46 protein-coding genes, 1 tRNA gene, 1 pseudogene and 1 riboswitch are annotated in these 46,296 nt (G+C 72.4%); of the genes and pseudogenes, 30 read left to right on the forward strand and 18 right to left on the reverse strand.

Features of this window, described 5'->3' with window-relative positions; genetic code table 11:
- Nucleotides 1–77 precede the first annotated feature (77 nt).
- Nucleotides 78–725, reverse strand: a complete 648-nt coding sequence (locus IF43_RS0126925; protein WP_030205890.1) for an ABC transporter permease — start codon at nt 723–725, stop codon at nt 78–80.
- 107 nt (nt 726–832) lie between these two features.
- Nucleotides 833–1,312 (reverse strand): Lrp/AsnC family transcriptional regulator, encoded by a 480-nt coding sequence (locus tag IF43_RS0126930; protein ID WP_030205893.1) that lies wholly within the window; start codon nt 1,310–1,312, stop codon nt 833–835.
- 123 nt (nt 1,313–1,435) lie between these two features.
- Here IF43_RS0126930 and hppD point away from each other — a divergent pair, with 123 nt between their 5' ends.
- Nucleotides 1,436–2,581 carry a 4-hydroxyphenylpyruvate dioxygenase gene (gene hppD / locus IF43_RS0126935; protein WP_030205897.1) on the forward strand — a complete coding sequence of 382 codons (1,146 nt, stop codon included), beginning with the start codon at nt 1,436–1,438 and terminating at the stop codon, nt 2,579–2,581.
- 642 nt (nt 2,582–3,223) lie between these two features.
- Here the strand turns inward: hppD and IF43_RS43580 are convergent.
- Entirely contained in the window at nt 3,224–4,954 is a 1,731-nt protein-coding gene (locus IF43_RS43580) for a lipopolysaccharide assembly protein LapB (protein ID WP_078910482.1), read from the reverse strand.
- Nucleotides 4,955–5,051: 97 nt separating this feature from the next.
- On the opposite strand from IF43_RS43580, the gene IF43_RS0126945 reads away from it, so the two are divergent.
- Entirely contained in the window at nt 5,052–6,497 is a 1,446-nt protein-coding gene (locus IF43_RS0126945) for an FAD-binding oxidoreductase (protein WP_078910483.1), read from the forward strand.
- A 23-nt stretch (nt 6,498–6,520) separates the two neighbouring features.
- Here the strand turns inward: IF43_RS0126945 and IF43_RS0126950 are convergent, their stop codons facing one another.
- Complete coding sequence (locus IF43_RS0126950) at nt 6,521–7,000, reverse strand: SsgA family sporulation/cell division regulator (protein ID WP_030205920.1); 480 nt, start codon at nt 6,998–7,000, stop codon at nt 6,521–6,523.
- 325 nt (nt 7,001–7,325) lie between these two features.
- Between IF43_RS0126950 and IF43_RS0126955 the strand changes: the two genes are divergently transcribed.
- The gene (locus IF43_RS0126955; RefSeq protein WP_030205923.1) at nt 7,326–8,957 is read left to right on the forward strand and encodes an RDD family protein; all 1,632 of its coding nucleotides are present in this window, start codon (nt 7,326–7,328) and stop codon (nt 8,955–8,957) included.
- 110 nt (nt 8,958–9,067) lie between these two features.
- Nucleotides 9,068–9,889 carry an RDD family protein gene (locus IF43_RS0126960; RefSeq protein ID WP_030205927.1) on the forward strand — a complete coding sequence of 274 codons (822 nt, stop codon included), beginning with the start codon at nt 9,068–9,070 and terminating at the stop codon, nt 9,887–9,889.
- 140 nt (nt 9,890–10,029) lie between these two features.
- Here the strand turns inward: IF43_RS0126960 and IF43_RS43090 are convergent, their stop codons facing one another.
- Nucleotides 10,030–10,419, reverse strand: coding sequence for a hypothetical protein (locus IF43_RS43090; RefSeq protein WP_078910484.1), 390 nt, complete (start codon nt 10,417–10,419; stop codon nt 10,030–10,032).
- A gap of 456 nt (nt 10,420–10,875) precedes the next feature.
- Between IF43_RS43090 and IF43_RS0126970 the strand changes: the two genes are divergently transcribed.
- Together IF43_RS0126970 and IF43_RS0126975 are read left to right on the forward strand one after the other, a co-directional pair.
- Entirely contained in the window at nt 10,876–13,293 is a 2,418-nt protein-coding gene (locus tag IF43_RS0126970) for an immune inhibitor A domain-containing protein (protein ID WP_030205933.1), read from the forward strand.
- 186 nt (nt 13,294–13,479) lie between these two features.
- A complete protein-coding gene (locus tag IF43_RS0126975; protein ID WP_030205937.1) occupies nt 13,480–13,830 on the forward strand; it encodes a hypothetical protein in 351 nt (116 codons plus the stop codon).
- A 48-nt stretch (nt 13,831–13,878) separates the two neighbouring features.
- Here the strand turns inward: IF43_RS0126975 and IF43_RS0126980 are convergent, their stop codons facing one another.
- Nucleotides 13,879–14,487 (reverse strand): nicotinamidase, encoded by a 609-nt coding sequence (locus tag IF43_RS0126980; protein WP_030205940.1) that lies wholly within the window; start codon nt 14,485–14,487, stop codon nt 13,879–13,881.
- A gap of 165 nt (nt 14,488–14,652) precedes the next feature.
- On the reverse strand, nt 14,653–15,981 hold the full coding sequence (locus IF43_RS0126985; RefSeq protein WP_030205943.1) for a nicotinate phosphoribosyltransferase: 1,329 nt from the start codon (nt 15,979–15,981) through the stop codon (nt 14,653–14,655).
- A gap of 89 nt (nt 15,982–16,070) precedes the next feature.
- Here IF43_RS0126985 and clpS point away from each other — a divergent pair, with 89 nt between their 5' ends.
- From clpS to IF43_RS0127020, 7 genes are all read left to right on the forward strand, one after another.
- On the forward strand, nt 16,071–16,376 hold the full coding sequence (gene clpS / locus IF43_RS0126990) for an ATP-dependent Clp protease adapter ClpS (protein ID WP_030205946.1): 306 nt from the start codon (nt 16,071–16,073) through the stop codon (nt 16,374–16,376).
- Entirely contained in the window at nt 16,376–16,984 is a 609-nt protein-coding gene (locus IF43_RS0126995) for a DUF2017 domain-containing protein (protein ID WP_030205950.1), read from the forward strand. The genes clpS and IF43_RS0126995 overlap by 1 nt, the downstream gene beginning before the upstream one ends.
- A 404-nt stretch (nt 16,985–17,388) precedes the next feature.
- Nucleotides 17,389–18,822: an amino acid permease gene (locus IF43_RS0127000; protein ID WP_030205954.1), complete on the forward strand. Its 1,434-nt coding sequence runs from the start codon at nt 17,389–17,391 to the stop codon at nt 18,820–18,822.
- Between the two features lie 124 nt (nt 18,823–18,946).
- Nucleotides 18,947–19,369, forward strand: coding sequence for a Mov34/MPN/PAD-1 family protein (locus IF43_RS0127005; RefSeq protein WP_030205957.1), 423 nt, complete (start codon nt 18,947–18,949; stop codon nt 19,367–19,369).
- A 77-nt stretch (nt 19,370–19,446) separates the two neighbouring features.
- Nucleotides 19,447–19,554: a putative leader peptide gene (locus IF43_RS43755; RefSeq protein WP_324605132.1), complete on the forward strand. Its 108-nt coding sequence runs from the start codon at nt 19,447–19,449 to the stop codon at nt 19,552–19,554.
- A gap of 203 nt (nt 19,555–19,757) precedes the next feature.
- Nucleotides 19,758–20,036, forward strand: coding sequence for a MoaD/ThiS family protein (locus tag IF43_RS0127015; protein WP_030205961.1), 279 nt, complete (start codon nt 19,758–19,760; stop codon nt 20,034–20,036).
- Nucleotides 20,037–20,049: 13 nt separating this feature from the next.
- Entirely contained in the window at nt 20,050–21,000 is a 951-nt protein-coding gene (locus IF43_RS0127020; protein WP_030205965.1) for a PLP-dependent cysteine synthase family protein, read from the forward strand.
- 154 nt (nt 21,001–21,154) lie between these two features.
- Here IF43_RS0127020 and IF43_RS0127025 read toward each other — a convergent pair whose 3' ends face one another.
- Nucleotides 21,155–21,601: a type II toxin-antitoxin system PemK/MazF family toxin gene (locus IF43_RS0127025; RefSeq protein WP_030205968.1), complete on the reverse strand. Its 447-nt coding sequence runs from the start codon at nt 21,599–21,601 to the stop codon at nt 21,155–21,157.
- Nucleotides 21,602–21,821: 220 nt separating this feature from the next.
- Here IF43_RS0127025 and IF43_RS0127030 point away from each other — a divergent pair, with 220 nt between their 5' ends.
- Complete coding sequence (locus IF43_RS0127030) at nt 21,822–22,574, forward strand: MBL fold metallo-hydrolase (protein ID WP_030205972.1); 753 nt, start codon at nt 21,822–21,824, stop codon at nt 22,572–22,574.
- A 106-nt stretch (nt 22,575–22,680) separates the two neighbouring features.
- Here IF43_RS0127030 and IF43_RS0127035 read toward each other — a convergent pair whose 3' ends face one another.
- Complete coding sequence (locus IF43_RS0127035; protein ID WP_030205975.1) at nt 22,681–23,952, reverse strand: PTS transporter subunit EIIC; 1,272 nt, start codon at nt 23,950–23,952, stop codon at nt 22,681–22,683.
- A 324-nt stretch (nt 23,953–24,276) separates the two neighbouring features.
- On the reverse strand, nt 24,277–25,578 hold the full coding sequence (locus IF43_RS0127040; protein WP_030205978.1) for a PTS transporter subunit EIIC: 1,302 nt from the start codon (nt 25,576–25,578) through the stop codon (nt 24,277–24,279).
- A gap of 298 nt (nt 25,579–25,876) precedes the next feature.
- Here IF43_RS0127040 and IF43_RS0127045 point away from each other — a divergent pair.
- The 4 genes and pseudogenes from IF43_RS0127045 to rdgB form a co-directional block, all read left to right on the forward strand.
- Nucleotides 25,877–26,113, forward strand: a pseudogene (locus IF43_RS0127045) (glucose PTS transporter subunit EIIB); the annotation flags it as partial.
- A 360-nt stretch (nt 26,114–26,473) separates the two neighbouring features.
- Entirely contained in the window at nt 26,474–27,199 is a 726-nt protein-coding gene (gene rph, locus IF43_RS0127050; RefSeq protein ID WP_030205984.1) for a ribonuclease PH, read from the forward strand.
- Between the two features lie 279 nt (nt 27,200–27,478).
- On the forward strand, nt 27,479–27,880 hold the full coding sequence (locus tag IF43_RS0127055; protein ID WP_030205987.1) for a hypothetical protein: 402 nt from the start codon (nt 27,479–27,481) through the stop codon (nt 27,878–27,880).
- Nucleotides 27,881–28,013: 133 nt separating this feature from the next.
- The gene (gene rdgB / locus IF43_RS0127060; protein WP_030205993.1) at nt 28,014–28,616 is read left to right on the forward strand and encodes an RdgB/HAM1 family non-canonical purine NTP pyrophosphatase; all 603 of its coding nucleotides are present in this window, start codon (nt 28,014–28,016) and stop codon (nt 28,614–28,616) included.
- A gap of 55 nt (nt 28,617–28,671) precedes the next feature.
- Here rdgB and IF43_RS0127065 read toward each other — a convergent pair.
- From IF43_RS0127065 to bcp, 4 genes are all read right to left on the reverse strand, one after another.
- Nucleotides 28,672–28,755: transfer RNA gene (locus tag IF43_RS0127065), tRNA-Leu, on the reverse strand.
- A gap of 42 nt (nt 28,756–28,797) precedes the next feature.
- A complete protein-coding gene (locus IF43_RS0127070) occupies nt 28,798–29,325 on the reverse strand; it encodes an HNH endonuclease (protein WP_051796243.1) in 528 nt (175 codons plus the stop codon).
- Nucleotides 29,322–29,960 (reverse strand): HNH endonuclease signature motif containing protein, encoded by a 639-nt coding sequence (locus tag IF43_RS0127075; RefSeq protein WP_030206001.1) that lies wholly within the window; start codon nt 29,958–29,960, stop codon nt 29,322–29,324. Before IF43_RS0127075 ends, IF43_RS0127070 begins: the two co-directional genes overlap by 4 nt.
- A gap of 139 nt (nt 29,961–30,099) precedes the next feature.
- Complete coding sequence (gene bcp / locus IF43_RS0127080; protein ID WP_030206004.1) at nt 30,100–30,567, reverse strand: thioredoxin-dependent thiol peroxidase; 468 nt, start codon at nt 30,565–30,567, stop codon at nt 30,100–30,102.
- A 106-nt stretch (nt 30,568–30,673) separates the two neighbouring features.
- On the opposite strand from bcp, the gene IF43_RS0127085 reads away from it, so the two are divergent.
- From IF43_RS0127085 to IF43_RS0127095, 3 genes are all read left to right on the forward strand, one after another.
- On the forward strand, nt 30,674–30,994 hold the full coding sequence (locus tag IF43_RS0127085; protein WP_030206007.1) for a DUF3618 domain-containing protein: 321 nt from the start codon (nt 30,674–30,676) through the stop codon (nt 30,992–30,994).
- 79 nt (nt 30,995–31,073) lie between these two features.
- Complete coding sequence (locus IF43_RS0127090; protein WP_030206010.1) at nt 31,074–31,415, forward strand: co-chaperone GroES; 342 nt, start codon at nt 31,074–31,076, stop codon at nt 31,413–31,415.
- A 99-nt stretch (nt 31,416–31,514) separates the two neighbouring features.
- Nucleotides 31,515–31,583: riboswitch (guanidine-III (ykkC-III) riboswitch) on the forward strand.
- Nucleotides 31,584–31,614: 31 nt separating this feature from the next.
- Entirely contained in the window at nt 31,615–31,935 is a 321-nt protein-coding gene (locus IF43_RS0127095; protein WP_030206014.1) for a multidrug efflux SMR transporter, read from the forward strand.
- Here IF43_RS0127095 and IF43_RS0127100 read toward each other — a convergent pair.
- A complete protein-coding gene (locus IF43_RS0127100) occupies nt 31,880–34,345 on the reverse strand; it encodes a transglycosylase domain-containing protein (RefSeq protein WP_030206018.1) in 2,466 nt (821 codons plus the stop codon). The two genes, IF43_RS0127095 and IF43_RS0127100, sit on opposite strands and share 56 nt — an antisense overlap.
- Nucleotides 34,346–34,698: 353 nt before the next feature.
- On the opposite strand from IF43_RS0127100, the gene IF43_RS0127105 reads away from it, so the two are divergent.
- From IF43_RS0127105 to IF43_RS0127120, 4 genes are read left to right on the forward strand one after another with little or no spacing between them, the layout of a single operon-like run.
- Nucleotides 34,699–35,502 carry an ABC-2 family transporter protein gene (locus IF43_RS0127105; protein WP_030206021.1) on the forward strand — a complete coding sequence of 268 codons (804 nt, stop codon included), beginning with the start codon at nt 34,699–34,701 and terminating at the stop codon, nt 35,500–35,502.
- A gap of 7 nt (nt 35,503–35,509) precedes the next feature.
- Nucleotides 35,510–36,322: an ABC transporter permease gene (locus tag IF43_RS0127110; RefSeq protein ID WP_030206026.1), complete on the forward strand. Its 813-nt coding sequence runs from the start codon at nt 35,510–35,512 to the stop codon at nt 36,320–36,322.
- Between the two features lie 15 nt (nt 36,323–36,337).
- A complete protein-coding gene (locus IF43_RS0127115; protein WP_030206030.1) occupies nt 36,338–37,294 on the forward strand; it encodes an ATP-binding cassette domain-containing protein in 957 nt (318 codons plus the stop codon).
- Nucleotides 37,295–37,310: 16 nt separating this feature from the next.
- Nucleotides 37,311–38,048, forward strand: coding sequence for a DUF1707 domain-containing protein (locus IF43_RS0127120; protein WP_078910486.1), 738 nt, complete (start codon nt 37,311–37,313; stop codon nt 38,046–38,048).
- Nucleotides 38,049–38,088: 40 nt separating this feature from the next.
- On the opposite strand, the gene IF43_RS0127125 is transcribed toward IF43_RS0127120, so the two are convergent.
- Together IF43_RS0127125 and IF43_RS0127130 are read right to left on the reverse strand one after the other, a co-directional pair.
- Entirely contained in the window at nt 38,089–38,697 is a 609-nt protein-coding gene (locus IF43_RS0127125; protein WP_030206037.1) for a dihydrofolate reductase family protein, read from the reverse strand.
- A gap of 84 nt (nt 38,698–38,781) precedes the next feature.
- Complete coding sequence (locus IF43_RS0127130) at nt 38,782–40,056, reverse strand: serpin family protein (protein WP_078910488.1); 1,275 nt, start codon at nt 40,054–40,056, stop codon at nt 38,782–38,784.
- 150 nt (nt 40,057–40,206) lie between these two features.
- Here IF43_RS0127130 and IF43_RS0127135 point away from each other — a divergent pair, with 150 nt between their 5' ends.
- The 5 genes from IF43_RS0127135 to IF43_RS0127155 all read left to right on the forward strand — a co-directional run bounded on the left by IF43_RS0127135 (nt 40,207) and on the right by IF43_RS0127155 (nt 45,362).
- Nucleotides 40,207–40,959 (forward strand): GntR family transcriptional regulator, encoded by a 753-nt coding sequence (locus tag IF43_RS0127135; RefSeq protein ID WP_030206046.1) that lies wholly within the window; start codon nt 40,207–40,209, stop codon nt 40,957–40,959.
- 214 nt (nt 40,960–41,173) lie between these two features.
- Nucleotides 41,174–41,359, forward strand: coding sequence for an SPOR domain-containing protein (locus tag IF43_RS0127140; RefSeq protein WP_030206049.1), 186 nt, complete (start codon nt 41,174–41,176; stop codon nt 41,357–41,359).
- Nucleotides 41,360–41,410: 51 nt separating this feature from the next.
- Complete coding sequence (locus IF43_RS0127145) at nt 41,411–41,839, forward strand: (deoxy)nucleoside triphosphate pyrophosphohydrolase (protein WP_030206051.1); 429 nt, start codon at nt 41,411–41,413, stop codon at nt 41,837–41,839.
- 279 nt (nt 41,840–42,118) lie between these two features.
- Nucleotides 42,119–42,547: an ATP-binding protein gene (locus tag IF43_RS0127150; RefSeq protein WP_030206055.1), complete on the forward strand. Its 429-nt coding sequence runs from the start codon at nt 42,119–42,121 to the stop codon at nt 42,545–42,547.
- A 232-nt stretch (nt 42,548–42,779) separates the two neighbouring features.
- Nucleotides 42,780–45,362: a SpoIIE family protein phosphatase gene (locus IF43_RS0127155; RefSeq protein WP_030206058.1), complete on the forward strand. Its 2,583-nt coding sequence runs from the start codon at nt 42,780–42,782 to the stop codon at nt 45,360–45,362.
- Nucleotides 45,363–45,370: 8 nt separating this feature from the next.
- Here IF43_RS0127155 and IF43_RS0127160 read toward each other — a convergent pair whose 3' ends face one another.
- On the reverse strand, nt 45,371–46,087 hold the full coding sequence (locus IF43_RS0127160) for a PspA/IM30 family protein (protein WP_030206061.1): 717 nt from the start codon (nt 46,085–46,087) through the stop codon (nt 45,371–45,373).
- Nucleotides 46,088–46,296 lie beyond the last annotated feature (209 nt).

Consider the following 46,296-nt stretch of genomic DNA (forward strand, 5'->3'; position numbering starts at 1 on the left):
GGAGGGGGGTGGGGAGGGGGGTGGTTCCGGGGGTGGCGGCCGGGTGGCCGGTGGGGCGGCCGCCCGGATGGTCGGAGTCAGACACGTGTTCCTCTTGCGATGGTGAACCGGCCGAGCAGGACGTACCCGGCCTCGAACAGCAGGGAGAGCAGGGCGATGCCGAGGGTCCCGGCGAGCACCCGGTCGAGGGCGCCGGGGTCCTCGGGCGCGGCGAGTCCGTGGAAGATCTCGCCGCCGAGTCCCGGCCCGGAGGCGTACGCGGCGATCGCCGCGATGCCCATCAGCAGCCGGGTGGCCACCCGGATCCCGCCCAGGATCCGGGGCCAGGCCAGGGGGAGTTCGACCCGCAGCAACCGGGACGTGCGGGACATCCCGATGCCCCGGGCCGCCTCGACCAGCGTCGGGTCCACCCCGCGCAGGCCCGCGATGGCGCTGCGGGCCACCGGCAGCAGCCCGTACAAGGTCAGCGCGATCAGGGCCGGGACGGGCCCCGCCCCGGTGAGCGCGACCAGCAGGCCGATCAGGGCCAGGGCGGGGACGGTGAGCACGGTCGCGGCGGAGGCGCTCGCGAGGTCGCCCGCCCACCGGCTGCGGTGGGTGGCGAGGGCGATCGCGACGCCCAGGGCGGTCGCGGCGGCCAGGCACTCCAGCACGGTGGTCGCGTGCTCCAGTGCGCCGATGAGGAGTCGGGGATGCTGCTCGTTCAGGTAGGTCCACAGGCTCACGCGGGCTCACCCGTCCCGCACCGTGCCGACCGTTCTCCGCACCGCGTTCTGCCGTACTGCACCGGCAACGCTCCGCGCCGCACCAACAACACCGAAATCACCGCACGTCACTGCTCGTCGTGGTCCTCCGCGGCCTGCTCGACGAGCGGGATGATCCGCAGGGGTACGGGATTTTCCATGACGATCGCCGTGGAGGCCCGCACAATGCCATCAAAGCCCACAACTCGGTCGATCACGCGCTGGAGATCGGCGTTCGAGCGGGCCACCAGGCGGCACAGCATGTCCCCGTGGCCGGTGGTCGTGTGCAGCTCCAGCACCTCCGGCACGGTCGCCAAGTGGGCCCGTACGTCGGCCCCTTGGCCCTGTTTGATCTCCAGCGTGGCGAACGCCGTCACCGGGTACCCGAGGGCCGTCGGATCCACCTGCGGGCCGAATCCGCGAATGACTCCGTTCGACTGAAGCCGGTCGAGCCGGGCCTGCACCGTGCCGCGCGCGACCCCCAGCCGGCGCGAGGCCTCCAGGACGCCGATGCGCGGCTCCCGGGCGAGCAGGACGATGAGCCTGCCGTCCAGTCTGTCGATCCCCACGGTGGCCTCCAAGGCTAGTCATCCTGTACAGGGCGCCCTTAGATGCTGGCATTCTGCTGTACAGATTGACCAGCGAAACAACAAACTATTGCGCAGCTTGTGGAACAGCGGGAATCTGCGCACATGACTGAGACCCTGGATCAGACCCCGCACACCGCGCGTGAGGCCGACCCCTTCCCGGTGAAGGGGATGGACGCGGTCGTCTTCGCCGTCGGCAACGCCAAGCAGGCCGCGCACTACTACTCGACCGCCTTCGGCATGAAGCTGGTCGCGTACTCCGGACCGGAGAACGGCAGCCGCGAGACGGCGAGTTACGTGCTCACCAACGGCTCCGCCCGCTTCGTCCTGACCTCGGTCATCAAGGCGACGACCGACCACGGCCGCTTCATCGCCGAGCACGTCGCCGAGCACGGCGACGGCGTCATCGACCTCGCCATCGAGGTCCCGGACGCGCGTGCCGCGTACGCCTACGCCGTCGAGCAGGGGGCCCGTGGCCTCGAGGAGCCGTACGAGCTCAAGGACGAGCACGGCACCGTCGTCCTCGCCGCCATCGCCACGTACGGCCAGACCCGCCACACCCTGGTCGAGCGCGTCGACTACACCGGGCCGTACCTGCCCGGCTACACCGCCGCCCAGCCGCTGGTCGAGCCCGCGGCCAAGCGCACCTTCCAGGCGATCGACCACTGCGTCGGCAACGTCGAGCTCGGCCGCATGGACGAGTGGGTGTCCTTCTACAACAAGGTCATGGGCTTCACGAACATGAAGGAGTTCGTGGGCGACGACATCGCGACCGAGTACTCGGCGCTGATGTCGAAGGTGGTCGCGGACGGCACCAAGAAGGTCAAGTTCCCGATCAACGAGCCGGCGATCGCGAAGAAGAAGTCGCAGATCGACGAGTACCTCGAGTTCTACAACGGCCCGGGCGTGCAGCACATCGCCCTCGCCACGAACGACATCGTCGCCACCGTGCGCGCCATGCGCGCGGCGGGCGTGCAGTTCCTGTCCGTGCCGGACACGTACTACGACACGCTCGGCGAGTGGGTCGGCGACACCCGCGTGCCGATCGACGAGCTGCGCGAGCTGAAGATCCTGGCCGACCGCGACGAGGACGGCTACCTGCTGCAGATCTTCACCAAGCCGGTGCAGGACCGCCCGACGGTCTTCTTCGAGCTCATCGAGCGCCACGGCTCCATGGGCTTCGGCAAGGGCAACTTCAAGGCCCTCTTCGAGGCCATCGAGCGCGAGCAGGAGAAGCGGGGCAACCTGTAGCGGCGACGGGGCGCGTGGTTGGGGCTCGTGGTTGTGAGTCCTGGTTGCGGCTCGTAGCGGCGAGCTTCAACGCTCGTAGTCTTCCGACCCGGGTCGGGCCACTTCCCTGGGCCCGCCCCGGGTCGGATCCGTGTGCGCCCTTCGAGGGGGCTGGCTCCGTGGGGCCGTCCCGTGGTGTGCGGGTCCCCTCGCCTCTTGACCCGTCATGGCCTGCAGGCCCTACGGCAGGCCCACCCCTGGGGCTTTGGGGGCTCCGCCCCTGGCCTTCGGCCACCCCAGGCCCGGGCCTGCCTCCGGACCAGCCTGCCATGACGCCTCAAGAGGCTCCCCCACACACCACGGGCCGGCCCGGCGGGGTCGGAGTCCGGGCCGGGGCGGGCGGCAATTCCAGCCTGCCCGGCGTTGAGGGCGACGGGTCCGGCGTGGGGCGGCGCTATCCAGCCTGCCCGGCGTTTGAGGGCAACGGGGTCCGGGGCGGAGCCTCGGGAAACGGTGAAAGGGCGGGGTGGGGGAGAGCCCCGCAGGGCAACGGCCCGCAGCCGAGCGGCGGCGGACCGGCAGACCCGGGGCCGGGCACGTGAGGGGGGTGCCCGGCCCCGACCCCCTGGCGCGGCCGCCCCACCCCGCGCCGTCGCCGAGCGGCTAGTCCGCCGACCCGGTGCGCGTACCGGTCGACGTACGCCCCGAGGTCGGCGAGGACGACGCGCCCCCGCGCCGGGACGAGGCGGCCGCACCGTCCGACGAGGACTCCGACCCCGTCCCGCGCGTCCCCGACGTGCCCGCCCGGCGGGAGCCGGACCCGGACCCCGACGAGCCCGACCCGTCGGAGGAGTCGGACGCGTCCCCTGCCCCCGAGCCCGACGCCCGGTCCCCCGGCGCCGCCGACGGCGTCGGCATCACCGGCGGCTCCCAGGGCGTGGGGGGCTGCATGTGCTCCGGCCCCCCACCCACCGGCTGCCCGATCACGTCCAGCGCCGACCGCGCCCGCGGCGCCCGCACCGGCGAGAACGACGGGTTCGTCCGCAGCGCCTCCTGCAGGTACCGGCGGGCCGACGCCTCGTCCCCCACCGCCCGCTCGATCTCCGCCCGGTGGTACGAGAACTCCGCGCTCCGCAGCCCCAGGTCCGTCGCCTTCTTCGCGTACTCCAGTGCCGAGGCCTCGTCCCCCGACCGGTGCAGCGCCCACCCCAGCGCGTCCGCCACCTGCACGTTCTTGACCTTCGCCCACTGCGCCCGCAGCACCCGCACGGCCACCGCCGGATCGCCGTGGTCCGCCTCGAACAGGCCCAGCGTCACGGACTCGTCCACCCCGTGCTCCGACTCGCGGGCCACCAGCGCCCGCAGCAGCGCGTACGGCTCCTTCGCCTCCTCCGCCCGGTCCAGCGACTCCAGCAGCTCGCCCAGCTCCAGCGCGTACCGCGGATCCGGCACCTTCTCCAGCGCCGCCCGGTACCCCGCCACCGCCTCGTCCGAGCGCCCCAGTGCGGCCAGCGCCCGGGCCCTGCCGGCCAGCGCCCGGCCCTGCGCGGGATCGGTGTGCAGCGCCGCCTCGTACGACTTCAGCGCCTCGTCCACCTCGCCCCGCTCCCACTGCAGGTCGCCCGCCCGCGCCAGGCAGAACGCCTTCTCCGCCGGGGACTTCGCCGCCCCCGTGGCCCGCGCCATCGCCGCCGCCGCGTCCTCCCGGTAGCCCCGGTCCCAGTAGACCTGCGCGGCCCGCAGGTACGCCGGCAGCCCCGGCCGCAGCTCGACCAGCTTCTCCATCGCCTGCTCGGCCAGCTTGTACTCGCCCGTCCCCGAGTACGCGTCCACCAGCACCGGGTACGCAGTCCAGCGCCCGGCCCCCTTCGCCCGCGCCTGCTCGCCCCACTTCTTCGCGGCCACGTAGTCGTGCCGGGCGTTCGCCAGCATCCCCATCGCCACCACGGCCTCCAGGTTCCCCTTCGCGGCCGGCCGGACCTCCAGCGAGCGCCGCAGCGCCTGCTCGGCCTTCGGGTACTCGCCGGTGTCGCCGGTCCGCCGCGCGTTCTCCACGTACGCCGACGCCAGCACCGTCCAGGCCGCGTCGTCCCGCGGGTGGGTGCGCAGCCACGCCTCGCGGTCCGCGATCAGCGTCCCCAGGTCCGCGGCCGCCGCCGGGGAGCCCATCGCCACCGAGGCCATGGCCCGCTGCTCGGGGGCCGCCGCCGGCCGCGGCGGCTCGGCGGGCGGCCGGGCCGGCCGCAGGACGAGCGCACCCGCGATCAGGAAGAGCGCCACGGCCGTGGTCAGTGCGGTCCGCCGGCCGCTGAACGTCACGGGCGGATGCGGGGACTCCTCGTCCGTGCGGAGGGCTGCGCGGTCCGGCCGGGCCTGCTGGGGTTCCTGTTGCATGGCCTCACTGTGCGTCAATATGAAGAGCTTTCCGGGACTGTCCGAACCAGTTCGCCGCCGGGTTCACACGCATGGCGGCGAGTGCCAGGCTGAGCCCATGGACGATCACACGGGTGACCCCCACGCGGACCTCCCCGGCCGGACGGCCCACCCCGACGCCGCTCCCCGCCCCGCCCAAGCGGACCTGCTGCGCCTCCTCCTCGACGGCCTCCCCGACGGGGCCGTTCTCACCGACCCCGACGTCACCGCCGCCTACGCCGGCGACATGGCGAGCTTCTGCCCCGCCGGACGGCCCGCCGCCGTCGTCCTGCCGCGCACGGTCGAACAGGTCCAGCACGTCATGCGCACCGCCACCGCCCTGCGCGTGCCCGTGGTCCCCCAGGGCGCCCGCACCGGGCTGTCCGGGGCCGCCAACGCCACCGACGGCTGCATCGTGCTCTCCCTCGTCAAGATGGACCGCATCCTGGAGATCAGCGCCGTCGACCGCATCGCCGTCGTCGAACCCGGCGTCGTCAACGCCGCGCTCTCCCGCGCCGTCGCCGCCCAGGGCCTGTACTACCCGCCCGACCCCTCCAGCTGGGAGCAGTGCACCATCGGCGGCAACATCGGCACCGCCTCCGGCGGACTGTGCTGCGTCAAGTACGGGGTCACCGCCGAGTACGTCCTCGGGCTCGACGTCGTCCTCGCCGACGGACGGCTGCTGCGCACCGGCCGCCGCACCGCCAAGGGCGTCGCCGGGTACGACCTCACCCGGCTCTTCGTCGGCTCCGAGGGCACCCTGGGCATCGTCGTCGGAGCCGTCCTCGCGCTGCGGCCCGCGCCGCCCCGGCAGCTCGTGCTGGCCGCCGAGTTCCCCTCCGCGGCCGCCGCCTGCGCCGCCGTGTGCGAGGTCGTGGAACGCGGTCACACCCCCTCACTGCTGGAGCTGATGGACCGTACGACCGTCCGGGCCGTCAACCGGGTCGGCCCGATGGGCCTGCCCGAGTCCACCGAGGCCCTGCTGCTCGCCGCCTTCGACACCCCCGACCCGGCCGCCGACCTCGCCGCCGTGGGGGAGCTGTGCGTCAAGGCGGGCGCCACCCAGGTGGTGCCGGCGGCCGACGAGGCCGAGTCCGAACTGCTCCTCCAGGCCCGCCGGCTCGCCCTGACCGCGCTGGAGACCCTGCGGCCGGCCACGATGATCGACGACGTGCGCGTCCCGCGGTCGAGGCTGGCCGAGATGCTCGACGGCACGGCCGCGATCGGCCGGACCTACGACCTGACGATCGGCGTGTGCGCGCACGCGGGCGACGGCAACACCCACCCCGTGGTCTGCTTCGACCCGGCCGACGCCGACGAGGCCCGGCGGGCCCGGGAGTCCTTCGACGAGATCATGGCGCTCGGACTGCGGCTGGGGGGGACGATCACGGGCGAGCACGGGGTCGGCGTACTGAAGAAGGAGTGGCTGGCGCGCGAGCTGGGGCCGGTGGGGATCGAGGTGCAGCGGTCCGTAAAACAGGCCTTCGACCCGCTGGGTCTGCTCAACCCGGGCAAGGTCTTCTGACACCCCCGGCCGCGCCTCCCCGCTCACGCGTCGTCCTCCGCCGTCTCGTCCGAGGGCCAGGGGTCCCGCAGCCAGAGGTCGTCGGCCGGGGTCGGCGCCAGCAGCTCCGCCAGCGCCGAGTCCAGCCCCAGCCGGTCGGTCTCGGTGCCGGGCGGGACCGCGTGCAGCGTGCGCTCCAGCCACGCCGACACCGAGGACGCGGGGGCCTCCAGCAGGGCGTCGCCGTCGGGAGAGCTCAGCGCCATGCAGATCACGGCGCGCGCGTCCACCTTGGTGGGCCACACCCGGACGTCCCCGTGCCCGCACGGCCGGAACACCCCCTCCACCATCAGCTCGCGCGCGAACGTCCAGTTGACCGGTGAGTTCGAGCCGATGTGGAACGTGACGTGGACGGCGTACGGGTCGTCCGCGCGGTACTCCAGGCGGGCCGGGACGGGGATGCTGCGCTCCGGGGACAGGACCAGCTTCAGCTCGAGTTCGCGCTCGACGACGGTGTGCTGCATGGGACGTTCCTCTCGTGTGTGCCGCGGTCCGCGGAGGCGGCCCCGCGCCCGGTAGAGAGCGCGCGTGTGCCCGGGTATGACGCGACTACGGCGAGGAGATTCGAGGATGGCTGAAATCTGTCCCGTGACCTGAAGTCGACGCAAGGGGTCGGCATCGCTCGAACGCGGTCTTTCTGCGACGACGGCTCCTGGAGCGGCCGCCTTCTTGGCTAAGGTCCTCTTCCACGGGTTCACGGGTTCCACGAGTTCCACAGGAGCCACGGGTTCCACGGGCGGCGCGGGCACGGCGCGCCGCCCCCATGCGCGGACGATCGGAGTTGGGGACATGGCGGCCTCCCCTGGTGACGGCGAGCACGCGGCCCTCGAGGGCTACTACCCGGACCCCTCGATCCCGGGGTACGTGCGGTACTGGAACGGCGCCGCATGGGTGCCCGGCACGAGCCGGCCGGCCGCGCCGGGGGTGGAGAGCGAGGCGGTGGCCCGCGCCCGGTCCGGCGCCGCCGCCCCGGCGGGCCGGGGTGCACCGGCGGCCGGCCGTACGGGCGTCCCGGCGGGCGTGCCGGACCCGCGCCGGGAGCCGCCCGCGGCCCGCGCCGACGAGACGGGCCCGGTCTTCTTCGACGAACTGGACGAGCTCGACGACTCGTACGTGCTGCACGCCCCGGTCACCCGGGCACCGGAACCGGAAGCAGAAGCGGAACCCGTTGCGGAGTCGGCGCCGGCGGCGCCGGCCGGGTCCGCACCGGCCCCCTCGCCGGCATCCGCGCCCGCCTCGGCACCCGCCGAAGCGGCCGCGTCCGACGCCGAACCGGAGCCGCGACCGGATGCCCGGCCGGAGGCGGTGGCCGGCACGGCCGAGCCGGCGGACGCCCGCCCGGAGTGGAAGGCCGACGCCGCCCAGCAGTCGGGCTTCGGCGGCGACCGGGACCGCAAGGTCTCCTGGGGTCAGGCCGGCACCGCCGCGGAGGGCCGAACCGGAACCGGTACAGGAACCGGTACCGGTACCGGAACCGGAACCGGAACCGAGGGGACGTCCGCCGCCACCGCCCTGGCCAAGGACCCGCGGGTGCCGGGGCAGGGGTCGGGCCCGGTCGAGGGGATCCTGTCCGTCAAGTCGCCCACCGCGGCCGCGGCCGCGCGTACGCCCACCCGCACCGACGCCCACGCGTCGGCCGCCGCCCCGGCCGGGCCGACCGCCCCCGCGACCGACGGGCCGGCGGAAGGCGACGCCTCCGGCCGGGACGCCGACGCGGCCCGGACCGGGACGCCCGCCCCGCTGCCCGGCCAGAGCCGGAACGGGTCCGACGCCCTCGGCACGTCCGACCGGACCGACCGGCCCGCCCAGGACCGGGCCGACGGTCGCGGACGCCACCAGGCCGGCCGGGTCCCGGCCGCCGGCGACGCGCTCCCGCAGCAGCCCACCGCCCCCCGGCAGCCGCCCTCCGACGACCTGTTCCACCGCATGGCCGCGGACGCGCACCGGCCCGCCGGGTTCGTCCGGCGCCTCCTCGCGCGCCTGCTCGACTCCCTCGTCATGGCCACCGTCACGGCGGCCGTCGCCGTCCCCTTCACCGGCCGGGCGGCCGACCACATCCAGGACAAGATCGACGAGGCGAAGCTCAGCGGCGAGACCGTGACCGTCTGGCTGCTCGACGGCACCACGGGCGGCTACCTCGCCGTCGTCCTCGGCGCCTTCCTCGTCTTCGGCGTCCTGTACGAGGCCCTGCCCGTCGCCCTCTGGGGCCGGACCCTCGGCAAGACGCTGTTCGGCGTGCGCGTGCTCGGCGTGGAGTCCCGCCGCAAGCCGTCCTTCGGGGCTGCGCTGGGCCGTTGGCTGGTGTACGGGGGACTGGGCCTGCTCGGCATCGGGGCCCTGGGCACCCTGTGGGCCCTCCTGGACCGGCCGTGGCGGCAGGGCTGGCACGACAAGGCGGCGGGCACCTTCGTCGCCCGCTGACGGGGCGGCCCGACGCCCCTCACCCACGCCGGGCGCGTTTGACGGCGGCCGTTCCCCCGGACGGCCGCCGTCCCGTTGCGGGGGCCCCGGGCCCGGGTTGTGCTCGGGCCATGAGCACCGATCAGCCGCCGTCCGGCCAGCCGCCCGAGGACGACCCGTTCAAGAAGCAGCCCCCCTCGGAGGGCTCCCCGTACGGAACGCCCCCGCCCCCCGGCGGTGACGGCGGCACCCAGCCGCCCCCCGGCGGCGGTGGCGGCTACCCCCCGCCGCCGCCCGGTGGAGGCGGCTACCCGCCGCCGCCCGGCGGGGGCGGTTACCCCCCGCCCCCCGGCGGCCCCGGCGGGCCGTACGGGGGAGGCGGGCCGGGCGGTCCGTACGGTGGCGGCCCCGGCGGTCCGTACGGTGGCGGGCCCGGCGGTCCGTACGGGGGCGGCATGCCCGATCCGCTCGCCGGCATGCCGCCGCTCGCCGACACCGGCAAGCGCATCGTGGCGCGGATCGTCGACTTCCTGATCATCGCCATCCCGCTGGCGCTCATCCAGTGGCCCTTCTTCGGCGACCGCTGGGTCGTGAAGACGGACAAGGGCGAGGACGCCACCGAGATCTTCACGAAGTCGTACAGCGGCGGCGGCCTGCTGTGGCTGCTGGTCGAGCTGGCGGCGTACATCCTCTACGACTGGCTCATGACGAAGCGGAACGGACAGACGCTCGGCAAGAGGCTGCTGGGGCTGCGCGTCGCGATGCTGAACGACGGCAGCGTTCCCCACAGCAACGCGGCCCTCTCCCGCGCCGCCGTGCTGTGGATCCCCACCCTCGTCTGCTGCTTCTGCATCTGGCCGCTGGTGCTGCTGATCACGATCCTCACCGACAAGCCCTACAAGCAGGGCCTGCACGACAAGGTCGGCAAGACCGTGGTGGTCACCGTGACGTAGCGGGGTGCGGGCGGCACCCGAAGGCCGGGCCGGAGCGCGTCGTCGCGTTCCGGGCCGGCCCTCGTTTTTGCGCGTGCACAGGGCGACGGAGCGTCAGGCACGCCGCCCACGCCGCCTTCGGCCGCCCCGCCCCGCGTCGGTCAGCCGCGCGCGGCCGGGGCCTGGGCGGGCTGCTGCTGCGGCGCGCGGGCGGCGGGCGGGCCGTCCGCGTCCACCGCCGACCGCGGCTCGGGCACCCGCCCGCCCGCCAGGTCACCCGCGGAGTCCGACCTGACCTGCGTGCCGGCCGCCGTACGGGCGGCCGCCGGGCCCGCGGCCGAGGTCGCCGCGGACTCCCGGGCCGACCGGTGCGCCGCACGCCTGGGCAGCGGTACGGTGAGCGCCACCAGCAGCCCCAGGAGGAGCGCGGCGGCGGAGATGACGGCGACCCCGAGACCCGTGCTCGTCTGCGACAGCAGCAGCATGGCGAGGGTGGACGCGATGACGGTGGCGGACCCGTAGGCGAGCTGTGCGGCAGTCGGACGCGGCATGGCGGTATCCGTCCTCAAGGCATCGGAGGGGGAGCTGCTCAACTGGGGCGCACTGTCGAGCGACTCTACGACGGGGCATGCCCGGAGGGAACCGCAGGTAAGCGTGACCTTACCCACGGTGCCGGAGCACAGGGGGCGCACGGGGTCATTGCGCACGCCGTCGCCGGGAGCGCACGCGCCCTCCGGGGCCCGGAGGTCCGCTCGCGGGGCATCCGGCGCCCCCCGCCCGCCGCCCAGGAGCGGAATCCGAGCTGCCGGTTCATCCGGAAGCGAGGCGTACGTCCGAAATGCGGAACTCGCTGACCGCATAGTGCACTTGACCGGAGCAAGTCAAGGTCTGTCTTTTCTGGCTCGACTCCGGTCGAATGTCGTCACTTGAGACGCGTGCTGCGCCGGAACGACCCCTCACTTTCGCTCCGTGCCTGCGGCCGCGGGAGGGGAACACATCAAGTGAGCATGAACACCTCGTCCAAGGGACGAGTCATTCGCGCTGCCGCGGTCGCCGTGACCGTTGCCGCGTGTGCCGCCACCGCCTCTGCCTACACGTTCGCTTCGGCGGACAACGGCCGGGCCGAGGGCGCCAAGGAGGCTCGCGCCGCCGTCGCCCAGCAGGACGCCAAGTCCTCGGCCGCCGCCCGCGTGGACCACGACCTCCAGGGCCCGTTCAGCAAGCAGCAGGCGCAGGCCCGTCAGGCTGCCCTGGAGAGCGTGCTGTCCGGCGAGAAGCCGGTGGAGACCCGCAACGGCTCCAAGGTCGTCAAGCTCGACGACAAGAAGTACGTCGAGCTCGACCGCAAGCGCACCGACAAGATCTTCACGATCCTCGTCGAGTTCGGCAACAAGGTCGACAACACGACCATGGTCGACCCCGACGGCAACGGCCCGCTGCCGCCCGTCAAGAAGTACGGCGGCGAGCCCGGCCCGCTGCACAACCAGATCGCCAAGCCGGACCGTGCGCAGGACAACAGCACGGAGTGGCGCGCGGACTACGACCGCAAGCACTTCCAGGACATGTACTTCGCCCCGGCCTCGTCGGGCAAGCACTCCCTGAAGACCTACTACGAGAAGACCTCCTCCGGCCGCTACTCGGTCGAGGGCCAGGTCGCCGACTGGGTCAAGGTCCCGTACAACGAGGCCCGCTACGGCTCGAACTACTGCGGCCAGACCAACTGCGCCAACGTGTGGGACACCGTCCGCGACGGCGTCACCGCGTACTACAAGCAGCAGAAGGCCGCCGGCAAGACCGACGCCCAGATCAAGTCGACTCTGGCCCAGTACGACAAGTGGGACCGGTACGACTTCGACGGCGACGGCAACTTCAACGAGCCCGACGGCTACATCGACCACTTCCAGATCGTCCACGCGGGCGAGGACGAGTCGGCCGGCGGCGGCGTGCAGGGCGAGAACGCGCTGTGGGCCCACCGCTGGTACGCCTACGGCACGGACGCCGGCTCCACCGGCCCGGCCAAGAACAAGGCCGGCGGTACCCAGATCGGCAAGACCGGCATCTGGGTCGGCGACTACACGATGCAGCCCGAGAACGGCGGCCTCGGTGTCTACGCCCACGAGTACGGCCACGACCTCGGTCTGCCGGACCTGTACGACACCACCGGTGGCGGCGACAACTCGGTCGGCTTCTGGTCCCTGATGTCCGCCGGCTCCTGGCTCGGCACGGGCAAGGACTCCATAGGCAACATGCCCGGCGACATGACCGCCTGGGACAAGCTGCAGCTCGGCTGGCTGAACTACGACGTGGCCAAGGCCGCGACGAAGTCCACCCACAAGCTGGGCGTCTCGGAGTACAACACCAAGAACAAGCAGGCGCTCGTCGTCAACCTGCCGAAGAAGAAGGTCACCACCACGGTCGTCGCGCCCGCCGCGGGCTCGAAGCAGTGGTGGAGCGGCATGGGCGACAACCTGCAGAACACCCTGACCCGCTCGGTCGACCTGACCGGCAAGGCGAAGGCGGACCTGTCCCTCAAGGGCTGGTACGACATCGAGAAGGACTACGACTACCTCTACACCGAGGTGTCGACGGACGGCTCGAACTGGACCGCCATCGACGGCACCGTCGGCGGCAAGGCCCTCCCGCGCGACGCCGCGAACAAGCCGGCCCTCACCGACGTCTCCGGCGGCTGGAAGGACCTCAAGTTCTCCCTGAACGCCTACGCCGGCAAGAAGATCCAGATCCGCTTCCGCTACGCCACCGACGGCGGCGCGGGCGGCAAGGGCTTCACCGCTGACTCGATCAAGGTCGTCGCCGACGGCGCGACCCTGTTCTCGGACGGTGCCGAGAACGGCCTGAACGGCTGGACCGCCAAGGGCTACACCGCCATCGGCGGCAGCTTCACGAAGTCGTACAAGCAGTACTACCTCGCCGAGAACCGCGAGTACGTCTCGTACGACAAGACCCTCAAGGTCGGCCCGTACAACTTCGGCTTCGGCACCACCCGCCCGAGCTGGGTCGAGCACTACAAGTACCAGAACGGTCTGGTCCTGTGGCTCTGGGACACCTCCCAGAAGGACAACAACACCAGCGTTCACCCGGGCCAGGGTCTGATCCTCCCGATCGACGCGCACGCCAAGCCGATGAAGTGGTCGGACGGCACCCTCATGCGCAACAAGATCCAGCCCTTCGACGCCGCGTTCAGCAAGTACGCGACCGCGCCGTTCACGCTGCACAAGAACGACGTCGCCACCCGCATCGGCGCCCACGCCGGTGTCCCGGTCTTCAACGACCACACGGGCACCTACTGGTACGCCGAGAACCCCACGGGCAGCGTCAAGACCGCTGACACCAACACCAAGATCTCGATCGTCAGCCAGCCGGTTGACGGCTCGTACATCACGGTGAACGTGGCTCCCGCGAAGTAATCTCGGGTAAAACCGCAGGTCACATAACGTTCGGCCGTCGCCCTCTAGCGGGCGGCGGCCGTTCGCGTTTAGATGCCTCTCGCGAGGTGCTTATTGACACCTCGGTTGACCGCGATGGTTGACCGCGATGTCGACCCCGGTATGACCGCCGGGGTTGACCACAGCTCGACGGGGGAGATGAAAGGCATGCCCGGCGGAGGTTTCGTCAAGCTTCCCGGAGGCAGCGTCGTGGTGGCGCTGACCCTCCCCAGGCCCCCAGGCGGCGGCCACGGAAACGCGGCCGGCGGCCCGGGGGAGGGCGGCAGCGTGCGCGTGCTCGTGCACGCCGCCAACCGGGCCCGCGCCCTGACCAGGCTCCGCAACCTCGGCATGCGCGCCGTCTACCTGCGGGGCAACGCCGAACCGCCCACCCCCGACGAGATCACCGCCGTCCTGCACCACCCCGACGGACTGCTGTGGCGCACCGCCCCGGCCACGGCCCCGCACGGCGGCGCCCAGGAGCTCTGGCATCCGATACGGGCCCTGCTGGGCAGCTGAGGCCCGGCCCCAGTCCCACATGGCGGCGCACGAGCCCTGGAGGGCCCCTCAGGCCCCGTGGACCACCGGGTGGCCCGAGAGGGCCACCCCGGCCTCCCGGAGCTCCTCCAGGGCCCTGGCGGTCGTCCGCGGGGCCACCCCGGCGGTCAGGTCCAGCAGCACGTGCGTGGCGAACCCGGCCCGGGCCGCGTCCAGCGCGGTGGCCCGTACGCAGTGGTCGGTGGCGATCCCCACCACGTCCACCTCCGTGACGTCCCGGGCGCGCAGCCACTCCGCCAGCCCCGAGCCGTTCTCGTCCCGCCCCTCGAAGCCGCTGTACGCCGCCTCGTACGCGCCCTTGTCGAAGACCGCGTCGACGGCGCCGGAGGCCACCGCAGGGGCGAAGTTCGGGTGGAAGCCGACGCCCTCCGTACCGGCCACGCAGTGCACCGGCCAGGACGTCTCGAAGTCGGGCTCGGCCGGCGGGTGCGCGAAGTGCGCCCCCGGGTCCACGTGGTGGTCCCGCGTCGCCACGACGTGCCGGTAGCCGGAGCCGCCCCCGGCCTGACCGATCAGCTCCGTGATGGCCGCGGCGACGTCCGCGCCCCCCGGGACCGCGAGGCTGCCGCCCTCGCAGAAGTCGTTCTGGACGTCCACGACGATCAGTGCGCGGTGCATGTCGGTTCCTTAATCCACAGGGGGGATGGGTCGTCCGGCCGGACGACCCATTGTCGGCGCCGGAGGCGGCCCCGCGCCGGTGTTCGGGCAGACCCGCCCCGGGCACCCGGCGTACCCGGGGACGCGGCCGGGCCCGGTGCGCCGGGACGCGGCCGGGCCCGCCCCTCAGGCGTACTCGGTGGGGATCACCGGCTCGCCGCGCGACAGCTGGAGCGCCGACATCGGCAGCCCCGACCGGGCCGCCACGTGCCGGGTGCGGGCGGCCTCCAGCGGCTCGCGCGCCACCACCTCGCCGCCCTTGACCAGCTCCACCAACAGCTGCCGGTCCGCCAGCGCCGACGGCACCGGGCCGGTGCCCACCACCTCGGCCTCCGCGACCCCGTCGGCGTCCCGGCGGCGCGCCGCCCACTTGCGACCGCCGACCGAGGACTTGCCGCCCACCGACTTCTTCGCCACCGGCACCAGCGGCGCCTTCGGGTCGTCCGACGCGGCCCGGGCCACCAGCTTGTACACCATCGAGCAGGTCGGGTGCCCGCTGCCGGTGACCAGCTGCGTGCCCACCCCGTACGCGTCCACCGGCGCGGCCGCCAGCGACGCGATGGCGTACTCGTCCAGGTCCGAGGTCACCACGATGCGGGTGTCGCGGGCGCCCAGCTCGTCCAGCTGCTGCCGCACCCGGTGCGCCACCAGCAGCAGGTCGCCGGAGTCGATGCGCACCGCGCCCAGGTCCGTGCCGGCCACCTCCACGGCCGTGCGGACCGCCTCCGCGACGTCGTACGTGTCCACCAGCAGGGTGGTCCCGGTGCCCAGCGAGGCGACCTGGGCGGTGAACGCGTCCCGCTCGGTGTCGTGCAGCAGGGTGAAGGCGTGCGCGCTGGTGCCGACCGTCGGGATGCCGTACCGGAAGCCGGCCGCCAGGTCCGAGGTGGAGGCGAAGCCGCCCACGTACGCGGCCCGGGCCGAGGCCACCGCCGCCAGCTCGTGGGTGCGCCGTGCACCCATCTCGATCAGCGGGCGGTCCCCGGCGGCCGCGGCCATCCGGGAGGCGGCCGCCGCGATCGCGGAGTCGTGGTTGAGGATCGACAGGATCACGGTCTCCAGCAGCACGCACTCGGCGAACGTGCCCTCGACCCGCATGATCGGCGAGCCCGGGAAGTAGACCTCGCCCTCCGGGTAGCCCCAGATGTCGCCGGAGAAGCGGTACTGCGACAGCCAGTCCAGGGTGCGCATGTTGACCACGGCCCGCTCGCGGAGGAACTCCAGCACCGCGCTGTCGAAGCGGAAGTTCTCCACCGCGTCCAGCACCCGCCCGGTCCCGCCGACCACCCCGTACCGGCGCCCCTCGGGCAGCCGGCGGGTGAACACCTCGAAGACCGAGCGGCGGTCGGCCGCGCCGTTGGCCAGGGCGGCCTGCAGCATCGTGAGCTCGTAATGGTCCGTGAAGAGCGCTGTCGACGGCACATCCACCGGCAGGCCCAGGTCCGCAGGGTTCATGCCAGGGATGCTACTCCACATCTCGTCAAACTGACGAGATGTGGAGCTCGTTTGTGCGACGGACCCGTCACAGTGGCAGAGTGGGACGGGTGAGTGTTGCTCCCATTGAGATCGAACGCACCGAATCGGCAGAAGAAGCCTCGGCGGTCCCCGAACCGGACGTCCCCTGGGTGACCCTGGTGCACAACGACCCGGTCAACCTCATGAGCTACGTGACGTACGTCTTCCAGGCCTACTTCGGCTACACCAAGGACAAGGCGCACCGCCTGATGCTCGACGTCCACAACAAGGGGCGGGCCGTGGTCTCCAGCGGGACCCGCGAGGAAATGGAGCGCGACGTGCAGGCCATGCACGGCTACGGCCTGTGGGCCACCCTGTCGCAGGACCGCGGCTGATGGGCGGCCACCCCGGCACCTTCGTGCCGCTCGACGGCGGCGGCGCGGCCGCCGCGTTCGACGAGATCGAGATCTCCATCCTGCGCTCCCTGGCCGTCCAGCTGCTCGAACTCATCGGACCGGGCGACGAGCCCGCCGAGGACGCCGACCCGCTGGCCGCCCTCTTCGCCGAGGGCCCCAGCGAGCCCCCGTCCGACCCGGCGCTCGCCCGGCTCTTCCCCGACGCGTACGGCGGCCCGGGCGCGACCGAGGCCGACGACCCGGAGGAGCTGCGCGCCCACTCGGCCGAGTTCCGCCGCTTCACCGAGAACGACCTGCGCACCCGCAAGAGGGAGGACGCGCTGGCCGTCGTCCGCAGCCTCGACGCGCTCACCCCCGGCGGCGACGGCGGGGCCGTGCTGGAACTGGACGGCGAACAGTCGCTGCGCTGGCTCGGCGCGCTCAACGACCTGCGGCTGACCATCGCCGCCCGCCTGGAGATCTCCGAGGACGACGAGGCGGAGGGGCTCTACCGGCTGCCCGACGAGGACCCGCGCAAGCCCATGGTGATGGCGTACCTGTGGCTGGGCGGCCTCCAGGAGACCCTCGTCGAGACGCTCACCCCCTGAGCCGGCCCCGCCCGCACCCGCCTACCACGCGCGTGCACCGCGGGTGGACGCATGCATGCCACGTCTTGTCCGTGGCGCCCGATTTGAGGATCTTCTGAGGTGTTCGCTCAGCGGACCCTCAAATCCGGATAACGATCAGATCACCGGGATGGAGCAGTCCGACCGTTCTGTCCTCTTCTGTCCCGATAATCCTGTGGCGTGCGTCCCATTTCTTCCCCTTGATCACCCTTATCTCCGTGATACATCTTCACGACCGCCGACGGGACACCACCCCTGTCCCCGCCGGCGGCGCTTGAGGCCGACTGATCGTCGGCGTGCACTCCATCCGTATCCGGGGGGATCGAGGACCCGATCCGCAGCCACTTCCCAAGGCGCGGGTCGGCGTGGAGAAAGGCGCACCAACCATGACCTCAGCGCAGGTCGAAAAGCAGCACGACGGCAATGAGGCCGAGGACTCGGCATCCGGCGAGGGGTACCACCGCGCACTCGGCGCCCGCCAGATCCAGATGATCGCGATCGGCGGCGCCATCGGCACCGGCCTCTTCCTGGGCGCGGGCAAGGCCATCGCCAAGGCCGGGCCCAGCCTGATCCTGGCCTACGCCATCGCGGGCCTGGTCATCTTCTTCATCATGCGGGCCCTGGGCGAACTGCTCATGTACCGCCCGGTGTCGGGCTCCTTCTCGGAGTACGCCCGCGAGTTCGTGGGCCCCTTCGCGGGCTTCGTCACCGGCTGGACGTACTGGCTCTTCTGGGTCGTCACCGGCATCACCGAAGTCACCGCGGCCGCCCAGTACATGTCCTTCTGGACCCACGACAGCTTCCCGCAGTGGGCGTACGCGCTGATCTTCACGGTCATCCTCTACGCGGCGAACCTCATCTCCGTGAAGCTCTTCGGCGAGCTCGAGTTCTGGTTCTCGATGGTCAAGGTCACCGCCATCGTCGGCATGATCCTGATCTGCGCGGGCATCCTGACCGTCGGCTTCTCCGACGCCGCCGCCACCGCCTCCGTCTCCAACCTCTGGAGCGACCGCGGGTTCTTCCCGCACGGCATCGGCAACACCCTGATGACCCTGCAGATCGTCATGTTCGCCTTCCTCGCGGTCGAGCTGGTCGGCGTCACCGCCGGCGAGTCCAAGGACCCCGAGAAGACCCTGCCCAAGGCCATCAACACCGTGCCGTGGCGCATCGCCGTCTTCTACGTCGGCGCGCTGATCATGATCCTGTCGGTCATCCCGTGGTCGAACTTCCAGCCCGGCGTGAGCCCCTTCGTCCTCGCCTTCGAGAAGATGGGCCTGGGCGTCGGCGCCGCCATCGTCAACTTCGTCGTGCTGACCGCCGCCCTGTCCTCCTGCAACTCGGGCATGTACTCCACCGGCCGCATGCTGCGCGACCTCGCGCAGAACGGCCAGGGTCCCAAGGTCTTCACCAAGCTGACCAAGAGCGGCACCCCGCTCGTCGGCACCACGTTCTCCGCCGCCCTCATGCTCGTCGGCGTCTGGATCAACTACGTCGCCCCCGGCAAGGCCTTCGACTACGTCGTCTCCTTCGCCACCATCTCCGGCATGTGGGCCTGGATCATGATCCTGGTCTGCCAGATCCGCTACCGCGCCAAGTCCGACCGCGGCGAGCTCGCCACGTCCCCGTTCCGCGCCCCGGGCGCCCCGTGGACCAGCTGGTTCGCCCTGCTCTTCATCGGCATGGTCATCGTGATGATGGGCGTCGACAAGGACGCGCGCGTCTCGCTCTACTGCGCGCCGCTGTGGGGCCTGGTCCTCTACGTCGCGTACCTGGTCCTCAAGAGCCGCAACCCGCAGGGCGCGGCCTTCGCCAAGCGCTGAGACCGCCCCGGGACCGGTTCCGCCCCGCGGCCGGTCCCGGGCCCCACGGGCACTCTGTCCAGCATTCGGGCCGTTCCGTACCATCCGTCGGTACGGGGCGGCCCGTCTGTCTATTCTGGGCCCCATGCTGACCCTCACCCAGGAGCTGTACGACAAGATCGTCGCGCACGCCCGCCAGGACCACCCCGACGAGGCCTGCGGCGTGGTCGCCGGACCCGTCGGCACCGACCGCCCCGAGCGCTTCATCCCCATGCTCAACGCGGCCCGCTCGCCCACGTTCTACGAGTTCGACTCCGGCGACCTGCTCAAGCTGTACCGCGAGATGGACGACCGGGACGAGGAGCCCGTGATCGTCTACCACTCGCACACCGCCACCGAGGCCTACCCCTCGCGCACCGACGTGACGTACGCGAACGAGCCCGCCGCCCACTACGTCCTGGTCTCCACGGCCGACACCGACGGCGCCGGCGAGTTCCAGTTCCGCTCGTACCGCATCGTCGACGGGGCGATCACCGAGGAGGAAGTACGGGTCGTGGCGGCCTACTGACCGCATGGTGAGCCATCGGCGTCCACGATGCGGGATCACACTCCATACGGGTGAGGGGGAATCGTTAACATGACCGCATGGTTTCCCACGACGTGAGCATCGAGACGCCCAGCAGGCCCCTGCTCGTGGCGCGGCTGCACGTCGACCTGTGCCGCCTCGCCAGCGCGATCTGTACGACAGCCTGACCCGTTCGGCCGAACCCCCGCGGTTCGCCGCAACGCCCACCGCACGAGCGCGAACGTACGCACGCACGAGCCGCCCGTACCGAGCCGCACGTACCAAGCCTGAACGTCCCGGGGCGAAGCCGCACCAGCCCTCCCCGCGCGGGGAGGGCACGGCCGCGCGCGCCCACCCACGCCCCTACGCAACCGACGCAACGGAGCCCGCCATGGCCATCGAGGTCCGCATCCCGACCATCCTCCGCACCTACACCGACGGCGCCAAGGCCGTCGAGGCCAACGGCGCCACCATCGCCGAGCTGTTCGCGGACCTGGAGTCCCGCCACACCGGCATCGAGGCCCGCCTCATCGACGAGGGCAAGCTGCGCCGCTTCGTGAACGTCTACCTCAACGACGAGGACGTCCGCTTCATCGACGGCATCGACACCAAGCTCGCCGACGGCGACAGCGTCACGATCCTGCCGGCCGTCGCCGGCGGCTCGAAGTAGGCGACGGCGCCCGATGCGCTACGACTCCCCCCTGGCGGCGGTCGGCAACACCCCGCTGGTCCGGCTCCCGCGCCTGTCCCCCTCGGAGGACGTGCGGATCTGGGCCAAGCTGGAGGACCGCAACCCGACCGGCTCGATCAAGGACCGCCCCGCGCTCCACATGGTCGAGCAGGCCGAGAAGGACGGGCGCCTGAGGCCCGGCTGCACGATCCTCGAGCCCACGTCCGGCAACACCGGCATCTCCCTGGCGATGGCCGCCAAGCTCAAGGGCTACCGCATCGTCTGCGTGATGCCGGAGAACACCAGCCAGGAGCGCCGCGACCTGCTGGCCATGTGGGGAGCGGAGATCGTCTCCAGCCCGGCCGCCGGCGGTTCCAACACCGCCGTCCGGGTCGCCAAGGAGCTGGCCGCCGAGCACCCCGACTGGGTCATGCTCTACCAGTACGGCAACCCCGACAACGCGGGCGCCCACTACGCCACCACCGGCCCGGAGATCCTCGCGGACCTGCCCTCCATCACGCACTTCGTGGCGGGCCTGGGCACCACCGGCACCCTCATGGGCGTCGGCCGGTACCTGCGCGAGCACAAGCCCGACGTCAAGATCGTCGCCGCCGAGCCGCGGTACGACGACCTCGTCTACGGTCTGCGCAACCTCGACGAGGGCTTCGTCCCCGAGCTCTACGACGCCTCCGTCCTGACCTCGCGCTTCTCGGTCGGCTCCGCCGACGCGGTGACCCGCACCCGGGAACTGCTCCAGCAGGAGGGCATCTTCGCGGGCGTCTCCACCGGTGCGGCCCTGCACGCGGCGATCGGCGTCGGCCGCAAGGCGGTCAAGGCGGGGGAGTCGGCCGACATCGCCTTCGTCGTCGCCGACGGCGGCTGGAAGTACCTCTCCACCGGCGTCTACACCGCCGCCACGACGGAAGAGGCCATCGAGACGCTCCAGGGCCAGCTCTGGGCCTGACGCCGGTACGCGCCTGACCACCCCCCGTACTCGCCCGGGGCCCGTCCCGGCCCCGGGTCGCGTCCGGCCCCGGTCCCGTGCGGGCGCCCGTACGGCCGCGGCGCCCCGACGGTCCCGGCGCCCCGACGGTCCCGGCGCCCGTACGGCCCCGACGTCAGCCGGCGAGGTGGCGGACCTGGTCCCACAGGGCCGGGTCCACCACCCCCACCCGGCGCCGGAAGTCCCACGCCGACAGCTCGCGCAGCTCGTCCGTCTCCAGGAAGCTGGGCCTGCCGTGCACGTCCCCCACCACCCCCGGCGGCAGCGGGATCACCCCCGGCCGCTCGTCGTGGTACTTGCTGGTGATCTTCGCGACCCGCACCGAACGGCCGTGCACCCCCAGCACCAGGCAGGGCCGGTCCTTGCTCCCCGGAGCGTCCTCGAACGGCACCTCGGCCCACCAGATCTCCGCCGGCCTCGGCCGCGGCCGCGCACCCGCAGCGCGCCCCGGCGGCCGACCCTCCCCCGGCCGTGACCGCACCGCCGGCCGGCGGCCCACCGCCAGCACCAGCACGGCCAGCACCACCACCGCCGCCACGGCGGGCCACCAGGACGTGTCCATGATCCGACGGTAACGGACGCGCGGACGCCGCACGAGGCGCATGGGGACCGCCAGTACGGGGCATCGCTCTGCCGGGTGACAGCGCAGGTGAGTTCGCCCACACAGGCCTGCCGCGGAGGAGCGACCGGACCCCTCGCGCCTTACCTTTGACGCACGCACGGCCCCCGTCGCCCCCCGCGCCGTCTCACGTCCACGGACCGTCCACGGAGGTTCCTGCTCCATGAAGCTCACCGTCGTCGGATGCTCGGGTTCGTTCCCGTCCGCGGAATCGCCCTGCTCGAGCTACCTCGTCGAGGCCGACGGCTTCCGGCTGCTCCTCGACATGGGCAACGGAGCCCTGGGCGAGCTGCAGCGCCACATCGGTCTCTACGACCTCGACGCGATCTTCCTGAGCCACCTGCACGCGGACCACTGCATCGACATGTGCGCGTACTTCGTCGCCCGCTACTACCGCCACGAGGGCGGCCGCTGCGACGCCATCCCGGTCTACGGCCCCGAGGGCACCGAGCAGCGGCTGACGGCGGCGTACGAGGACGTGCCGGACGAGCGCTCCATGAGCGAGGTCTTCGACTTCCGCACCCTCAAGCCCGGCTCCTTCGACATCGGCCCCTTCCAGGTCCGCACCGACAAGGTGAGCCATCCGGTGGACGCGTTCGCCATCCGCGTGGAGCACGGCGGCGCGTCGCTCACCTACTCCGGCGACACCGGTACGTGCGAGGCCCTGAACGCACTCGCCGCGGACGCCGACCTCTTCCTGTGCGAGGCCTCCTTCACGCACGGCAAGGAGGACATCCCCGGTCTCCACCTCAACGGCCGCGAGGCCGGCGAGTGCGCCCGCGACGCCGGCGCCCGCCGCCTGGTCCTCACCCACGTCCCGCCGTGGACCGACGCCCAGCGCAACCTGGCCGACGCCCGGGCCGTCTACGACGGCCCGGTGGAGCTGGCCCGTACCGGCGCGGTCTACGAGATCTGACACCGGCCGCGACGACGACGCGCAGAAGCCCCGGTCTCCGGGAGGAGACCGGGGCTTCGGCGTGCGTGCGCGGGTGCGTGTCGCGGGTGCCGGTGGCGGTGGGGCCTTACTTGGCCTCGGCCTTCTCCATCTCGGCGAGCTCCTCGTCGGACTCGCGGCCCGGGGTGGGGAGGTTGAACTTGGTGATCGCGAAGCGGAAGACCACGTAGTAGATCGCGCCGAACACCAGGCCGACCGGGATGAGCATCCACGGGTTGGTGGACTTGCTCCAGCTCAGGCCGAGGTCGATGAGGCCGGCGGAGAAGGTGAAGCCGCCGTGGACGCCGAGGGCCCAGGTGACGGCCATCGACAGGGCGGTCAGCACCGCGTGGATGGCGTACAGCAGCGGCGCGATGAACATGAACGAGAACTCGATCGGCTCGGTCACACCGGTGACGAACGAGGTCAGAGCGAGGGAGACCATCATGCCCGTCACAACCTTGCGGCGCTCGGGGCGGGCGGAGTGCGCGATGGCGAGGGCGGCGGCCGGCAGGCCGAACATCATGATCGGGTAGAAGCCGGTCATGAACAGGCCGGCGCTGGAGTCACCGGCGAAGAAGCGGTTCAGGTCGCCGTGCACGACCTCGCCGGCGGCGTTGGTGAAGTCGCCGAGCTGGAACCACGCGACGGTGTTGACGAACTGGTGCATGCCGATCGGGATCAGACCGCGGTTGATCAGGCCGAAGAGGCCGCCGCCGGCGGCGCCCAGACCGGTCATCCACTCGCCGAAGTTGGAGATGACCTCACCGATCGGCTCCCAGACCAGGCCGAAGAACACACCGACGACCACACCGACGAACGCCATGATCATCGGGACGAGGCGGCGGCCGTTGAAGAAGCCGAGCCAGTCCACGAGCTTGGTGCGGTGGTAGCGCTGCCACAGGACCGCGGCGAGCAGACCCATGATGATGCCGCCGAGGACGCCGGGGTTGTTGTACGTCGCGGCGACGTCGACGCCCTTGTTCGCGGTGGTGTTGACGACGGCCTCGGTCACCGGGAACGCGGTGAGCACGTTCTTGTAGACGAGGAAGCCGACCAGGGCGGCGAGGGCGGTCGAGCCGTCCGCCTTCTTGGCGAAGCCGATGGCCACGCCGATGCAGAAGAGCAGCGGCAGGTTGGAGAAGACCGCGTCACCGGCGGTCGCGAAGACGGCGGCGACCTTGTCCCAGCCAAGACCGTCCTTGCCGAAGACGTCGGGCTGGCCGAGGCGCAGCAGGATGCCGGCGGCCGGAAGGACCGCGATGGGCAGCTGAAGGCTGCGACCGACCTTCTGCAGGCCCTGGAACAGGCCGGAGCCCCGCTTCTTGGCGGGCGCCGTGGTGGCGGTAGCCGTCGTCATGAATTCCTCCGGAAGGCACAAGGCGCCGCCGGGAATGGAGAAAACGGGGGATGACGGCGGCGTCTCGGATTGGGGGTACGCAGGCCAGCCCGGGCCCCGCGTGGTCTACACCATTGTGGTGTAGACCAGTTGTAGCACGGTGAGTGTTAGATAAGGAACCTTCCTTAAACTGTGGTCTACACCACACGACGAGAGGTCCTGGTGAGGGCATGCGGAAGGCCCCCGGATCACGGATCCGAGGGCCTGGGAGGGCCGGGACTAAGGGCTCGGAGGCGGCCGCGGCACCGGCCGGCGGCCGCCGAGGAAGCGCCGTACGGCCCGCCCCTACGCCTTCGTGACGTCCTGCTGCATCGCCTCGATCTCCTCGTCGGACTCCCGGCCCGGCGTGGGGATGTCGAACTTCGTGATCACGAAGCGGAACACGACGTAGTACACGGCCGCGAAGCACAAGCCGATCGGGATGATCAACCACGGCTTCGTCGCGATGCCCCAGTTGATCGCGTAGTCGATCAGACCCGCCGAGAAGCTGAACCCGTCATGCACCCCGAGCGCCCACGTCACCGTCATCGACACACCCGTGAGCAGCGCGTGCACCACGTACAGCGCCGGCGCCACGAACAGGAACGAGTACTCGATCGGCTCCGTGATGCCCGTGACGAACGACGTCAGCGCCACGGACAGCATCAGCCCGCCCACCTCCTTGCGGCGCTGCGGCTTCGCACAGTGGGTGATCGCCAGCGCCGCCGCCGGGAGCGCGAACATCATGATCGGGAAGAAGCCCGTCATGAACAGGCCCGCGTCCGGGTCGCCGTTCAGGAACATCGCGATGTCGCCGGTGACCGTCTTGCCCTCCGGCGTCGTGTAGCTCCCCAGCTGGAACCAGACGGGGACGTTCAGGAACTGGTGCAGACCGATCACGAGCAGCGCCCGGTTGGCCACGCCGAAGATGCCCGCGCCCCACGCACCCAGGTCGGACAACCAGTCCGAGAAGCTGTTCAGGCCGTCACCGATCGGCGGCCACACCCCCAGGCAGATCACGGCGAACCCGATCGCCACGAACGACATGATGATCGGGACCAGCCGCCGGCCGTTGAAGAACCCCAGCCAGTCCACCAGCTTCACCCGGTGGAACCGCTGCCAGAACCAGGAGGCCAGCAGGCCCATGATGATGCCGCCGAAGACGCCCGGGTTCTGGAACGTGTACTGCGCGAACGAGCCGTCCGCCCCCAGGCAGCCACCCCCGATGTCCTTGGTCCCGGTCGGACAGGCCTCCGGGAACGCCCGCAGCACCTCCCGGTAGACCAGGAACCCGACCGTCGCCGCCAGCGCCGTCGAACCGTCGGCCTTCTTCGCCATCCCGATCGCGACGCCGATGCAGAACAGGAGCGGCAGGCCGAGGTCGGCGTTCAGCAGCGCGCCGCCCGCGGCCGCCATCACCTTCGCGACGTCGGTCCAGCCCAGGCCCTTCGCGCCGAGCATGTCCTCGTAGCCCAGCCGGCTCAGGATGCCCGCCGCCGGCAGCACCGCGATCGGCAGCTGGAGGCTCCGCCCCATCTTCTGCAGGGCCTGGAACGCGCCGCCCCACCGGTTCCGCCGCGGTTCCGCCGCCACGCCGCTCGCGCTCATCAGCGTCCTCCCTCCGGCCCAGGTTTGGCGGTTGCCGCACACTGGTGTAGACCAGTTGGTGATACGGTCCGCGCGGCAGCCCCTCGGGGCGGTCCGCGGCTGATCGTCATCTTTCGGCAGACCTCGCACCACCGCGCGCGTAGATAGGCCAACCGTGCGTTACCGTGACACAGCGGACACGTACGGGTACCGACGCCGAAGACACCACCGACGGCCGGACCCACACCCGTGGACCGACGACGACACGCGACGGGCACGCACCGCCGCCGGGACCCGTTCCTGACAGACACAGGGAGAAGACATGGCCACCAAGGCTGAGAAGATCGTCGCCGGGCTCGGCGGTATCGACAACATCGAAGAGGTCGAGGGCTGCATCACCCGCCTCCGCACCGAGGTCGCCGACCCCGCCCTCGTCGACGACGCCGCCCTCAAGGCCGCCGGCGCCCACGGCGTCGTCAAGATGGGCACCGCCGTCCAGGTCGTCATCGGCACCGACGCCGACCCGATCGCCGCCGAGATCGAGGACATGATGTGACCTGAGCCCACCGGCTCGGCACCCGTCCCACACCTCGCCGCCCCGCGCGCGAGACCCAGGACCGAGGGCCGAGGCAGTGGGACCGCGGCGGACCCGCCCCCCGACCCGGGCACTCCACCACACCCCGCCTCCCCTCACCCCGTACGAAGGCCCCGCCCGGCACACCGCCCGGCCGGGGCCTTCGCCGCGAACGGCCCTGCACCACGCCCCCGGCCCCGCGCACCACCACGCCCGCCCGCACGACGCCGCCCCGCGCACCACGCCCACGCGCCCCCCCCGCGCCACGCTCACGCGCACCACGCACCGACCGCCCCGCACCACCCGGACAGGCCGCGGGCCGCCAACGGCTAGGCTCGACCCATGTCTCGCATCGACGGCCGCACCCCCGACCAGCTCCGCCCCGTCACCATCGAACGCGGATGGAGCAAGCACGCAGAGGGCTCCGTCCTCATCTCCTTCGGCGACACCAAGGTCTTCTGCACCGCCTCCTTCACCGAAGGCGTCCCCCGCTGGCGCAAGGGCAGCGGCGAAGGCTGGGTCACCTCCGAGTACTCGATGCTGCCCCGCTCCACCAACACCCGCGGCGACCGCGAATCCGTCCGCGGCAAGATCGGCGGCCGCACCCACGAGATCTCCCGCCTCATCGGCCGCTCCCTGCGCGCCGTCATCGACTACAAGGCCCTCGGCGAGAACACCATCGTCCTCGACTGCGACGTCCTCCAGGCCGACGGCGGCACCCGCACCGCCGCCATCACCGGCGCCTACGTCGCCCTCGCCGACGCCGTCGCCTGGGGCCAGCAGAAGAAGCTCGTCAAGCCCGGCCGCAAGCCCCTCACCGGCACCGTCGCCGCCGTCTCCGTCGGCATCGTCGACGGCACCCCCCTCCTCGACCTCTGCTACGAGGAGGACGTCCGCGCCGAGACCGACATGAACGTCGTCTGCACCGGCGACGGCCGCTTCGTCGAGGTCCAGGGCACCGCCGAAGGCGAGCCCTTCGACCGCAAGGAACTCAACGCCCTCCTCGACCTCGCCGCCGGCGGCTGCGCCGACCTCGAAGCCATCCAGCGCACCGCCCTCGGCATCTGACGCCGTGCACCACCGCCGCCGCCGGCCCCCCGCCGGCCCGGCCCGGCCCGGCCCGCACCGCCCCCGGCCGCGGAGGCCCGCAACCGTCCGGCCCCGCAGCCGCGTCTTGACGCACACGGGCGCACAGTTCGACGCTGTGCGCCCGTACGCACATCCGGACGACGAACGCCACACCACGCACCGCCCGAACACCACGCACACGCACCACGCACCACGCACGACGAACGCCGCACGATCGACAACGACCCGCACACACGGGCCGAACCTGGGGGGAACCACATGGCCCTGCGCCGCCGGCACCGCACCGCCAAGCTCGTCGCCACCGCACTCCTCGCCGTCCCGGCACTCACCGCCGTGACCGCCTGCTCCGCGATCAGCACCGCCCTCGACTGCGCCAACACCGCCGTGGCGATAGCCGACGCCGTCGGCGACCTCCAGCAGGCCGTCTCCCAGGCCGGCAACAGCCCCCAGGACGCCCAGAACGCCCTCAACCAGATCGACACGAGCCTGAAGCAGATCAGCTCCAACACCGACAACGCCGACCTCGGCAAGGCCGTCGACGACCTCAACGCCGCCGTCAAGAACGTCCGCACCGCCATCGACCAGGGCAACGTCAACCCCGACGTCACCCCCGTCGCCGACGCCGCGGGCGAGATCACCAAGGTCTGCTCCCCGAACTGACCCGGCCGAGGACCGCGCGCCGGGACCGGCGGAGGAGCCGCCCCGGCCGACGGGCGAGCCGCCCCCGCCGACGGACGTACCCGCACCGGGACCGGCGGACGGGACGCGAGGTGGTGCCCCGGATAATCGGGGCATGACCCGCCTCATCCTCGCGACCCGCAACCAGGGCAAAGTCACCGAGCTGCGCGCCATCCTCGCCGACGCCGGCCTCCCGCACGAGCTCGTCGGCGCCGACGCCTACCCCGAGATCCCGGACGTCAAGGAAACCGGCGTCACCTTCGCCGAGAACGCGCTCCTCAAGGCACACGCCCTGGCCCGGGCCACCGGCCTGCCGGCCGTCGCCGACGACTCGGGCCTGTGCGTGGACGTACTCAACGGCGCCCCCGGCATCTTCTCCGCCCGCTGGGCCGGCGCCCACGGCGACGACACCGCCAACCTCAACCTGCTCCTGGCGCAGCTCTCGGACATCGACGACACCCACCGCGGCGCCCACTTCTTCTGCGCCGCCGCCCTCGCCCTGCCCGACGGCACCGAGCGCGTCGTCGAGGGACGCCTCCTCGGCACCCTCCGCCACGCCCCCTCCGGCACCGGCGGGTTCGGCTACGACCCGATCCTCCAGCCCCTCGGCGAGACCCGCACCTGCGCCGAACTCACCCCGGCCGAGAAGAACGCCATCTCCCACCGCGGCCAGGCCTTCCGCGCCCTGGTCCCGGTCCTCCAGGACCTCCTCGCCTGACGGCCCCGGGTACGTCGAAGGCCCCGGTTCGGATCGGACCGGGGCCTTCGGTGTGTGCGGTCGGAGGGACTCGAACCCTCAAGGGATTTCTCCCACAACTACCTAAAAGTTGCGTGTAGGCCAATTCCACCACGACCGCCCTAACCGACCCAATTCGGACATTGGGCCGGTCTGGCTGCGGTCAGTCTACGGCTGCACCGGTCCCGCGGGCGACCGCCTTGCGTCGGCGTCTCCCGCACCACGTGTCCGTCTGGGCATGGCAATTGGGGCAGAGCAGTCGCAGGTTCGCCATCCGGTCGTCACGCCAGTCGCCGTTGATGTGGTCGACTTCCAGTGTCATCGGGAGGCCCAGCCACTCCGGCGGGGTGCCGCATTCGGCGCAGCACTCCGGTACGCCCATCTCCTGCAGGGCCCGGCGTAGGAGCGGGGTCTTCGTGCGCCGCGGGTTGTCGTGTCGGACCAGGACGGCCTCGGCGGTCCGCCTCGGCGTGGGGCCGGGTTTGCCCCTCTGGTGTGCCTGGCCCAGGAAGTGGCCGGTGGGGAGCCCTTCCTCGCGGATCCAGGCCTTGAGGGCCTGATGCGTGTGGCCGGACACCGGCAGATTCAGTCTGCGGAGGGTTTCGGCGAGCGTCGTCGAGGCCTCGACGGCGGTGCGCAGGACGCCGGTTGGCGGTTTCGTGAGCCGTCCACCCTTGCGGGGGCCGCTCATCGGCGCCGTCCCTTCGCGCGCCCTCGATAGCTGTCCGTCGTCGAGTGGCAGTTGGGGCACAGGAAGCGCAGGTTCACCGGTCGGTTGTTCTGCCAGTCACCGTCCACGTGATCGACTTCCAGGCGCAGCGGCCGTCCGCGCCAGGTGGCCTCGATGCCGCACCTGGCGCACCGTTCCTCCGTCCCGAGTGCCGTCATCGCCCGCCTGAGGCGGTCGCCCGGAACGCGCCCGTGTCCGGGCTCCAGCGTCACCAGTAGCTCTTCCGGTGTCTTGGGCGGCCCTGAGCGGGTCCCCGTCGAGCGGGTCCTGAAGTGCGAGGTGTCTATGCCGAAGGCCCGCACCTTGCGGCTGATGTGGGTGTGGTGGCCGCCCACGACGTCCAGACCGAGGCGGCTCAGTACCTCGCGCATGGTCGTGGACGCCGCCACGGCCTCCGCGAGGATCTCCCGGGTCCACTTCTCGCCCTCGCGCTCGAAGTGGGACGTGTCCACGCCGAGCTTCTGCATCCGGGCGCGGATGTACTGGCGCGAGCCGCTCTTCGGGTCGAGGCCCAGGTGGGTGAGGGCTTCGGTGAGGGTGCGGGAGGTGCGGGCGGCTTCGGTGAGGCGGGCTCTCGTGTAGGGGCTCGTCGGCATGGCGTACTCCAGTTCTCGGGCCGCTCGGGTGTGCGGCACTCGCTTGGAGTAACGGGGTGCGGGCAATACGGTTACGCACCGTATGCGGAAGGGCCCGTGCCGGTTGCGTCCGGCGCGGGCCCTTCCGAGGGGGGCGGGGTCAGATGCCCAGGTCCTTGATGATCTTCGCCACGTGGCCGGTGGCCTTGACGTTGTAGAGGGCGCGCTCGACCTTGCCGGCCTCGTCGACGACCACCGTGGAGCGGATGACGCCGGTGACGGTCTTGCCGTAGAGCTTCTTCTCGCCGTACGCGCCGTACGCCGTCAGCACCTCCTTCTCCGGGTCGCCGACCAGGGTGACCTTCAGGTGCTCCTTCTCGCGGAACTTGGCCAGCTTCTCCGGCTTGTCGGGGGAGACGCCGATGACGTCGTAGCCGGCGGAGGCCAGCACCTCCAGGTTGTCGGTGAAGTCGCAGGCCTGCTTGGTGCAGCCCGGGGTCAGCGCGGCGGGGTAGAAGTACACGATCACTTTGCGGCCCTTGTGGTCCGCGAGCGAGACCGCGTTGCCGTCGGCGTCGGGCAGGGTGAAGGCGGGCGCGGTGTCGCCCGGCTGGAGTCGCTCGCTCATGTCCTCAAGTCTCCTCGGGAGGGGATCCGTACGGCATCGAGCGTAAGCTGACAGACTGTCCACGTCGGACTACGCCCACCCATACGACCACGACGGAGGCAGCGCGGTGTCGGATGCCAGGACCCCCGCTCAGATCGAGGCGGACATCATCCGCAGGCGCGCGGCGCTCGCCGAGACGCTCGACGAGATCGGCGTGCGCATGCACCCGCAGACGATCATCGGGGACGCGAAGGCGCGGGTCGCCTCGTCCGTCGACGAGACGGTCGGCCGTGCGTTCGTGGCGGTCAACCGGGTGGTGACGGACATCAAGGCCGGGCTGCGGCACGAGGACGGCCAGCCGAGGCTGGAGCGGGTGGTGCCGGTGGCACTGCTGGCCGTGGGCGTCGTGGGGCTGCTCGCGGTGTCGGTACGGCGCAGGCGCGCGTGACGCGTCGCGGTGGCGGCGCGCGGCGGCGGTCCGTGACCCTGCGGGGTGCACGGGCCGGTGGGACGGGTAGGTTCGGAACGTGAGCGAGAACCCCACCCACGACAAGCTGCCCATCCGTATGCTGCACGACCGCGTGCTGGTCCGGTCCGACTCTCCCGAGGGGGAGCGGCGCTCCGGCGGCGGCATCCTCATCCCGGCGACGGCCGCGGTGGGGAAGCGGCTGGCCTGGGCCGAGGTGGTCGCGGTCGGTCAGAGCGTGCGGACCGTGGAGCCCGGTGACCGGGTGCTGTACGACCCGGAGGACCGGGCGGAGGTCGAGGTCAGGGGCGTGGCGTACGTGCTGATGCGCGAGCGGGACCTGCACGCGGTGGCCGCGGAGCGGCTGGAGGGCTCGGAGGACTCGACGGGCCTGTACCTCTAGCTTCGCCGGAGATCCGGATCTCGGGGCCTCCGTGTCCCCGGGACCTCCGGGCCCCCGGCATCGCGTAGGGCCGGTGACGTCTGTCACCGGCCCTTCGGCGTTGCTTTGCTACGGTGGCGGGGAACCCCGACGAGACGCGCCGTACCGGGTACGACAAGACGACGCACCGCTTGTCCGCGCTCGTTTCGGAGGTGCCGTCATGGCCTGGGTCCTGCTGTTCGTCGCCGGTCTGCTCGAGGTCGGCTGGTCGATCGGTATGAAGTACACGGAGGGGTTCACGCGGCTGTGGCCGAGCGTGTTCACCGGTGCCGGCATCGTGGCGAGCATGGTGCTGCTGTCGTACGCGGCGAAGACGTTGCCGATCGGTACGGCGTACGGGGTGTGGGTGGGTATCGGTGCGGCCGGTGCGGCGGTGCTCGGCATGGTGGTGCTGGGTGAGCCGGCGACCGCCGCACGGATCTTCTTCATCTGCCTGTTGCTGGTGGCCGTGGTGGGGCTGAAGGCGACCTCGGGGCACTAGGTCCGCCTCCGGTGCCTCCGGTGGCGGTGCCTCCGCCGGTGCCGGTGGTGCCGCCGTCGGTGGTGCCGCCGGTCGTTCCGGTGGTGGTGCCGCCGCCGTCGGTGGTGCCGGTGGTGGTGCCGCCCTGGTCCTGGCCGCCGGTCTGGCCGGTGGTCCGGCCCTGGTTCTGGCCCTGGTCCTGGCCCTGGTCGGTGGTGCCGCCGTTGCCGTTCCCGCCGTTGCCGTTCCCGCCGTTGCCGTTGCCCTGGTCCTGGCCCTGGGTGCGGCCCTGGTCCTGGCCCTGGGGCCGGCCTTCGTCCTGGCCGGGGCGTTCGCGGTCCGGGCCGCGGGTGCGGGTGGGTTCGGCGGGGGGTACGTACGCGGCGCCCGGCTGGAGCTCGAGGTCGAACTCGGTGGCTTCGGTGCCGGCCAGTGCGGCCGCGGTGTAGTCGGCCCAGATGCGGGCGGGGTAGCCGCCGCCGTTGACGCGGGCCTGGCCGAGGGCGCCGTAGAGGGGTTCGAGGGCGCCGGTGTCGGGGTCCTGGCCCATGACGGAGACGACGGTGACGAGGTCGGGGGTGTAGCCGGCGAACCAGGCGGCCCTGTCCTCCTCGGCGGTGCCGGTCTTGCCGGCGGCGGGGCGGCCGGCTGCCTGGGCGGCGGTGCCGGTGCCGCTCTCGACGACCGATTCGAGGATCGAGGTGGTGGTGTCGGCGGCCTCGCGCTCGACGGCCTCCTTGGGCGTGCGTCGGGGGAGGGGGAGGGCGTCGCCGTTCTTGCTGGCCTTCTCGACGATGGTCCACGGGGTGTAGCGGCCGTGGTCGGCGAGGGTGGCGTAGACCTGGGTCATGTCGAGGACGCTGGCCTGGAGGGTGCCGAGGGCCATGGCGGGGACGGCGTGGAAGCCCGGTACGTCCTTGGGCATGCCCATGTCGATGGTGGTCTGCTTGACGTTCCTGGTGCCGACGTCGACGGCCATCTGCGCGTACACGGTGTTGACGGAGAGGTTGGTGGCGGAGCGCACGGTGATCTCGCCGTACGAGCGCTGGTCCTCGTTCTCGGGGGCGTAGGCGATGGCGGAGCCCTGGACGGGGCGCTCGTTGTCGCCGTTGTAGAGGGTGTTGGGGGTGATGCGGCGGCCGTCCTGCGTGGTGGAGTCGTGTTGGACGGCGGCGGTGAAGACGAACGGCTTGAAGGTGGAGCCGGGGGTGTAGTCGTGGCGGGTGGCGTTGTTGACGTACTGCTTGGTGTAGTCGATGCCGCCGTAGAGGGCGACGACCTTGCCGGTGGCGGGGTCGATGGAGACGCCGCCGGCGCGGACGTTGCGGTCCTCGGGGCGTTCGGCGGGGTCGAGGTCGTCGAGGAGGGTGTCCTGGACGGCCTTGACGAAGGCGTTCTCGCGGCGCCTGTCGATGGTGGTGGTGATGCGGTAGCCGCCGGCGGCGAGGTCGGACTCGTCGATGACCTCGTTGTCGATCAGGTAGTCCTTGACGGTCTCGACGAGGTAGCCGCGCTGGCCGGACATGCCGGAGGGGGCGCGGACCTTGCCGGGTTCGGGGAAGGTGAGGGCCGCCCGTCGGGCCGGGGGGAGCCACTTCTTCTTGACCATGCCGTCGAGGACGTAGTTCCAGCGGGCGAGGGCGCGGTCGCGTTGCTGGGGGTGGGCGACGACGTCGAAGGTGCTGGGGGAGTTGAGGAGGGTGGCGAGGTAGGCGCCCTCGGCGGTGGTGAGCTTGCTGACGTCCTTGCCGTAGTAGGCCTGGGCGGCGGCCTGGATGCCGTAGGCGTTGCGGCCGAAGTAGCTGGTGTTGAGGTAGCCCTCGAGAATGTCCTCCTTGGACTGTTCGCGACCGAGTTTGATCGCGATGAAGAACTCCTTGACCTTGCGTTTGATGGTCTGTTCCTGGCCCAGGTAGTAGTTCTTGACGTACTGCTGGGTGATGGTGGAGCCGGACTGCTTGCCCTTGCCGGTCACGGTGTTCCAGGCGGCGCGCAGCATGGCCTTGGGGTCGACGGCGCGTTCGGAGTAGAAGTCCCGGTCCTCGGCGGCGAGTACGGCCTGCTGGACGGTCCTGGGGACCTGGGAGAGCGGCACGTTGACGCGGTTGACCTCGCCGTCGCGGGCGAGCTGGCTGCCGTCGGCGTACAGGTAGACGTTGCTCTGGGCGGTGGCCGCCTTGTTGGCGGGCGGGATGTCGACGAGGAGGTAGCCGGCGATGAGGGCGCCGGCGACGAGGAGGAGGAGCAGGAGGAGGCCGCCGAGCAGCATCCGCCAGGTGGGCAGGAAGCGGCGCCGGCCGGTGCGTGGGGGCCTGCCGGGCCGGCCGGTGGCGGATTGCGGGGCGTCCGCGGCGCGTTGGCCGGGCGTGGGGCCGGCGGGCCGGTCCGGGTCCCGGGGGGCCCAGCCCTGCTGCGGTGACTCGTCGCTCATGACTCCAGGGACTCCTCGGCCGGATCATCTGTCGTCGCCCGTTCGGGCGATATGTATGCGTCTGTACCCCATGGAACACCGTCCCGTCCCGGTCGGCCGATATTCGGTCGCGCGGGTCCCTCCGGCGCACTAAGCTCGCTCGCTTTGGCTGACAGGGCCTCAGGAGTGTTGCGTGGCACGCTCGTCGGGCGTCGGGCGTCGGGCCGGACCGGCTCGGGGCCCGGTGCTCGCGGGTACCGGTACGCACATGGACAACGAGTCCGGGTCGGGATACGAGGTGGCGAGCGAGGGTGAACAACGGTCCGGGATCGGGGACGGGGCGTTCCGGGCGGGCCGGGAGCGCCCTCGCTCCGCTGCGGTTGTACGGGGCGGTGGCGGCGGGCGGCTTCCGCAGGTACGCGACGTACGGGACGGCCACGGCGGCCGGGGTGTTCACGAACACGGTGTTCGGCTTCATCGTGGCGTACACGTACGTCGCGCTGTGGGACCAGCGGCCGGGGCTGGGTGGCTACGACCGGGCGCAGGCGCTGACGTTCGTGTGGGTGAGCCAGTCGCTGCTGGCGGCCGGGGCGCTGATCGGCGGCGGGTTCCAGGAGGAGTTGCAGGAGCGGATCCGCACGGGGGACGTGGCGGTGGACCTGTACCGGCCGGCGGATCTCCAACTGTGGTGGCTGGCGGGGGACCTGGGGCGGGCGGGGTTCCAGTTGCTGGGGCGGGGGGTGGTGCCGTTGGTGGCGGGGGCGCTGGCGTTCGAGTTGGCGCTGCCGTCGCGGCCGGCGCGGTGGCTGCTGTTCCTGGTGTCGGTGGTGCTGGGGCTGGTGGTGGGTTTCGCGGTGCGCTACCTGGTCGGGTTGTGCGCGTTCTGGCTGTTGGACGGGGTGGGGGTGAACCTGCTGGCGTCGCTGGCGTCGATCTTCTGCTCGGGCATGGTGCTGCCGCTGACGGTGTTCCCGGGCGGCTTCGGCGAGGTGGTGCGGCTGCTGCCGTGGGCGGCGATGCTGCAGGTGCCGCTGGACGTGCTCATGGGTACGCACGCGGGGGCGGGGGCGGCGCTGGGGGCGCTGGGCTTCCAGGTCGCGTGGGCGGTGGTGCTGCTGGGTGCGGGGCGGGTGCTGCAGGGTGCGGCGACGCGCAAGGTGGTGGTCCAGGGTGGCTGAGGGGCCGGTGGCCCGGCTGGTGTGGGGGCTGCGCGGGTACGGGCTGATCGTGGCGATGTGGGTGCGCTCGACGATGGCGTACCGGGCCTCGTTCGCCCTGGCGGCGACCGGCAGCGCGGTGCTGAACGCGCTGGACTTCGTGGCGATCTCCATCATGTTCCGGCACGTGGACGGGCTGGGCGGGTTCTCGCTGCCGGAGGTGGCGCTGCTGTACGGGACGAGCTCGGTCTCGCTGGGGCTGGCGGACCTGCTGCTGGGCAACAGCGAGCGGGTCGGGGCGCGGATCCGGGACGGTTCGCTCGACACGATGCTGGTGCGGCCGGTGCCGGTGTTCGCGCAGCTGGCGGCGGACCGGTTCGCGCTGCGCCGGGTGGGGCGGATCAGCCAGGGTCTGGGGGTGCTGGTGTGGGCGCTGACGGCGGTGGACGTGGCCTGGACACCGGGGCGGGTGCTGCTGGTGCCGGTGATGGTGGTGGCGGGGGCGGCGATCTTCGCGGCGGTGTTCGTGGCGGGGGCGGCGTTCCAGTTCGTGGCGGGGGACGCGGCGGAGGTGCAGAACTCCTTCACGTACGGGGGCACGACGATGCTGCAGTACCCGCCGGGCGTGTTCGCGCGGGAGCTGGTGCGCGGGGTGACGTTCGTCGTGCCGCTGGCGTTCGTCAACTGGGTGCCGGCGCTGCACGTCCTGGGGCGTCCGGATCCGGTGGGGCTGCCGGGTTGGGCGGCGTACGCGAGTCCGGTGGTGGCGGTGGTGGCGCTGGTGCCGGCGTCGTTGGCGTGGCGGGCGGGGGTCAGGGCGTACCGGAGCACGGGGAGCTGAGGAGGAGGGCGCGCGGTGGCGCTGATCGAGGTGGACGGGGTCGAGAAGGTCTTCGACGTGCGGCGCCGGACGGGTCTGTTCCGGCGGGAGAAGCGGCAGGTCAGGGCGGTGGACGGGATCAGTTTCGAGGTCCCGCGCGGTGAGGTGGTGGGCTACATAGGGCCCAACGGCGCCGGCAAGTCCACCACCATCAAGATGCTCACCGGCATCCTCACGCCCAGTGGCGGGCGGCTGCGGGTGGCCGGTATCGACCCGGCGCGGGAGCGCACCCGGCTCGCGCACCGCATCGGGGTGGTGTTCGGGCAGCGCACGACGCTGTGGTGGGACCTGCCGCTGCGGGACTCGTACCAGTTGGTGCGGCGGATGTACCGGATCCCGGAGTCCCGGTACCGGGAGAACCTGGAGCGGTGCGTCGAACTGCTGGACCTGGCCGGGCTGCTGGAGGTGCCGGTGCGGCAGCTGTCGTTGGGGCAGCGGATGCGCGGGGACGTCGCGGCGGCGCTGCTGCACGATCCGGAGGTGCTGTACCTGGACGAGCCGACCATCGGGCTGGACGTGGTCAGCAAGGCCCGGGTGCGGGGGTTCCTGCGGGAGTTGAACGCCGAGCGGGCGACCACGGTGCTGCTCACGACGCACGACCTGCAGGACATCGAGCAGCTCTGCGAGCGGGTGATGGTCATCGACCACGGGCGGCTGGTGTACGACGGGCCGCTCGGCGGCTTGCACGAGGCGGGCGGCGGCGAGCGGACCCTGGTGGTGGACCTGGAGCGGGAGCTGCCGCCGGTGGTGGTGCCGGGGGCGCGCACGGTGAAGGTGGAGGGGCCGCGGCAGTGGCTGGCGTTCCCGGCCTCGCAGTCGGCGGCGCCTCTGGTGGCCGCGGTGGCGGCGCAGTACCCGTTGTCGGACCTGTCGGTGCGGGAGCCGGACATCGAGGACGTCATCGCACGGATGTACGCAGGGGGTGGCCGGTAGCGCCTACCCTGGGCGCATGAGCGAGGAGCTGCCCGAGCTGCGGGCTTCGGACGCCGACCGGGAGCTGGTGGTGGACCGCCTGCGCGACGCCCTGGCCGAAGGGCGGTTGGACATGGGGGAGTTCGAGGAGCGGCTGGAGGCGGCCTACACGTCCCGTACGTACGGGGAGCTGGCGCCGCTGACCCGGGACCTGCCGGGGGCGCCGCCGGTGGCCCCGCCCGCGCCGGTGGGGTCGGCCGGGCACCGTGCCGTCGAGCCGGGTGCGGCCTCCTGGCCGGGCCGGATCGGTGGTCAGGGCACGTCGAGCACGGCCGTCGCCGTGATGTCGGGGTTCGAGCGCAAGGGCCGGTGGACGGTGCCGCAGCGCTTCAACGCGGTGGCGGTCATGGGTGGCGGTGAGATCGACCTGCGGGAGGCGGACTTCGCCGCGCGCGAGGTGGTGGTCAACTGCGTCGCGGTCATGGGCGGCATAGAGATCACGGTGCCGCCGGGCGTCGAGGTGGACATGCGGGGCCTGGGGGTGATGGGCGGGTTCGGCGTGCGCAGGACGGACCATCCCGTCGATCCGCGGGCGCCGCGGGTGGTGGTGACGGGGTTCGCGTTCTGGGGCGGCGTCGAGGTGCGCACCCGGCCGCTGAAGGGCCAGTCGAAGCTGTCCAAGGCCCTCAGGAAGGCGAAGGGCCTGGAGGGGGGCGGCCGGGACGGGGGCCCGGAGTCGGGCGGCCGCGACGGGGCGCCGCGCAAGGAGCTGTGAGCCGGGGGCCCGGGACCCGTGGGGGCCCGGGCGCCGCGGGTCAGACCTGCGGGGTGCCGGGCAGCCGGTCGTAGGTGAGGAAGGCCGCGCCCGATGCGAGGACCGTGTGGTCGGTGAGCTCCCACGAGCCGGGCTCGAAGGGCGTGGACCGGCCGAACAGCGGGATGCCGGCGCCGATGGTGAGCGGGCTGAGCTTGACGATCAGGCGGTCGACCTCGCCGTAGAGGGCTCCGGCCAGCTCCGCGCCGCCGACCAGCCAGATGTCCTTGCCGTCGCCCTGCTTCAGTTCGCGGACGACGGCCGCCGGGTCGTCGGAGACGAGTTCGACGCGCGGGTCGGGGCTCTCGGTCAGCGTCCGGGAGAAGACGAGGTGGCGGAGGTGGGGGAAGGCGTCGGTGACGCCGACGGCCAGGCCGATCTCGTAGCTCTTGCGGCCCTCGACGACGGTGTCGAAGCGGGTGCCCCCGGCGGTGATGCCGAGGGCGGCGCGGGCCGGCCCGGGGAGGGTTTCGGGGTATTCGGCGACGAGGTGCGCGATGTAGTCCTCGGCCGGGGCCCAGAAGCCGCCGGGGCCGGTCGGGTCGGTGCCGTCGGGGCCGGCTATGAAGCCGTCGAGCGTGCTGGCGATGAAGTAGACGAGCTTGGGCATGGCCCCAGCATGCCGCAAGGATCTCTTGCCACCAGGGCGAGTTGAGCGGTCCTCGAGCGGGTGCGGTCATCGAGGGGTGAGCGGTCATCGAGGGGCGAGCGGTCCTCGTGGGGGGAGCAGGCCCCGACCGGTGACGGGGCCGACGCGCCGTCGGCGGAAGCGCCCCACGCCCTCGGCCGGGTAGGGGGCCGGCTCGGCCACCCAGCCGGCGGCCAGGACCAGTCCGCCGGCGCGGTGTACGGCGAGGAAGCCGAACGGCCGGTCGAAGTCGGCCCGGACCCGCCGCACCCGGTGGCGCACCTTCGGGAGGCCGGCGCCCACCATGGCGAGGGCGGTGCCCGCCGCGGCCCGGAAGCCGAGGGCGTGGAACTCGGCGAGGGCGTTCTGGCGGGCGGAGCCGACCGCGAGCGGGGTGGTGCTGATGCCGGGGAAGTGCCCGGTGCGGGCGTCCCGGGCGGTGTCGAGCCCGAAGGGCGTCGCGGGCCGGAGCAGGTCGTGCTCGGCGCGGACGCCGAAGGCCACGGTGGAGAGGTCCAGTTGCGGCTCGGGGTAGGGGGACTCGACGGTGGAGACGGTCAGGCCGGGGCCCGGGCTGCCGGTGCCGAACCGGTCCCCGGTGGTCGAGGGCAGGGCGCCGGTGGCCGCGGCGGTGCCGTGGGCGAGGACGTCGCCGGGGCGGGCGTCCGGTGCGCCCAGGACGAGGTGGACGTCCACGCCCGCGTCGCCGCCGATCCGGGCGAGGGTCAGCGGGCCGGCGGGGGTGTCGGCGACGCGCACCCGGTCGTGGCGCGGGGTCCGGCGGAAGAGGCCGTGCCAGTCCCGGCCGGCCCAGGGGCCGTCCGTGGTCCGGAACCGGGTCTCCTGGAAGGGCTCCGTCCACGTGGTGCGCAGGGACACGGCCGAGGCCAGGAGCATCCTGAGGTCCGCCGCGGGGCCGGTGGGCGGGGCGTCCGCCAGGCCGTCGGTGTGTGCGTGCGCCCACGCGGCGAGCGCGGCGCGGTCGGTGTCGGGGTCGCCGGTGAGGGTCCCGTGGGTGCCCTCGGGGAGGCCCGCGGCCCACTCCGGGCGGACGGGGACGCCGTGGCCCGTCCACACGCCGAGGGCGGCGCCCAGTCCGGGGACGGTGCGCAGGTGGGCGAGCAGTTCCCGGGCGGCCGGGGCCGCGTCGGCGGCGGGCAGGCCCAGGGCCTCCTCCAGCTCCTCCCGGGCGGGGCCGGTCGCGCCGCTCGCGAGGAGGGCGAGCAGCGGCCACAGGCCCGGCGCGGCGAACACCGTGCCGTGGGCCGGGTCGACGGTGCGTGACCAGCGCCGGGTCAGGTGGTTGACGGCGTGCGGGGCCGGGTGGTGGTGGGGTGGCATGGTCGTGATCGTCGTACGCGCCGGCATCGCTTTTCAACGGGTTTGGGACCCCGGTGATCACTACTTCGAGTGAAACGTTGGCCTTCGCTTGCGGGCGACAACCCACGGTTGCCAGGCTGTTGCTGTCTGTCAACCTGATGGGAGTGGCCCGTGACTTTCGGTGAGCAGCCGGCCTACCTGCGCGTCGCCGGAGATCTCCGGCGGAAGATCGTCGACGGGTCCCTGCCCCCGCATACCCGGCTACCGTCGCAGGCCCGCATCCGCGAGGAGTACGGCGTCTCCGACACGGTCGCCCTCGAGGCGCGCAAGGTGCTGATGGCGGAGGGGCTCGTGGAGGGCCGCTCGGGCTCGGGCACGTACGTACGGGAGCAGCCGGTGCCCAGACGGGTGGCCCGCTCGGGATACCGCACGGGCGGGCCGACCACCCCGTTCCGCCAGGAGCAGGCCGAGGGCGGCGCCCGCGGCACCTGGGAGTCCAGCAGCGCGCAGACCGCCGCGCCGCCGGACATCGCCGAGCGGCTCGGCATCGAGCCCGGTGACCGCGTGATGCGCACCCGGTACGTGTTCCGGGACGCGGGTGAGGCGATGATGCTCTCCACGTCCTGGGAGCCGCTCGCGCTGACCGGGCGGACGCCGGTGATGCTCCCCGAGGAGGGCCCGCTGGGCGGCTGCGGGGTCGTGGAGCGCATGGCGGCCATCGACGTCGTGGTGGACAACGTGGTCGAGGAGGTCGGAGCGCGGCCGGGCCTTGCGGAGGAGACCCTGGCCCTCGGCGGCGTCCCAGGGCACGTGGTGCTCGTGATCGGGCGGACGTACTACGCCTCCGGGCGCGCGGTGGAGACGGCCGACGTGATCGTCCCCGCGGACCGCTACCGCGTCTCCTACCACCTCCCCGTGCGCTGACCGCGGGACCCCGCGCAGGGGTCTCCCGCGCCGCCTGGGGAGGGCGGGGCGTACGCGGGCGCACGCGGCGCAGTCGTACGCATGGCCGGATGCATACGCCCCCGAGGTACCTCTTCGTGAAAACCCGTATCCGCTGCGTGAAGGTCGGGCGTAAGCTCAGGCATATGCGTAGTGCGGTTTCCTGGGCATGCCCCGCGGCGGAGGGTGGAGCGCGATGAACGACAGCGGTGCCGTGCTCCCGTGGCTGGTGATACGGCAGGACGACAACGGCAACCGCTACCGGGTGGGCCAGTACGCCACCCGGGCCGAGGCCCAGAAGGTTGCCGACAGTCTCGAGGACCGCGGACACAAGCAGCTCTACTGGATCGAGCGGATCGGACAGACCGTCACCCGGAACTGAGCGGGAAGAGCGCCACCGGTCGGCTGACGGCCGATCGCATAGGCTCCGCCCATGACTGAACGCGTGGTCGTGGGCGGAGCCGTCTGCCATCAGGGGCGCCTGCTGGCCGCCCGCCGCAGTGCCCCGCCCGAGCTGGCCGGGCGCTGGGAGCTGCCCGGCGGCAAGGCCGAACCGGGCGAGAGCCCGCGCGAGGCGCTCGTCCGCGAGCTGCGCGAGGAACTCGGCGTCGAGGCCGAGCCGCTCGAGCGCATCCCCGGCGCATGGCCCCTGAAGCCCGGGCTGGTCCTGCACGTGTGGACGGCCCGGCTGGTCTCGGGCGAGCCGCGGCCGCTGGAGGACCACGACGAGCTGCGCTGGCTCGGGCCGGACGAGTTGGACGCCGTCGACTGGCTCGACCAGGACCGCCCCGCCGTCGCCGAGGCCGGCCGCCGGCTGCGCGCCGCGGCGGGCCGAGCCGCCGGGCCGAGCGCGACGGACTGAGCGACCGGCGAGACCCGCGGGCCGAGGGCGACGGGCTGAGCGCGACCGGCGGAGATCGGCGGGCCGAGGGTGAGCCCGAGCGCGACGGCCGAGCGCGACGGGTTCAGCGTGGCAGCGCACGGCGGGGCGCATGGGGCCGGGGCCGTACGCCGTTCGTGCCACAGTGCGCCGAGCTGTGGGGGCTGGAGCGGTACGACGCCCGAATATCGGGTATGTCGCTATTAATCCCAATCTCGTCCCCCTGTACATCCGGACTGGGGTCCGTAGGCGGCCCGGGAAGTGATCGGCGTGATCGACACCGATGGCGACTGCGCCGAGTGGGCCTTTCCCGCCGAGCCCGGAGCGGTGCGCACCGCTCGGCACGCCGTACGGGGAGCGCTGCGGGACTGGGGCCTCGACTCGGTCGGCGACGTGACCGTCCTGCTGGTCAGCGAGCTGGTGACCAACTCCCTGCGGTACGCCTCCGGCCCCATCGGGGTGCGCCTGGTACGGCAGAATTCGGCCAGCGACGGTTCCCCGGGCCGTCCGGCGCTGCTCGTGGAGGTATCCGATCCGCTTCCGGATCCGCCGCGTGAACGCAAGGCCGGCACGGACGACGAGGGGGGCCGGGGACTGCACCTGGTGGCGGTCTCGTCCCAGCGGTGGGGGACGCGCCACGGAGACAGCGGCAAGACCGTGTGGTTCGAATTGGCCCTGCCTGGTGAGTAAAGAGGTGGAGGTAGCCGGCGATCACGGGACGAGCCGTGGCACCACCGAGACCTTGCTGTGATCGTGAACGCCGTACCGGCGGGGGCCGTGGTGCTGAATACTTCGGTCATGGCCGGTCCGGTTGCGGTGAGCTGGAGGGGACGGTCGCGTGAGCGAAATACCTGCGCAGGCACGGGAGACCCACGTGCCCGGAGAATCCACCCGCGTGCCTGCGGAAACATGGCGTGAATCCATGTGGCACAGCAGTCCGCCCGGCTCGATCTACGACTACATACGGGTCGCCTCCTTCTCGATCGGGCCCGACGGGTTGGTGGACCGGTGGAGCCTGCGCGCCGAGGAGCTGTTCGGCCTGGCCGCGGCCGATGCCGTGGGGCGGGACCCGGTGGAGGCCTTCATGCCGGCCGACCTGCGCCCCGGCGGCCACCGCAAGGTCGCCGAGATCCTCGACGGGAAGGAATGGACCGGCCTGGTCCCGTTCCGCATCCCCGACGGCGACGGCGCGCACGGCGTGGCCGAGATCTACGTGATGCCCACCGAGACCGAGGACGGCGACCGGGCGGCGCTGTGCGTCGTGGTCGACGTCCGGGCCCTGCGGCAGATCGAGTCCGACCTCGCGGCCTCGCAGGCGATATTCGGACAATCTCCCTTCGGATTCCTCCTCTTCGGTACGGACCTCACGGTGCAGCGCGCCAACCGCCGCTTCGCCACCGTCTTCGGTGGTGCGGCCGAGGACCACCGCGGCCGCACCGTCCACGACTACCTCCCGCGCCGCGAGGCCGACCGCATGACCGCGGCCCTGAAGAAGGTCCTGGAGACCGGCGAGCCCGCCGTAGACCTCCAGATCGTCGGCGCCGCCCCCGGCAGCCGCGAGGCGCGGCACTGGTCCATCAACCTCTACCGCGTCCACGGCGGCTCCGGCCGCCCCGTCGGCGTCGCCGGCGTCGGCACCGACGTCACCCGCCGCCACCTCGCCGCCCGCGAGGCCGCCGGGGTACGCCGCAACCTCGCCCTCCTCAACGAGGCCGGCGCCCGCATCGGCAACTCCCTCGACCTCGAGACCACCGCCCGCCAGCTCCTCGACGTCACCGTGCCCGGCTTCTGCGACCTCGCGGCCGTCGACCTGTACCAGGGGCTGCTCCAGGGCGACGAGGACGGGCCCGTACGCCTGCCCGGCCTCGCTCCCGGCGCACAGCGCCCGTACGGCTCCGCCGCGGCGGCCGCCACCACCGGCGGCCGGCTGCCCTCCGCCCCGCTGCGCCGGGTCGCCTTCGCCAGCGCCGTCTCCGACGCACCGCTGTCCGGCACCGGCGCCCCCGTGGCCGTCGGGGAGATCCACCGCTACCAGGCGTCCTCGGCCGGCGCGCTGGCCCTGCGCACCGCCCGGCCCCGCCTGGTCCCCGGCGCGGGACCCGAGGACCTCGTGCAGTCCACCCTCGTGGTGCCGATGGTGGCCCACGACACCGTGGTCGGCCTCGCCCAGTTCTCCCGCACCAAGGGCAGCGAACCGTTCGGCGAACGCGACCGGGCCGTGGCCGTCGAGCTCGCCGCCCGCGCCGCCGTCTCCATCGACAACGCCCGCCTCTACCGGCGCGAGCACGAGCGGGCACTGATCCTCCAGCGCAGCCTGCTGCCGCCCGGCGACCCCGAGGCCGCCGGCCTCGACATCGCCTGCCGCTACCTCCCCGGCAACACCGCCACCGAGGTCGGCGGCGACTGGTTCGACGTCATCCAACTGCCCGGCCACCGCACCGCCCTGGTCGTCGGCGACGTCATGGGCCGCGGCCTGCGCGCCGCCGTCGCCATGGGCGAGCTCCGCACCGCCGTGCGCACCCTCGCCCTGCTCGACCTCGAACCCGCCGAGGTGCTCGCCGCCCTCGACGAGGTCGCCCGCGGCCTCGGCGGCCCCGACGGCGCCCAACACGCCCCCTCCCGGACGCGCTCCCGCGCCGGCGGCACCACCCCGGCGAACGCCGACCTCGCCGAGGTGTACCTCGCCACCTGCGTGTACGCCGTCTACGACCCCGTCACCCGGCGCTGCACCATCGCCAACGCCGGCCACATGCCGCCCGTCCTCGTCGAGAGCGGCGACTCCGGCGCCCTCCTGCTGGAGGTGCCGCCCGGCATGCCCCTGGGCGTGGGCGGCGAGCCCTTCGAGGAGGTGGAGGTCGAACTGCCGGAAGGCGCCCTGCTCGCCCTCTACACCGACGGGCTCGTCGAATCCCGCGGCCACACCCTCGACGAGGGCCTGCGCGGGCTGCGCGAAGCCCTGCGCGACCCCTCCCAGCCCCTGGAGGACGTCTGCGACCACGTCCTGAACGCGCTGGAGACCCGGCACGGCGAGGACGACATCGCCCTCCTGATGGCCCGCGTCCAGGGCCTGCCGCCCGACGCGGTGGGCGACTGGAGCCTGCCGCGCGAGCCCCGTTCGGTGGGCCGGGCCCGCGAGCTGGCCCGCCAACGCCTGCTGTCCTGGGGCCTGGAGGGCCTGGTCGACACCACCGAGCTGCTGGTCAGCGAACTGGTCACCAACGCCCTGCGGTACGGCGAGGGGGAGATCCGGCTCCGGCTGCTCCTCGACCGGACCCTGGTGTGCGAGGTGTGGGACGGCGGGCTGGTACAGCCGCGCCGCCGCCGGGCCCGCGACACGGACGAGGGCGGCCGCGGTCTCCAACTGGTCGGACTGCTCAGCACCGGCTGGGGCAGCCGCCGCACCCCGAGGGGCAAGACCGTCTGGTTCGACCTGGCCCTCCCCGGCGCCGCCGAGGTCTGCCCGGCCGAACTGTCAGCAGAACAACTGCTGGACCTGTACGGGTAGGCCCCCCATCACGCACCCCCCGACTTCAGCGCAGCCAGCCGCGCCTCGACCTCCGACTGCCGCCCCAGGTCGTCGAGGGACTCGAACTGCGCGTCCAAGGACGAGGCGGCCAGCTCCTGGCGGCCCATGGCCCGGGCCTCCTCGCGCCGGACCTTGTCCTCGAAACGGCTCAGCTCGCTGGTCGGGTCCAGCACGTCGATGCTCTTGACCGCGTCGAGCATCGTGTTCTGCGCCTGCGCGGTCTTCGCCCGCGCCACCAGCTCGTCCCGCTTGGCCTGCAGCTCGCCCAGCTTGTCCTTCATGGAGTCCAGCCCGGCCTTGAGCCGGTCCACGACCTCCGTCTGCGCGGCGATCGTCGGCTCCGCGACCGCCGCCTCCTTCTCCGACTGCAACTGCCGCCCCAGCGCGACCTTGGCGAGGTTGTCGAACCGGTCCGCGTCCGCGGCCTGCCCCGCCGCCCGCAGCTCGTCGGCCTTTCGGCTGGCCGCCAGCGCCTTGCCGCCCCACTCCGCCGCCGCGGCCACGTCCTCCCGGTGGTCCTGCTCCAGCAGCCGCAGGTTGCCGATCGTGGTCGCCACCGCCTGCTCCGCCTCGGAGATGTTGTTCGTGTAGTCGCGGATCAGCTGGTCCAGCATCTTCTGCGGGTCCTCCGCCTGGTCCAGCAGGGAGTTGATGTTCGCCTTCGCCAGCTGGGCGACCCGGCCGAGGATGGTCTGCTTGCTCATGGTGCTCGCTCTCTCGGATCGTTCGTACCTCGCGCTTGCCCGTTCGGCCGACCGCGCCCCACCCCGGCCGACCGCGCCTGGCCCCCTCGACGGCGACCCACCCCCCGCTTCAGAACCGACCACCACCCCCCATGCGCCCCCGCGTCCCCCCACCCCCGAACGACCCCGGTCCCGGACCGAAGCCCCCACCGCGCGAGCGGCTGCCGCCC

It is taken from the genome of Streptomyces sp. NRRL S-87 (assembly GCF_000719335.1).
In the GTDB taxonomy this organism is placed as follows: Bacteria; Actinomycetota; Actinomycetes; order Streptomycetales; family Streptomycetaceae; genus Streptomyces.

What these genes read in the sequence shown, in the direction of transcription:
- IF43_RS0127100 (WP_030206018.1), bottom strand. Translation starts at nt 34,345, where the DNA reads ATGAGCGACGAGTCACCGCAGCAGGGCTGGGCCCCCCGGGACCCGGAC.
- IF43_RS0127130 (WP_078910488.1), bottom strand. Translation starts at nt 40,056, where the DNA reads ATGCCACCCCACCACCACCCGGCCCCGCACGCCGTCAACCACCTGACC.
- IF43_RS0126970 (WP_030205933.1), top strand. Translation starts at nt 10,876, where the DNA reads ATGAACACCTCGTCCAAGGGACGAGTCATTCGCGCTGCCGCGGTCGCC.
- IF43_RS0127095 (WP_030206014.1), top strand. Translation starts at nt 31,615, where the DNA reads ATGGCCTGGGTCCTGCTGTTCGTCGCCGGTCTGCTCGAGGTCGGCTGG.
- IF43_RS0127040 (WP_030205978.1), bottom strand. Translation starts at nt 25,578, where the DNA reads ATGAGCGCGAGCGGCGTGGCGGCGGAACCGCGGCGGAACCGGTGGGGC.
- IF43_RS0127055 (WP_030205987.1), top strand. Translation starts at nt 27,479, where the DNA reads ATGGCCCTGCGCCGCCGGCACCGCACCGCCAAGCTCGTCGCCACCGCA.
- IF43_RS0127120 (WP_078910486.1), top strand. Translation starts at nt 37,311, where the DNA reads ATGAGCGAGGAGCTGCCCGAGCTGCGGGCTTCGGACGCCGACCGGGAG.
- rdgB (WP_030205993.1), top strand. Translation starts at nt 28,014, where the DNA reads ATGACCCGCCTCATCCTCGCGACCCGCAACCAGGGCAAAGTCACCGAG.
- IF43_RS0127155 (WP_030206058.1), top strand. Translation starts at nt 42,780, where the DNA reads ATGTGGCACAGCAGTCCGCCCGGCTCGATCTACGACTACATACGGGTC.
- IF43_RS0126950 (WP_030205920.1), bottom strand. Translation starts at nt 7,000, where the DNA reads ATGCAGCACACCGTCGTCGAGCGCGAACTCGAGCTGAAGCTGGTCCTG.
- IF43_RS0126955 (WP_030205923.1), top strand. Translation starts at nt 7,326, where the DNA reads ATGGCGGCCTCCCCTGGTGACGGCGAGCACGCGGCCCTCGAGGGCTAC.
- IF43_RS0127000 (WP_030205954.1), top strand. Translation starts at nt 17,389, where the DNA reads ATGACCTCAGCGCAGGTCGAAAAGCAGCACGACGGCAATGAGGCCGAG.
- IF43_RS0127005 (WP_030205957.1), top strand. Translation starts at nt 18,947, where the DNA reads ATGCTGACCCTCACCCAGGAGCTGTACGACAAGATCGTCGCGCACGCC.
- IF43_RS0127020 (WP_030205965.1), top strand. Translation starts at nt 20,050, where the DNA reads ATGCGCTACGACTCCCCCCTGGCGGCGGTCGGCAACACCCCGCTGGTC.
- IF43_RS0126995 (WP_030205950.1), top strand. Translation starts at nt 16,376, where the DNA reads ATGGGCGGCCACCCCGGCACCTTCGTGCCGCTCGACGGCGGCGGCGCG.
- hppD (WP_030205897.1), top strand. Translation starts at nt 1,436, where the DNA reads ATGACTGAGACCCTGGATCAGACCCCGCACACCGCGCGTGAGGCCGAC.
- IF43_RS0127015 (WP_030205961.1), top strand. Translation starts at nt 19,758, where the DNA reads ATGGCCATCGAGGTCCGCATCCCGACCATCCTCCGCACCTACACCGAC.
- IF43_RS43580 (WP_078910482.1), bottom strand. Translation starts at nt 4,954, where the DNA reads ATGCAACAGGAACCCCAGCAGGCCCGGCCGGACCGCGCAGCCCTCCGC.
- IF43_RS0127025 (WP_030205968.1), bottom strand. Translation starts at nt 21,601, where the DNA reads ATGGACACGTCCTGGTGGCCCGCCGTGGCGGCGGTGGTGGTGCTGGCC.
- IF43_RS0126960 (WP_030205927.1), top strand. Translation starts at nt 9,068, where the DNA reads ATGAGCACCGATCAGCCGCCGTCCGGCCAGCCGCCCGAGGACGACCCG.
- IF43_RS0127160 (WP_030206061.1), bottom strand. Translation starts at nt 46,087, where the DNA reads ATGAGCAAGCAGACCATCCTCGGCCGGGTCGCCCAGCTGGCGAAGGCG.
- IF43_RS0127030 (WP_030205972.1), top strand. Translation starts at nt 21,822, where the DNA reads ATGAAGCTCACCGTCGTCGGATGCTCGGGTTCGTTCCCGTCCGCGGAA.
- IF43_RS0127125 (WP_030206037.1), bottom strand. Translation starts at nt 38,697, where the DNA reads ATGCCCAAGCTCGTCTACTTCATCGCCAGCACGCTCGACGGCTTCATA.
- rph (WP_030205984.1), top strand. Translation starts at nt 26,474, where the DNA reads ATGTCTCGCATCGACGGCCGCACCCCCGACCAGCTCCGCCCCGTCACC.
- IF43_RS0127145 (WP_030206051.1), top strand. Translation starts at nt 41,411, where the DNA reads ATGACTGAACGCGTGGTCGTGGGCGGAGCCGTCTGCCATCAGGGGCGC.
- bcp (WP_030206004.1), bottom strand. Translation starts at nt 30,567, where the DNA reads ATGAGCGAGCGACTCCAGCCGGGCGACACCGCGCCCGCCTTCACCCTG.
- IF43_RS0127070 (WP_051796243.1), bottom strand. Translation starts at nt 29,325, where the DNA reads ATGAGCGGCCCCCGCAAGGGTGGACGGCTCACGAAACCGCCAACCGGC.
- IF43_RS0127140 (WP_030206049.1), top strand. Translation starts at nt 41,174, where the DNA reads ATGAACGACAGCGGTGCCGTGCTCCCGTGGCTGGTGATACGGCAGGAC.
- IF43_RS0127075 (WP_030206001.1), bottom strand. Translation starts at nt 29,960, where the DNA reads ATGCCGACGAGCCCCTACACGAGAGCCCGCCTCACCGAAGCCGCCCGC.
- IF43_RS0127035 (WP_030205975.1), bottom strand. Translation starts at nt 23,952, where the DNA reads ATGACGACGGCTACCGCCACCACGGCGCCCGCCAAGAAGCGGGGCTCC.
- IF43_RS0126975 (WP_030205937.1), top strand. Translation starts at nt 13,480, where the DNA reads ATGCCCGGCGGAGGTTTCGTCAAGCTTCCCGGAGGCAGCGTCGTGGTG.
- IF43_RS0126985 (WP_030205943.1), bottom strand. Translation starts at nt 15,981, where the DNA reads ATGAACCCTGCGGACCTGGGCCTGCCGGTGGATGTGCCGTCGACAGCG.
- IF43_RS0126980 (WP_030205940.1), bottom strand. Translation starts at nt 14,487, where the DNA reads ATGCACCGCGCACTGATCGTCGTGGACGTCCAGAACGACTTCTGCGAG.
- IF43_RS43090 (WP_078910484.1), bottom strand. Translation starts at nt 10,419, where the DNA reads ATGCCGCGTCCGACTGCCGCACAGCTCGCCTACGGGTCCGCCACCGTC.
- IF43_RS43755 (WP_324605132.1), top strand. Translation starts at nt 19,447, where the DNA reads ATGGTTTCCCACGACGTGAGCATCGAGACGCCCAGCAGGCCCCTGCTC.
- IF43_RS0126945 (WP_078910483.1), top strand. Translation starts at nt 5,052, where the DNA reads ATGGACGATCACACGGGTGACCCCCACGCGGACCTCCCCGGCCGGACG.